The sequence below is a fragment of the Paenibacillus tarimensis genome (genome assembly GCF_021532315.1).
GTDB lineage: Bacteria > Bacillota > Bacilli > Paenibacillales > Paenibacillaceae > Paenibacillus_I > Paenibacillus_I tarimensis.
In genome coordinates, this window is sequence record NZ_JAKGAO010000007.1 from 346029 (window position 1) to 403252 (window position 57224).

At 53.8% G+C, this 57224-nt stretch carries 53 protein-coding genes (2 of these 53 cut by a window edge); 38 read left to right on the forward strand and 15 right to left on the reverse strand.

What is annotated here, in order from left to right; genetic code table 11:
• The 11 genes from L1N82_RS08280 to L1N82_RS08330 all read left to right on the forward strand — a co-directional run.
• Nucleotides 1–1370, forward strand: the 3' portion of a protein-coding gene (locus tag L1N82_RS08280; protein ID WP_235286900.1) for a stalk domain-containing protein. 193 nt of this gene lie to the left of the window's left edge; only the last 1370 of its 1563 coding nucleotides appear in the window; the start codon falls outside the window, past its left edge; its stop codon occupies nt 1368–1370.
• 115 nt (nt 1371–1485) lie between these two features.
• Nucleotides 1486–3297 carry a B12-binding domain-containing radical SAM protein gene (locus tag L1N82_RS08285; protein ID WP_235286901.1) on the forward strand — a complete coding sequence of 604 codons (1812 nt, stop codon included), beginning with the start codon at nt 1486–1488 and terminating at the stop codon, nt 3295–3297.
• Between the two features lie 17 nt (nt 3298–3314).
• Nucleotides 3315–4307, forward strand: coding sequence for an L-glyceraldehyde 3-phosphate reductase (mgrA, locus tag L1N82_RS08290; RefSeq protein WP_235286902.1), 993 nt, complete (start codon nt 3315–3317; stop codon nt 4305–4307).
• A 426-nt stretch (nt 4308–4733) separates the two neighbouring features.
• Complete coding sequence (locus L1N82_RS08295) at nt 4734–7439, forward strand: putative bifunctional diguanylate cyclase/phosphodiesterase (RefSeq protein ID WP_235286903.1); 2706 nt, start codon at nt 4734–4736, stop codon at nt 7437–7439.
• Nucleotides 7436–8713 carry an ABC transporter substrate-binding protein gene (locus L1N82_RS08300; RefSeq protein ID WP_235286904.1) on the forward strand — a complete coding sequence of 426 codons (1278 nt, stop codon included), beginning with the start codon at nt 7436–7438 and terminating at the stop codon, nt 8711–8713. Before L1N82_RS08295 ends, L1N82_RS08300 begins: the two co-directional genes overlap by 4 nt.
• Nucleotides 8714–8844: 131 nt before the next feature.
• The gene (locus L1N82_RS08305; RefSeq protein ID WP_235286979.1) at nt 8845–9789 is read left to right on the forward strand and encodes a TRM11 family SAM-dependent methyltransferase; all 945 of its coding nucleotides are present in this window, start codon (nt 8845–8847) and stop codon (nt 9787–9789) included.
• 46 nt (nt 9790–9835) lie between these two features.
• A complete protein-coding gene (locus tag L1N82_RS08310) occupies nt 9836–10855 on the forward strand; it encodes an LLM class flavin-dependent oxidoreductase (protein WP_235286905.1) in 1020 nt (339 codons plus the stop codon).
• 237 nt (nt 10856–11092) lie between these two features.
• The gene (locus tag L1N82_RS08315; protein WP_235286906.1) at nt 11093–19543 is read left to right on the forward strand and encodes a GH36-type glycosyl hydrolase domain-containing protein; all 8451 of its coding nucleotides are present in this window, start codon (nt 11093–11095) and stop codon (nt 19541–19543) included.
• 378 nt (nt 19544–19921) lie between these two features.
• The gene (locus L1N82_RS08320) at nt 19922–20644 is read left to right on the forward strand and encodes an alpha/beta hydrolase family protein (protein ID WP_235286907.1); all 723 of its coding nucleotides are present in this window, start codon (nt 19922–19924) and stop codon (nt 20642–20644) included.
• Between the two features lie 43 nt (nt 20645–20687).
• Nucleotides 20688–21386, forward strand: a complete 699-nt coding sequence (locus L1N82_RS08325) for a pirin family protein (RefSeq protein ID WP_235286908.1) — start codon at nt 20688–20690, stop codon at nt 21384–21386.
• A 37-nt stretch (nt 21387–21423) separates the two neighbouring features.
• The gene (locus L1N82_RS08330) at nt 21424–21792 is read left to right on the forward strand and encodes a hypothetical protein (RefSeq protein ID WP_235286909.1); all 369 of its coding nucleotides are present in this window, start codon (nt 21424–21426) and stop codon (nt 21790–21792) included.
• An 85-nt stretch (nt 21793–21877) separates the two neighbouring features.
• Here L1N82_RS08330 and L1N82_RS08335 read toward each other — a convergent pair whose 3' ends face one another.
• On the reverse strand, nt 21878–22132 hold the full coding sequence (locus L1N82_RS08335; RefSeq protein ID WP_235286910.1) for a MerR family transcriptional regulator: 255 nt from the start codon (nt 22130–22132) through the stop codon (nt 21878–21880).
• Nucleotides 22133–22381: 249 nt separating this feature from the next.
• Between L1N82_RS08335 and L1N82_RS08340 the strand changes: the two genes are divergently transcribed.
• From L1N82_RS08340 to tatC, 4 genes are all read left to right on the forward strand, one after another.
• Nucleotides 22382–23977, forward strand: a complete 1596-nt coding sequence (locus L1N82_RS08340) for a flavin monoamine oxidase family protein (protein WP_235286911.1) — start codon at nt 22382–22384, stop codon at nt 23975–23977.
• A 50-nt stretch (nt 23978–24027) separates the two neighbouring features.
• A complete protein-coding gene (locus L1N82_RS08345) occupies nt 24028–24582 on the forward strand; it encodes a RidA family protein (protein ID WP_235286912.1) in 555 nt (184 codons plus the stop codon).
• 27 nt (nt 24583–24609) lie between these two features.
• Nucleotides 24610–24843: a twin-arginine translocase TatA/TatE family subunit gene (locus L1N82_RS08350; protein ID WP_235286913.1), complete on the forward strand. Its 234-nt coding sequence runs from the start codon at nt 24610–24612 to the stop codon at nt 24841–24843.
• Between the two features lie 67 nt (nt 24844–24910).
• Nucleotides 24911–25666 (forward strand): twin-arginine translocase subunit TatC, encoded by a 756-nt coding sequence (gene tatC / locus L1N82_RS08355; protein WP_235286914.1) that lies wholly within the window; start codon nt 24911–24913, stop codon nt 25664–25666.
• Nucleotides 25667–25864: 198 nt separating this feature from the next.
• Here tatC and L1N82_RS08360 read toward each other — a convergent pair whose 3' ends face one another.
• Nucleotides 25865–26815, reverse strand: coding sequence for a D-2-hydroxyacid dehydrogenase (locus L1N82_RS08360; RefSeq protein WP_235286915.1), 951 nt, complete (start codon nt 26813–26815; stop codon nt 25865–25867).
• A gap of 209 nt (nt 26816–27024) precedes the next feature.
• Here L1N82_RS08360 and L1N82_RS08365 point away from each other — a divergent pair, with 209 nt between their 5' ends.
• The 6 genes from L1N82_RS08365 (at nt 27025) to L1N82_RS08390 (ending at nt 32559) form a co-directional block, all read left to right on the forward strand.
• On the forward strand, nt 27025–28053 hold the full coding sequence (locus L1N82_RS08365) for an NADH:flavin oxidoreductase/NADH oxidase (RefSeq protein WP_235286980.1): 1029 nt from the start codon (nt 27025–27027) through the stop codon (nt 28051–28053).
• A 68-nt stretch (nt 28054–28121) separates the two neighbouring features.
• Nucleotides 28122–28349 carry a hypothetical protein gene (locus L1N82_RS08370; RefSeq protein ID WP_235286916.1) on the forward strand — a complete coding sequence of 76 codons (228 nt, stop codon included), beginning with the start codon at nt 28122–28124 and terminating at the stop codon, nt 28347–28349.
• 171 nt (nt 28350–28520) lie between these two features.
• Nucleotides 28521–29162 carry a PAQR family membrane homeostasis protein TrhA gene (trhA, locus tag L1N82_RS08375; RefSeq protein ID WP_235286917.1) on the forward strand — a complete coding sequence of 214 codons (642 nt, stop codon included), beginning with the start codon at nt 28521–28523 and terminating at the stop codon, nt 29160–29162.
• A gap of 121 nt (nt 29163–29283) precedes the next feature.
• Complete coding sequence (locus L1N82_RS08380; RefSeq protein WP_235286918.1) at nt 29284–31362, forward strand: PAS domain-containing sensor histidine kinase; 2079 nt, start codon at nt 29284–29286, stop codon at nt 31360–31362.
• A gap of 23 nt (nt 31363–31385) precedes the next feature.
• On the forward strand, nt 31386–32129 hold the full coding sequence (locus L1N82_RS08385) for a LytR/AlgR family response regulator transcription factor (protein WP_235286919.1): 744 nt from the start codon (nt 31386–31388) through the stop codon (nt 32127–32129).
• 175 nt (nt 32130–32304) lie between these two features.
• On the forward strand, nt 32305–32559 hold the full coding sequence (locus L1N82_RS08390) for a hypothetical protein (protein ID WP_235286920.1): 255 nt from the start codon (nt 32305–32307) through the stop codon (nt 32557–32559).
• A 74-nt stretch (nt 32560–32633) separates the two neighbouring features.
• Here the strand turns inward: L1N82_RS08390 and L1N82_RS08395 are convergent, their stop codons facing one another.
• Nucleotides 32634–33497 (reverse strand): SDR family NAD(P)-dependent oxidoreductase, encoded by an 864-nt coding sequence (locus tag L1N82_RS08395; RefSeq protein ID WP_235286921.1) that lies wholly within the window; start codon nt 33495–33497, stop codon nt 32634–32636.
• A gap of 2 nt (nt 33498–33499) precedes the next feature.
• Nucleotides 33500–33832 (reverse strand): helix-turn-helix domain-containing protein, encoded by a 333-nt coding sequence (locus tag L1N82_RS08400; RefSeq protein WP_235286922.1) that lies wholly within the window; start codon nt 33830–33832, stop codon nt 33500–33502.
• Nucleotides 33833–33976: 144 nt separating this feature from the next.
• On the opposite strand from L1N82_RS08400, the gene L1N82_RS08405 reads away from it, so the two are divergent.
• Together L1N82_RS08405 and L1N82_RS23205 are read left to right on the forward strand one after the other, a co-directional pair.
• Complete coding sequence (locus tag L1N82_RS08405) at nt 33977–34234, forward strand: helix-turn-helix transcriptional regulator (protein ID WP_235286923.1); 258 nt, start codon at nt 33977–33979, stop codon at nt 34232–34234.
• Complete coding sequence (locus L1N82_RS23205) at nt 34231–34356, forward strand: hypothetical protein (protein WP_268821872.1); 126 nt, start codon at nt 34231–34233, stop codon at nt 34354–34356. The genes L1N82_RS08405 and L1N82_RS23205 overlap by 4 nt, the downstream gene beginning before the upstream one ends.
• Here L1N82_RS23205 and L1N82_RS08410 read toward each other — a convergent pair.
• Nucleotides 34347–35147, reverse strand: coding sequence for a lipase family protein (locus L1N82_RS08410; protein WP_235286924.1), 801 nt, complete (start codon nt 35145–35147; stop codon nt 34347–34349). The two genes, L1N82_RS23205 and L1N82_RS08410, sit on opposite strands and share 10 nt — an antisense overlap.
• 131 nt (nt 35148–35278) lie before the next feature.
• Nucleotides 35279–36829: an NAD(P)H-hydrate dehydratase gene (locus tag L1N82_RS08415; RefSeq protein ID WP_235286925.1), complete on the reverse strand. Its 1551-nt coding sequence runs from the start codon at nt 36827–36829 to the stop codon at nt 35279–35281.
• A gap of 254 nt (nt 36830–37083) precedes the next feature.
• Between L1N82_RS08415 and L1N82_RS08420 the strand changes: the two genes are divergently transcribed.
• Nucleotides 37084–38433: a GH1 family beta-glucosidase gene (locus L1N82_RS08420; protein ID WP_235286926.1), complete on the forward strand. Its 1350-nt coding sequence runs from the start codon at nt 37084–37086 to the stop codon at nt 38431–38433.
• Nucleotides 38434–38436: 3 nt separating this feature from the next.
• Nucleotides 38437–39411, forward strand: coding sequence for a Gfo/Idh/MocA family protein (locus L1N82_RS08425; protein ID WP_235286927.1), 975 nt, complete (start codon nt 38437–38439; stop codon nt 39409–39411).
• Between the two features lie 139 nt (nt 39412–39550).
• On the opposite strand, the gene L1N82_RS08430 is transcribed toward L1N82_RS08425, so the two are convergent.
• A complete protein-coding gene (locus L1N82_RS08430) occupies nt 39551–39715 on the reverse strand; it encodes a DUF1328 domain-containing protein (protein WP_235286928.1) in 165 nt (54 codons plus the stop codon).
• Nucleotides 39716–39965: 250 nt separating this feature from the next.
• Here L1N82_RS08430 and L1N82_RS08435 point away from each other — a divergent pair, with 250 nt between their 5' ends.
• Nucleotides 39966–40529, forward strand: a complete 564-nt coding sequence (locus tag L1N82_RS08435; RefSeq protein ID WP_235286929.1) for a DUF948 domain-containing protein — start codon at nt 39966–39968, stop codon at nt 40527–40529.
• 102 nt (nt 40530–40631) lie between these two features.
• Nucleotides 40632–41810: a PP2C family protein-serine/threonine phosphatase gene (locus L1N82_RS08440; RefSeq protein WP_235286930.1), complete on the forward strand. Its 1179-nt coding sequence runs from the start codon at nt 40632–40634 to the stop codon at nt 41808–41810.
• A 249-nt stretch (nt 41811–42059) separates the two neighbouring features.
• Here L1N82_RS08440 and L1N82_RS08445 read toward each other — a convergent pair whose 3' ends face one another.
• The 4 genes from L1N82_RS08445 to L1N82_RS08460 all read right to left on the reverse strand — a co-directional run bounded on the left by L1N82_RS08445 (nt 42060) and on the right by L1N82_RS08460 (nt 45238).
• Nucleotides 42060–43418 (reverse strand): magnesium transporter CorA family protein, encoded by a 1359-nt coding sequence (locus L1N82_RS08445; protein ID WP_235286931.1) that lies wholly within the window; start codon nt 43416–43418, stop codon nt 42060–42062.
• A 200-nt stretch (nt 43419–43618) separates the two neighbouring features.
• Nucleotides 43619–44401 carry a sigma-70 family RNA polymerase sigma factor gene (locus tag L1N82_RS08450; RefSeq protein WP_235286932.1) on the reverse strand — a complete coding sequence of 261 codons (783 nt, stop codon included), beginning with the start codon at nt 44399–44401 and terminating at the stop codon, nt 43619–43621.
• A complete protein-coding gene (rsbW, locus tag L1N82_RS08455) occupies nt 44398–44877 on the reverse strand; it encodes an anti-sigma B factor RsbW (protein ID WP_235286933.1) in 480 nt (159 codons plus the stop codon). The genes L1N82_RS08450 and rsbW overlap by 4 nt, the downstream gene beginning before the upstream one ends.
• A gap of 28 nt (nt 44878–44905) precedes the next feature.
• Nucleotides 44906–45238, reverse strand: a complete 333-nt coding sequence (locus L1N82_RS08460; RefSeq protein ID WP_111147898.1) for an STAS domain-containing protein — start codon at nt 45236–45238, stop codon at nt 44906–44908.
• 233 nt (nt 45239–45471) lie between these two features.
• Between L1N82_RS08460 and L1N82_RS08465 the strand changes: the two genes are divergently transcribed.
• Nucleotides 45472–45633 (forward strand): hypothetical protein, encoded by a 162-nt coding sequence (locus L1N82_RS08465; protein WP_235286934.1) that lies wholly within the window; start codon nt 45472–45474, stop codon nt 45631–45633.
• Between the two features lie 68 nt (nt 45634–45701).
• Nucleotides 45702–46223, forward strand: a complete 522-nt coding sequence (locus L1N82_RS08470) for a general stress protein (RefSeq protein ID WP_235286935.1) — start codon at nt 45702–45704, stop codon at nt 46221–46223.
• A gap of 230 nt (nt 46224–46453) precedes the next feature.
• On the opposite strand, the gene L1N82_RS08475 is transcribed toward L1N82_RS08470, so the two are convergent.
• The 3 genes from L1N82_RS08475 to L1N82_RS08485 all read right to left on the reverse strand — a co-directional run bounded on the left by L1N82_RS08475 (nt 46454) and on the right by L1N82_RS08485 (nt 48304).
• The gene (locus tag L1N82_RS08475; protein ID WP_235286936.1) at nt 46454–46666 is read right to left on the reverse strand and encodes a hypothetical protein; all 213 of its coding nucleotides are present in this window, start codon (nt 46664–46666) and stop codon (nt 46454–46456) included.
• 19 nt (nt 46667–46685) lie between these two features.
• The gene (locus L1N82_RS08480; RefSeq protein ID WP_235286937.1) at nt 46686–47183 is read right to left on the reverse strand and encodes a YtxH domain-containing protein; all 498 of its coding nucleotides are present in this window, start codon (nt 47181–47183) and stop codon (nt 46686–46688) included.
• Nucleotides 47184–47446: 263 nt separating this feature from the next.
• On the reverse strand, nt 47447–48304 hold the full coding sequence (locus L1N82_RS08485; protein WP_235286938.1) for an AraC family transcriptional regulator: 858 nt from the start codon (nt 48302–48304) through the stop codon (nt 47447–47449).
• A gap of 208 nt (nt 48305–48512) precedes the next feature.
• Between L1N82_RS08485 and L1N82_RS08490 the strand changes: the two genes are divergently transcribed.
• The 4 genes from L1N82_RS08490 to L1N82_RS08505 all read left to right on the forward strand — a co-directional run bounded on the left by L1N82_RS08490 (nt 48513) and on the right by L1N82_RS08505 (nt 53031).
• A complete protein-coding gene (locus L1N82_RS08490) occupies nt 48513–49685 on the forward strand; it encodes a galactokinase (protein ID WP_235286939.1) in 1173 nt (390 codons plus the stop codon).
• Between the two features lie 47 nt (nt 49686–49732).
• A complete protein-coding gene (galE, locus tag L1N82_RS08495) occupies nt 49733–50722 on the forward strand; it encodes a UDP-glucose 4-epimerase GalE (RefSeq protein WP_235286940.1) in 990 nt (329 codons plus the stop codon).
• An 80-nt stretch (nt 50723–50802) separates the two neighbouring features.
• A complete protein-coding gene (locus L1N82_RS08500) occupies nt 50803–52395 on the forward strand; it encodes a UDP-glucose--hexose-1-phosphate uridylyltransferase (RefSeq protein ID WP_235286941.1) in 1593 nt (530 codons plus the stop codon).
• Between the two features lie 159 nt (nt 52396–52554).
• Nucleotides 52555–53031, forward strand: a complete 477-nt coding sequence (locus L1N82_RS08505; protein ID WP_235286942.1) for a hypothetical protein — start codon at nt 52555–52557, stop codon at nt 53029–53031.
• Between the two features lie 107 nt (nt 53032–53138).
• Here the strand turns inward: L1N82_RS08505 and L1N82_RS08510 are convergent, their stop codons facing one another.
• Nucleotides 53139–53375 carry a DUF1128 domain-containing protein gene (locus L1N82_RS08510; protein ID WP_235286943.1) on the reverse strand — a complete coding sequence of 79 codons (237 nt, stop codon included), beginning with the start codon at nt 53373–53375 and terminating at the stop codon, nt 53139–53141.
• Nucleotides 53376–53569: 194 nt separating this feature from the next.
• On the opposite strand from L1N82_RS08510, the gene yyaC reads away from it, so the two are divergent.
• The 5 genes from yyaC to L1N82_RS08535 form a co-directional block, all read left to right on the forward strand.
• The gene (yyaC, locus tag L1N82_RS08515; RefSeq protein WP_235286944.1) at nt 53570–54136 is read left to right on the forward strand and encodes a spore protease YyaC; all 567 of its coding nucleotides are present in this window, start codon (nt 53570–53572) and stop codon (nt 54134–54136) included.
• An 82-nt stretch (nt 54137–54218) separates the two neighbouring features.
• Nucleotides 54219–55058 (forward strand): alpha/beta fold hydrolase, encoded by an 840-nt coding sequence (locus tag L1N82_RS08520; RefSeq protein ID WP_235286945.1) that lies wholly within the window; start codon nt 54219–54221, stop codon nt 55056–55058.
• Nucleotides 55059–55088: 30 nt separating this feature from the next.
• On the forward strand, nt 55089–55754 hold the full coding sequence (locus L1N82_RS08525) for a DUF6483 family protein (protein ID WP_235286946.1): 666 nt from the start codon (nt 55089–55091) through the stop codon (nt 55752–55754).
• Nucleotides 55747–56925, forward strand: coding sequence for a class I SAM-dependent methyltransferase (locus tag L1N82_RS08530; RefSeq protein WP_235286981.1), 1179 nt, complete (start codon nt 55747–55749; stop codon nt 56923–56925). Before L1N82_RS08525 ends, L1N82_RS08530 begins: the two co-directional genes overlap by 8 nt.
• Before the next feature lie 115 nt (nt 56926–57040).
• Nucleotides 57041–57224, forward strand: partial view of a histidine kinase N-terminal 7TM domain-containing diguanylate cyclase gene (locus L1N82_RS08535; protein WP_235286947.1) — the 5' end (the start) only. 1502 nt of this gene lie beyond the right edge of the window; 184 of the gene's 1686 nt are visible here — the first part of the coding sequence; the start codon lies at nt 57041–57043; the stop codon falls past the right edge of the window.

Here is a 57224-nt window from a genome sequence, read left to right on the forward strand (position 1 = left end):
TCGTTCCGATGCGTCCGGTGTTCAGCGCCTTGAAGGCGCAAGTGATATGGGAACAGCAGACTAAGACAATCATTGCGAGCAAAGGAAGAACGACGATTACACTTCGTGTTGGCTCGTCTACTGCTGTAATTAACGGCAAGAACGTTAAGCTCAGTACCCCCGCGGAAGTGATCGGCGGTTCCGCGATGGTGCCGCTGCGCTTCATAAGCGAAGCATTCGGTGCGGATATTTCGTGGAATGCCAAGAACAGAACGATCACGATAGAGTCGCTGGAATACCAGTATGAAGCTGAGAGAGACAATGAAGCGAATACAGAAGCGGCAAGTCCGGCCAAGCCCGCAGCGAAGCCGCTGACATCAACGGAGCTTGTAGAGCTCAATGATGACAAGGTCGTCATGATTATGACGGATTACGGCCAAGGCAGCGGTGTAGTGATCGGGGACCATTGGATTCTAACTAACTACCATGTTATGGAGGGTGCGACAGAGGGAGAGGTCCTGCTGAATAACGGCAGTCACCTGACGATTCAGGGGGTTGCTGTCCATCATGAGCAGTCAGACCTGGCTGTCATCCGCACGAAGGAACCAATTGGTATAGAGCCGGTGAAGCTGGGTTCCTGGGGCAGCGCCCGCAAGGGTGACCGGGTATACGCGATTGGGAGCCCGCTCGGTATGCGGAATACCGTGTCCGAGGGCTTGATCAGTAACATCGTAATATTGGATAATGGCATCCGCTATCTGCAGATCAGCGCGCCAATCGATCACGGCAGTTCGGGTGGCGGATTGTTCAATGAATATGGTGAACTGATCGGCATTACCTCATCCGGTATCGATGATACAGTCGCGGATTTGAACTTTGCGGTTACCATCGAGTATTATCACCTGCTGCTGGAGGAGGAGCTCGAAGAGGCCAAGAAGAAGCCGGCATCCATTGCGTTCCTGCCTTCGAAGCTGCCCGCTACACTAAAGAATGCTTCAACAGAGGAAATCGCGGAGCTGCTAAATGAACAGTACAGTGAGATCATGACCACACAGGGCTACGCCGATCTGGAGAAGTGGAATGTCACGCGTGATGCGGAAGGCTGGCTGGTCATTTCCACCGTGATGGACCCGGCCTTCTATATGATTTATGGAGACAAGGCGTCGAATGAACTGCGTCTGTGGGCCCTTAATCTTGGCGCTGAGCTGAAGCGTATGCTGCCAGATGAGAAAATCCAGTTCCTCGTCTATTATGAACAAATCTTTAACGCCAAGCCGCGGGGCTTTGAGACCAGCGAGGTCACACAGACGCAGAGCGGCAATTGGCAGGTTCGGTACCCGATTATCGATATGCAAATTTTGGAACGGCTTCATATTAAGGTGCGCGACTAGGCATACGGCCGATTCGCAGACCGACCGGAGCAGGCCCGCTGGGGCCTGCTCTTCTTTTTTTGCCATGGATTCGGTACAATGTACGTAACTTGCCTACAAATGAGGGACCTCAATTATGAAAGTGGTACTTGCAACACTTAACGCGAAATACATTCACACGTCGCTCGCTCTCCGCTGCCTGAAAGCATTCAGTGAGCGGGATTTCGATATCGATATTGCGGAATACACCATCAAGGACCCGGTCATGAACATCGTGTCCGACCTGTACGCCCGGAAGCCGAAGGTGGTGGGCTTCTCCTGTTATATCTGGAACATTGAAGAGACGATAACGGTTATTGATATGCTGAGGAAAATCATGCCGGAGATCCGCATCATTCTGGGAGGACCGGAGGTCAGCTATGACACCGGCTTCTGGATGGAGCGTCTTCCGCAGGTGGATTTCATCGTCATTGGCGAAGGGGAAGAGACCTTCCATCATCTGCTGACCGAGATCGCGGGGAGCGGCAAATATCATATGGTGTTTGGTGCGGCTTACCGCAAGGAGCTGGCCGACGGCACGAAGGAAATCCGGATCAATCCGCCAAGGCCCAAGCTTGATCTGGCGACGCTGCCCTCGCCGCACCGCTTTCCCGAGGATGAACCCACACTGGCGAACCGCGTGGTATATTTCGAGACAAGCCGGGGGTGCCCGTTCAGCTGCCAGTTTTGTCTGTCGAGTATCGAGGTCGGGGTTCGTTATTTCGATATCGAGCGCACCAAAGCGGATATTCTTTATTTGATTGACAAGGGAGCGAAGCTGATCAAGTTTGTTGACCGCACCTTTAACATTAAGCGCGACTACGCGCTGGAGATGTTCCGTTTCCTAATTGAGAACCACCAGGGCTGCGTCTTCCAATTTGAAATTACAGCCGATATTATGCGGCCTGAGGTGCTCGATTATCTCGCAGAGCATGCGCCGCCCGGCATTTTCCGCTTTGAGATTGGCGTGCAGTCCACGAACGATATCACCAACGAGGCGGTCCAAAGGCGTCAGAACTTTACGAAGCTAACCCGCACGGTGGTCAAGGTGAAGGAAAGCGGCAAGATTGACCAGCATCTGGATTTAATCGCCGGCCTGCCGCATGAGGACTATAACACGTTCCGCAAGACGTTCAATGATGTGTTCGCGCTGCGGCCCGAAGAGCTTCAGCTGGGCTTCCTGAAGATGCTGCGCGGAACTGGCATGCGGCTTGATGCGGACAAATACGGCTACATCTTTATGGACCGGGCCCCTTATGAAATCCTGGGCAATAACCTGCTGCCGTTTGATGATATTATCCGCATCAAGCGGGTTGAGGATGTACTTGAGAAATACTGGAACGCCCATAGGATGGACCATACGCTGCTTCACCTGGTGGAGCAGGTGTTTGATTCGCCATTTGACTTCTTTCAGCAATTCGGGGATTATTGGGAGGAGAGGGGCTGGCAGAGAATTGGCCACCAGCTGGAGGATTTATTCTCAAGACTGTGGTCTTTCTTGACAGAATATAAGTCTTCCTCCTTGGAATCAGCCTATAAGCTGGACCTTGATGTCGTGCTCGGACTGATGAAATACGATTATTTTCTGAATCATAATTACAAGCCGCGCAAGGTCTGGTGGTCCTTTGAGCTGGACAAGCAGGAGCTGGCCGGCTGGATAAAGCTGCTTGCCGAACGTCCGGAGGAGGTATCGGGGAATTTTGCCGAAGCCGGTCTTGCCGAGCGGGAGCTTCACAAGCATGCCGTTATCGAGCGTCTGCCGTTTGACCTGGACCACTACTTAAGTGAAGGCAAGATCAAGAAGGATGCGGATACGCTCCTGCTAATGGTATACCGCCAGAAGGAAGGCATTCCTGCGGCTGTTCCGTACACCATGCGGCTTGGCAGGCAGTCCCGTCAGCCAATTTGAGAGGAGACAGGAAACCTATGGTTTATCAAGCTGAATCCAATCGTTACGAATCGATGAAATACAACCGCTGCGGCCATTCCGGACTGCTGCTCCCGGCGATCTCGCTGGGCCTGTGGCATAATTTCGGCGGGGTAGACAGCTTTGAGAACGGACGTGCGATGCTGCGGCGCGCCTTCGATCTCGGTATTACACATTTTGACCTTGCCAACAACTATGGCCCGCCAGCCGGTTCCGCCGAGGAAATGTTTGGCGTGATGATGCAGAACGACTTCGCGCCTTACCGGGATGAGATGATCATCTCGACCAAAGCCGGCTACTATATGTGGGAAGGTCCTTACGGGGAATGGGGATCGAAGAAGTACCTTGTTGCGAGCCTCAACCAGAGCCTGAAGCGAATGGGCCTTGATTATGTCGATATCTTCTATCATCACCGTCCGGACCCTAACACGCCAATGGAGGAAACAATTGGCGCGCTCGACTTGATCGTTCGGCAAGGCAAGGCCCTGTACGCGGGAATCTCCAACTATAGTGCGGAGCAGGCGGCGGAAGCGATCAAGATTGCGAACCGCCTCGGAACGCCGATCGTCATTCATCAGCCGTCGTACAGCATGTTCAACCGCTGGATTGAGGATGGGTTGCAGGATGTTCTGTCTGATAATGGAGTGGGCAGCATCGTATTCAGCCCGCTTGCCCAGGGACTCTTATCGAATAAGTACCTAAACGGAATCCCCGAGGATTCACGTGCGGCCCGGCCTTCCGTCTTCCTTCAGGAGAGCCAAATTACGCCTGAACTCGTGGAGAAGCTCCGCAAGCTTAACGACATTGCTGCACAGCGCGGACAATCGCTGGCACAGCTTGCGCTGGCATGGGTACTCCGCGGAGGCCGTGTCACCTCAGCGCTTATTGGTGCGAGCCGTGTCAGCCAGATCGAGGACAGCGTAGCGGCGTTGAATAATCTGGACTTCAGCACAGAAGAGCTGGATGCCATTGAAGAAATTTTAAAGGGCTAGAGTGATAAGGACTTAACAGGTAATAGTGACACAGAAGGAACGCGCAGACAGATGAACTGTCGGCGCGTTTTTTTGTATAAACTGGTAAACGGAATGATTCATATGTCATTCCGTTAATATGTTCGTCATCTCACCAACATTTTGCTTCCATAGGCCGAATTGCCTATGCTAGAATAGTAGACAGTTACTTTTCCATTAAACCATGAGAGTATCCATATTCCATCCATATTCCATCAATTATGTATGATTATAATACATCACAACTACTCGCATAATGATTTATCTGCTGCCGATACTCATTTCTAAATCGCTTTCATAGACTGCTGGTCATGATAAAGTTTCATATAAACTTTAGGCTGACTCTTACTTCAACGTTTCTTTCCTTACACAGCACGAACAATCGATAATACAGACGGGAAGATGGCTATGTTTGATACGAGGAAGATGAACCTCCACTCCAGGAGAATTTTTTATTTTGCGCTGCTGGTGGTGCTCGGGGCGGCGGGTGAGCTGCTGCGAATCCCCATGATTTTCGGACTTGATATTTCATTCAGCAGTATTTTTTTGCTGCTGCTGCTTCTTTTATTTAATATTCCTGCCGCCATAGGAGGGGCTGCTGTTGTAGCCGCTATCTCCTATTTCATAGGCGGGAATTCCTCCCTCGTCTTCCTGCTGGTTCTGGAAGTTGCCGTAGTCGGCATCCTCTTAAGGAAGAAGCGACGAAACCTGTTTATTCTTGATCTTCAATACTGGCTGTTTGCAGCTGCCCCTATCCTGTTCGTTCTCTATTTCGTCTTCAACAAGGAATTGAATGCGGTTATTACGATCTATGTCAGCAAATCAGCTGTGAACGGAACCTTTAACGCACTGATCGCCAACATTCTGCTTGCTTATATTCCGGCCCGGAAATGGATTAACGAAGGGGTATTCAGCCGCAGCAGGGTACCGCTCGGGCAGATCGTGTTCCAGCTGACAATGGCGGCCTCAATGTTCCCTTTCATCGTATTTATACTTTCGGGCAGCATCTTCCACACCTCGGACTTAGATCAAAAGGCGCATCAGCGTTCCGGGGCGATTGCGGCTTATATCGCGGATGAACTGAATACGTGGCCGGATCAGGAGCTGCGTGCCCTGAAGCTGGAGTCAATAGCGGAAATCGGTGTGCTGCGGGATGTTATGGTGAAGGCGGATAATGAATCACTGATATCGATGGGTTTGCTAGATCAGGAGCAGCATCTGCTGATCGGCAGTAAGAATCGGCTTGATGATGCAGGCAAAGACTGGAAGATGGAAGGGATCGTTTACCGGCTCGAGGACAACTTCTATATTCAGTTCCCGGATGACAACAGAACCCCGTTTGTTATTGATGCTTGGAAGGAAGCTGTATACATTCATACGTCCAAGCTGCCGGAGACTTCCTTTACCCTGCAAATTCGTGTGCCTATGCAGCTTTATGCGGCTGATTTAATTACCCTTTATCTTATTAATTATGTAGGAATATTGGCCTTTGTTATTCTGATGTCGTTCTTCAGCATATATACAGGGCGGTATGTGACAGGAAGTCTTCGCAAGCTGGCCGGCATCACCTCGGGTCTGCCTGAGAGGCTACATAACCATGAGAAGGTCGAATGGCCCTCCAGCGGGGTCGAGGAAGTTAACCTGCTTATCAACAATTTTGCGGATATGTCGGAGAATGTAACCAGGATGCTCGACGAATCCGAAGGGCTCTATCAGTCGCTGCGCATTCAGACCGACAAGCTGGCGGTATCTGAGGCGAAGATGCAGAAGCTTGCTTACCATGATGTTCTTACTGGTCTGCCGAACCGGCTTTGCTTTACCGGCTTGCTCAGCACGATGATTGCAAATCATGAAAATTCCGCATCCGACGGTTTGATTGGTGTCCTGTTCATGGATATTGACCGTTTCAAACAGATTAATGATACGCTGGGCCATGCGGTAGGGGATATGCTCTTGAAGGAGTTTGGAAACCGGCTTGAAGCCATCCAGCAGGAACGGAAGCTGCGGCATGGGGACATGACGGTATGCCGTCTTGGCGGAGATGAGTTTGTTGTCCTGATAGACGGGACAAGCCGTGAGCTTATGGCAGAAGTAGCCGAAGAAATTCTGGAGGCGTTTCAGCAATCTATATTCTTGGGTGAACATGAGCTCTATATTCACACCAGTATTGGAATCAGCGTTTATCCGGATGATGGTTACAGCGGCGACGAGATTGTCAAGAATGCAGATGCAGCCATGTATGCGGCGAAGGGTGCGGGGGGAAGACGGTATGAATTTTTCTCCGCGAGCATGCAGGCGCGTCTGTCCGAACGGCTGCAGCTGGAGAACAGTCTTCATAAAGCGCTGGAGCTTGAGGAATTTGAATTGTTTTACCAGCCGAGGGTATGCACAGCGACAGGAGAGATCCACGGTGTTGAAGCGCTGATCCGCTGGCGGCAGCCTGAGCTCGGCATAGTGCCGCCTGATAAATTCATACCGCTTGCCGAGGAGACCGGCGTCATTCACGCGATTGGCGAGTGGGTTTTGCGGACGGCCTGCCGGCAGAACAAGTTGTGGCAGCTTGCAGGTTACCCTAAGCTTGTTATGGCAGTCAATTTCTCGGCCCGTCAATTCGAGAATCCCAATCTGCTGCAGCTGTTCACATCGATCCTGGAGGAGACAGGAATGGATGCAGAGCTTCTAGAAATTGAAATTACGGAAGGATTCCTGATGCAGGACAAGCAGTCGACGGCGGAAGTGCTGCGGAAGCTGGAAGCAATGGGGATCCGAATCTCCATTGATGATTTTGGTACCGGATATTCCTCCTTGTCTCAACTGAAGGATCTGCCGCTGCACGCCGTCAAGATTGACCGCTCTTTCATCCAGAATATCGGCTGGGATGAGACCAAATCCTCGATTGTGTCAGCTGTGGTTCAGCTGGCGCACGGAATGGGCTTGCGGGTTGTCGCCGAAGGGGTAGAGACCAGCAAGGAATATGATTACCTGTCTTCCATTGATTGCGATGAATTGCAGGGCTATTATTTCAGCAGGCCGCTGCCCTTATCCGGTATAGAGCAGATTTTAAGACAGCAGATGCCGCTGCTTGGCGGCAGCCGCAAGGAGGATTTAGTGTGAGACGGATACTTATAATGAGATGGGCTGCCGGACTGTTCCTGCTGCTGGCTTGCGGATGCTCGAGCGATTTATACAGGGGAGAGCGGGTGACGCCTGAGTCGCTAAATGGAGCTGCAGAGCCGGTCCAAGAAATTCAGAATCAAGAGCTTCACGTTTGGAGCTTTTACGATCCGGGCCCATATAGTGATAATTTTATGGCGAGCAGGCCAGGTATAAAAGTTAAGACCAGAATCTTTAGCCACAGTGAAGCGGCGGATGCTTACCTGCAGGCCATGGCGGATGGCACAGCACCGGATGTGATGATCATTGACGATAGTATGCTCGGTTCTTTTAATACGCTTGGGGCATTGGAGAACTTGAACACGCCTAATTTTGGTGAGCAATTTATTAAGGAGCGCATTCCGGACAACTATCATTCGCGATACCAGATGCTAGGAAGTGACGAATGGATTGCGCTGCCGCTGGAGCTTCCGGTTGCCGTAACGTTCTACAGGTACGATCTGTTCAAGGAGGCAGGACTGCCCTATGAACCCGAGGAGCTGGGAGAATATCTGGAGGACCCGGGTAACTGGCTGGAAGCAGCCCGGATACTGGCCGAGAAGGATATCTATCTCTTCCAGCATGACAGAGAGCCAGCCGATATTACGGGCTGGGGTAACGGTTACGTGAGCGATCGTCTCCTGTTTGCCCGTACTGGTCGGGAGTTTGAGGCCGCGATTAAATTATGCCGTCAGCTTGCAGACCAGGGGCTCTCTCTTAACCTGTCCATCTGGGACGAGAATGGACAGGAGGCCCTTCGCAGCGGGCGGCTGGCGATGGTTTACCTCGGAACGTGGGGGGTTGGATCGCTTGAGCAATGGGCTCCGGAGACTAAGGGCAAGTGGCGCGTAACGAAGCTGCCTATGAACTTGTACGGCTCAACTGGAGGTGCAGTGGCTCTGATCCCGGAACGGAGCAATAACAAGGTGCTTGCTTGGGAGTATATCGGCGGAATATCCTCCGCGGGGCAGCCGTCGAGCTGGGTAAACCGGCATCCAATGCTAGACGGGCAGGACATTGATCATGTGACGGCCGAGGCAATCGCCAACATGAAGCCTCAGACGATATCCCCTTTTGACAAGGCGATCTCAGAGCGCTGGGGCTCATTTCTCAAGGATGCGGCCGAATCCAACCGCCCGGTTAAGGATATGCTGGTTGAATTAGAGCAGTCCATTAATGCGCAGTTCGCTTACCAGAGGAAGGTTATTCTGGAGACGGCATTGGACGGAAAATAAGATTAAGCATGCGGGTGCGGGCAGTCCGGGTCGTTAAGACCACCAGGACCGCCCGCTCTTTAATTTATCGCATCTTTGCTTTATAGTGGGAACGTAATAGCTTAGGTCGCAACAGATCGAGCAGGATGGGGATGAGCCGGGTGAACCGATTATACATATACGCCTGCCATGAGGATGAAGCAGAACTATTCGCAATGGAGGCGCAGCAGCTGTTCGGCAACACGGGAATACCGGTGAAGGAAGGATCGGGATATCTGTTAAGTCAGCGGCTGATTGAACCGGGGAGAAGTCCCTATTTGAAAGGCAGACTCGATATTCTGGAGGAAGCGGATAGTCTGGAGAAGCTGCTCGATTGCGCAGGCGGATGGGCGCTGATCGAGCAGCCTTACAAGGCTGTTTTTATTCGCACTGATGATGACTTGGATTATGAGACCAGGCTGCAGACGGAACGGCTTATCGGCGGGCGTCTTCAGGGAAATGCAGATCTTCGCAGTCCTGCGCGTCTGATCGGTGCCGCCAGGTTGTCAGGGCGCTGGCTTCTGGGAGAATATACGGCTTCCGGAGCTGACTGGATGAAGCATAACAGCCAACCGCAATCCTATTCGACGGCTCTGCCGGTCCGCGCTGCAAGAGCACTGGTTAATATTGCGGTACCGCAGCCCGAAGGCGTACGTGCAGTAGATCCGTGCTGCGGGATAGGTACGGTGCTGCTGGAAGCGATGGCGATAGGCGTAGATATAGAGGGATTTGATCTCAATCCTCTTGCAGTAAGGGGAGCGCGGGCCAATCTTGCACACTTTGGATATCCAGACCGTGTACAAGTGGCGGATATGCGCGGCATCCAGGCCCGCTATAATGCTGCGATCCTTGATTTACCGTACAACAAATGCTCCGTACTGCCGGACGATACGCTTAAAGAAATGCTTGAGGCGCTGCGCCGTATGACCGAGGACTGTGCAGTAATCGTCTCTATCGATGATATTGAGGAAGCCATTAACCTTGCGGGCTTCTATGTAGAGGGCCGCAGTACGCTGCGGAAAGGCCGGTTTGCAAGAAGAATTTACAGATGCCGGTAGCTGCCGGGTGGACGCTTGCAGGTTAAGGAGAAGGGAGAAGAATTTAATGCTGAAACTAAGTATTCTGGATCAGTCACGAGTCCGAAGGGGAATGACAGCACGGCAGGCGCTTGAGGAAACGGTCAGGCTTGCCCGTGAAGCGGATAAGCTGGGCTTCACGAGGTTTTGGGTTTCCGAGCATCATGATACGCCTGGCTTGGCAGGCTCGGCTCCGGAGGTGCTGATCGCGGCAATTGCCGCCCAGACCACATCCATTCGTGTAGGCTCAGGCGGTGTGCTGATTTCTCATTACAGTCCATACAAGATAGCGGAAACCTTCCGGGTGCTGGAAGGCTTGTACCCTGGGAGGATTGATCTCGGAATTGGGCGGGCTCCGGGAGGGATGCCGCTGGCCAGTATGGCTCTCCGATATGGAAAGCCAGCTAATAGTGAAGACCGCTATCTGGAATCGCTGCATGATCTCGGCGGTTTCCTTGGAGGAGGGTTCCCGCAGGACCATCCTTATCATGGACTGCTGACAACCCCTCTCATCGACACATCGCCGGATGTCTGGCTCTTGGGTTCGACGGGACACAGCGCCCAGAGGGCGGCGGAGCTTGGGGCCCGTTTCTCATTTGCCCATTTCATTAACGGAGATGGCGGCCAGGAGGTTGTCCGAAGCTACAGGGAGCATTACCGGCCTGGTTCGTTAGGAACGGAAGCACAGGCTGGGGTTTGCATTATGGTTGTATGCGCGGAGACCGATGAGCTGGCTGAGCAGATGGCGCTGCCTCTCGATGTCGGACTCCTGCTTCTTGAGAAGCTGGGGAGCAGGACGCCCTTTCCTACAGCGGAGGAAGCGGCCGCTTACAAGCCGGATGACTTTGACCGCCAGCGGATGGCTGAGAACCGCAAGCGCATGATTGTAGGCGGACCAGCGAGGGTAAAGCAGAGACTGCTGGAATTTGCCGCCGACTATGAAGTGGACGAGCTGATGGTTACATTGGCGCTGGACAGCTATGAGGCCAAGCTGCAGGCATGCAAGCTTCTGGCCAGGGAGCTTGGCTTGCAGGAAGCAGGCAGGTGATATAGGGCCATATATTCTAATGAGTGAAGCATCGGGTTCCGGTTCTAACCCGCCTGATTTTGCAGGATAATAGGAGCTTGTTGCTGCAGCGGACCCTTGAGTGGGCCCGCTGTTTTTGTTTTGTCGACATATTTTTCCCCTGCCGGGTCATAAAAAGGTGCAGGAATGGGAATATTTAACCAAGGAGTGTGCAACGCAGCACATGCTCCACTATTCCTTATTACCCCGGGAGGACTCATGATTTTAAACACCGAGCAACTTGAGCAAAAGGCGCGTGAGCTCGCTCTTACGCATTCTCCCACTCGCGGCTCCAAACGAGCAGTGAAAGAGTTACTGCAAACATTTAATGGGGATGTTGAAGGGTTACGGATATTCGTACGTTATTTGCAGCGCACTGATTCGGCCGATATCCAACCGGCGGAAGAGTGGCTGCTGGATCACGCTGACTTTATAGAAGAACAAGCCATCGGCATGAAGCAGGAGGTAGCCAAGAGCGAGCTGCACCGGCTCCCCAGAGTGGGTGATGAGGCCGAACTGCGTGCGTATGCGTTATGCAGGCATTATTTTGAACATACCGACGGTGTACTGGACTACGATTCTTTTACCTCCTATACAAATGCGTACCAGGAAGTGGCTGTACTTGCGATTGCGGAAGTTTGGGCGCTGCCCCTGCTGATCAAAATCGCATTGATCCGCAGGCTTGCAGCGCAAATGCAAGAGGTCAGGCAGCGGAGGGAGGCTGGCCGCCATGTTGACCGCCTGCTGGCCCCTCTGGAAGGAAGCAGGCCTGATCCGGCCGCGCTCCGGGAAGCGCTCGACCGCTCGGGCTCCAGCATTCCGTTATCCGGACCCGTTATCGTACATCTGGTACAGAGGCTCGGTGAATGGGCCGACCATGCTGGTGAAATCAAGGAATGGCTGACCTGCCGGCTGGAGAACGGGACCGAAAGTCTTGAACAGATCATTACCTACGAGCATCGTCTGCAGGCATCCTATCAGGTGGCGGCCGGCAACTGTATTCAATCGGTGCGCAAAACCGTCCGGCTGGAGTGGCATCCGACCTTCGAGAAGCTATGCTATGCCGATCGCACGATGCGCAAGGAAGCGACTGGAACCTACGCGCGGCTGGATGCTTCCAGCCGCAGTGTCCTTCTCGACCGGATCGAGACGCTGTCACGTCGTCTTGGTGTACCGGAGAGCCTGGTGGCCGAACAGGCAATCAAGCTGGCGGACCATCATGAAGCAGCGGTTCAAGAACATGCTGACGATAGCCTGCGGAAGGGGGAATCAGCCGGAGGTGAGGCGGGCGGGTCAGACGGAACAAGGATATCGGTTCATTCTCGTGACCCTGTGACACCGCGTCCGTCTTTTGCCGCTTATTACCTTCTTGATCCTGCGGGTGTACGGGCGCTGTGGAACGCGCTCCGAACCTGTGCAAAGCCAAGGAGCAGCAAGCGGACAGCAGTTCGCCGGCACCGCGGTCTTGCGTACTTCGGTACGCTGGCTGTTTTCTTCCTGGCGGTCTTTGCACTGACAGTCTGGGCCGCGGGCGTGGACAATGCCTCGCTGCCGGCTGTGTGGTGGTGGATACCGCTCCTGGTTCTGCTTGCTTTTCCGGCAAGCGAGTGGGCCGTTCAGACGGTCCACTTTGCTATCTGTGGCGTGACGCAATCGCGCCCGCTTCTGCGCTTCGATTATGCATCGGGCATTCCGGAGGAAGCTGCGACCGTCGTTGTCATTCCTGTCATCTGGTCGAGACCGGAACAGATACGGGATATGGCTGAGCGGCTGGAGCTGCACTATCTGGCTAATCGCGACCCGAATATACATTATGCCCTGCTGGGGGATTACAAGGATTCGGATACGGAACAGACCGATCTGGATGCTGTCATGAACGAGACGGCACGTTCCAGTATTGAAGCTCTTAACCGGGAATACGGCGAGGCAGGGACTACCTTCCATGTCCTTCAGCGCAGACGGGTATGGAATGAGGCGGAAGGAAAGTGGATGGGCTGGGAGCGGAAGCGAGGCAAACTGGTCGAGTTTGTGGAGCTGCTGCAAGGTTCCGAGGAGACCAGCTACTCTTTCCATGTCGGCGATCTGAGCAAGCTGAGAAGCGTGAAATATATTATCACTCTGGATGCGGATACCCAGCTGCCAATCGGAACGGCGCAGCGCATGATCGGGACCATCCACCTGCCTTATAACCGTCCGCGGCTCAACCCGGCCGGGACCAGGGTTATCGAGGGCTACGGGGTGCTCCAGCCGAGAATTGGCATGAGCCACGAGTCGGCGATGCGCTCACGCTTCTCCAGGATGTGGTCCGGGGAGCCCGGAATCGATCCCTACTCCTTCGCTGTCTCGGATCCTTACCATGATGCAATGGAGCAGGGGATTTTCACCGGCAAGGGGATCTTTGATGCGGAGGTGTTCCGTCAGGTTCTCAGTGCGCGTATACCGGATAACCGTGTGCTCAGCCACGACTTACTGGAAGGCGGATTTATGCGTGCCGGATTGCTGCCGGATATAGAGCTTGTGGACAGCCATCCCCCGACCTATTATGCGTACCAGCAAAGGCTGCACCGCTGGGTACGCGGAGACTGGCAGCTGCTCCCCTGGCTGGGAGCAAGCTACCGTGACCGCAGTGGAAAGCGGGTGCCGGTTGACTTGACTCTGCTGACCCGGTGGCAGATGGTGGACAACCTGCGGAGAAGCCTGCTGCAGCCCGCCCTCTACGCCCTGCTGCTTCTGGCGATGCTGCTGCCTGCAGCTACCGGCTTGGCTCTGCTCAGCATCGTGCTGCTGACGCTTGCTATTCCGCCTATACGTTCACTGCAGTCGGTGGGCAGGCTCTTAAGGCGTCCGCGGGCATTTGGGGCGGCTGCTGCACAAGCAGCGCTTGGCCTGTTCACGCTGCCTTATCAGACTGTGCTCATGCTGAATGCGATTGCCAAGACCCTATACAGACTCGTCCTCTCGAAGCGCAGGCTTCTAGAGTGGGTGAGCTCGGCTGAAGTGGAACGCCGCTCTCCGCGCATGATTGCCGGGCTGTGGGGAGGTCTGCTGCTGACAGCTGTTCTTGCAGCTGCGGCGCTATGGAGCGCATCGCCGCTGCAGCTGGCAGCAGGCCTGCTGCTCGCTGTTCTGTGGGCGTCGGCCCCGCTGGTGACGAGATGGCTGGACCAGCCGGTTGGAATTCGTACCGAGCAGCTTACAGCGGCTGAACGTGAAGAACTGACACAGCTTGCGAGGCAGATTTGGAACTTTTATGAAGACTACGCAGGCGAGCAGGATAACTGGCTGCCCCCTGATAATGTACAGATTGATCCGCCGGTGGGCGTCGCCCACCGGACCTCGCCGACCAACATTGGTCTGCTGCTCACCGTTACAGTAACTGCCCGGGATTTCGGCTTTATTGATACACCGGGGATGATCGAGCGGCTTGAGCGGACAGTCGGAACGATGGAGCGCATGGAAAAATGGAACGGTCATCTGTATAACTGGTATGACACGGAAACGCTCCGTCCCCTGCCCCCCGTATATGTGTCTACGGTTGATTCGGGCAACCTTGTCGGCTATCTGCTCGCTGTTAAGGAAGGCTTGGCTGAATGGCTCAGACGAGATTATGAAGCCGAGGGAGAGCAAGAGCGGGATAGACGGCCCGCAAAGCCGAAACAGGAGCATGGGCAACAAAAAAATGTGGCGGCCGCAAGTACGTCCATAGCCCCTAAGCTCAGACCGGTCACGATTGACCTTGAGCTGGCAGAAGAACTGGCGGAAGGCATGAATGATAATAGCATTGAAGCTTCCGCTGAGCTGGGGTTGAAAGATAAGGGCAGCACAGCTGCCCGAACCACAAGGCGAAAGGGCCGCAGCGAGTGGGAGGAGCGGGGCCGGGCGCTGATCGAGCGGCTGGAGAAGCTTGCGGCAGGCACCAATTTTGCGCCGCTCTTCGATCACGATACCAAGCTGTTTAGCCTAGGCTACCATGTAGGGCTTGAGCAGAAGGAACAGATTGTATATGACCTGCTTGCATCTGAGGCAAGACAGGCCAGCTTTATAGCCATTGCTATGGGGCAGGTCCCGGCTTCCCACTGGTTCAAGCTTGGGCGGGCCATGACGAAGCTTGGCAAGCATGCTACGCTCGTATCCTGGACGGGCACAATGTTCGAATATCTGATGCCTCCGCTCATTATGAAGACGTATAGGGGAACATTGTGGGACCAGACGTATCGTGGAGCAGTGGAGCGACAGACGGCGTACGCCAAGATGCGCGGTGTGCCGATGGGCATCTCGGAATCGGGCTACTACGCCTTTGACTATCAGATGAATTATCAGTACAGAGCATTCGGTGTGCCCGGGCTTGGCTTTAAACGGGGTCTGGAGCAGGATCTTGTACTGGCCCCTTATGCAACCATTATGGCGCTTCCGTATGCGACCCGGACCGCGCTTGAGGAGCTGAAGGGGATGGAGGCGCTTGGCGCGCGGGGAGAATACGGCTACTATGAAGCGGTGGATTGTACAGCCGAACGGATGCCGAAGAACCAGACAAGCGTCGTCATCCGCAGCTTCATGGCGCATCACCAGGGCATGGCGCTGGTGACGCTGGGAAATCTGCTGCTTCCAGATACGATGGTCGACCGCTTTCATGCGGATAAGCGCATACGGTCAGTCGAGCTGCTGCTGCAAGAGCGGGTACCGGAGAAACCGGCTCTTGCGCTTCACGGGGCATCCGCCTCCATGCGGAGCACGGAAGCGGACATGGCAGCCCATGCGCCGCAGCGTGAGTATACAACTCCCCATACCCCGGTACCGGAAGTATGTGTGCTGTCAAACGGCGTATTCACCTCCGTGCTTAATACGGCGGGGAGCGGCTATCTGCGCCGGGAGGGCCTGGCGCTGACTCGCTGGCGTGAGGATGCGATGACTGACCCGTGGGGCAGCTATATGTATATCCGGGACGTCGAGAGTGAAGCGGTCTGGGGTCCGACGTACCAGCCTGTGAGACAAGAGCCGCAGGTGTACCGTGCACAGTTCTCACTGGAGAAGGCGAAGTTCATCCGCCAGGATGGCAGCATCGGAACGGTCCTGGAGGTGTGCGTGTCACCGGAATTTAATGCCGAAGTCCGCAAGCTTACGCTGACGAACGAGGGCAGTACAGCCCGCGTGCTAGAAGTAACGACTTATATGGAAGTATCCCTGGCTGCGCCGGCAGCAGACGACGCCCACCCGGCGTTCAGCAAGCTCTTCGTCCAGACGGAGTATGATGAAGCGCACGAAGCCCTGCTTGCCAAGCGGCGTCCCCGCAATGAGCATGAGAAGCCGGTCTGGGCAGTGCATGCGCTGGCGCCATGCTGTGACACCTTGGGACCGGTGGAGTATGAAACAGACCGTTCCTGCTTTATCGGCAGAGGCTGCGGGCTGGAAGAACCGCAGTCAGTCCGTGCAAAGCTTTCGGGGACAACAGGCGCGGTCATTGATCCGGCTTTTGTAATGAGACGGCGTCTGACCATCGGACCGGGAGAAAGTGTGCAGCTTGTGGCGATAACCGGCATGGCTGATTCAAGAGAAGAGGCGCTTGAGCTCCCGGGACGGCTGTGCTCTGAGCAGCAGGTGGAGCGCACGCTTCAGCTGGCCTGGACGAGAAGCCAGATCGAACTGCGTCATCTTCATATGAAGACGCAGGAAGCTGCGCTCTACCAAGGGCTGGCAGGAAGGATTATCTACACACCGCCGATGCGGGAGGAGCGCGCGGAACGTGTGGCAGCGAACACGATGGGCCAGACGGGACTGTGGCCGATGGGTATTTCGGGCGACCTTCCGATTGCGCTGCTGCTTATCCGGGATGATTCAGGCCTGTCCTTTGCGGCCCAGGTTATCCGGGGACACGAGTATTTGCGCCGCAAAGGTGTCTTCTTTGACCTCGTGGTTCTGAACGAATCACCGGGCGGCTACCAGCAGGACATCCAGGATGCCATTCGCAGGACTGTGGAGCAGACGGCCGGCCACAGCCCGGCTGGACGCCAGGGCGGTGTTTACCCGGTTAACAGTGACCAGATCAGCGAAGCGGAACATACCCTGCTGTATACAGCCGCCCGCTGCATACTGCGTGCCGACGGCAGAAGCCTGCGTGCACAGCTGAAACCCGCGGAAGGCCGCATGCCGGAGACGCTGCCGCTGCTCATACAGACCGGGGAAGTGGATCATGCTGAAGGGGTTGCAGCTGTACCCGACCTGCAGAACGAGACAATTCTCTGGAATGGCTGGGGCGGATTTACACCGGAAGGAAAGGAATACCGGATAGGTATTCAGGCAGGGCGTCATCTGCCTGCGCCGTGGTCCAATATTATGGCTAACCCGCAGTTCGGCTGCATGGTAACAGAGCTCGGGACAGGCTATACCTGGTTCCGCAACAGCCGCGAGTTCAAGCTGACGCCTTGGTCCAATGATCCCGTGCTGGACCCGGCAGGGGAAGCCTGCTACATCCGGGATGAGAGCACGGGGAAATACTGGTCGCCTTCTCCAAGTCCGGCAGGCGGCAGGTTTACCTATACAGCGGCTCATGGCCATGGTTATTCCCGCTTCGAATCAGAGGCATACGGTATCGCCCACACCATGAATATCTGTGTGGACGAGCAGGATCCGGTAAAAATCGTGGAGCTTACCCTTCACAACACTACGGGAGCCCACAAGCAGCTGTCTGTAACGTATTATGTGGAATGGGTGCTGGGGGTCAGGCGTGAGCTGAACGCCTCCTATATTATGACGGCTTATGACCGGGACACGGAAAGCCTGATGGCCCGCAACGTGTTCCAGGAAACCTTCCGTGAAGAGACGGCGTTTCTCCATATTCATGCGGATGGCTTGGATCCTGGCGAGCGCAGCATACCTGTTTACACCTGCTCCCGGGAGGAATTCATCGGACGCAACGGCTCCATGGCGAAGCCTCAGGCTATGCGCAAGCGGACGCTCTCAGGGAAGGCCGGACCGATGGCCGACAGCTGCGGAGCACTTCAGCTCAGCGTTGCCCTGCCGCCGCAGACCGAGCGCAAGGTTTACATTGTGCTGGGCTGCGGAAGAACAGCCGCAGAAGCGGCAGAGCTGGCGCGCAAATACGGGAAGCCGGAGGCTGGAGTCGATGCTTATAACCGCTCCCAGCGGTATTGGGCGAATGCATTGGGACAGCTCCAGGTCGATACGCCAAGCCGGGAGATGAATGTGCTGCTGAACGGCTGGCTGCTGTATCAGGCGTTAGCCTGCAGGATGTGGGCTAGATCGGCATTTTACCAGGCAGGGGGCGCGTATGGATACCGGGACCAGCTGCAGGATTCGCTGGCCATGCTTCATACCCGCCCGGACCTGACACGTTCGCAGATCGTGCTGCACGCACGCCACCAGTACCGTGAAGGTGATGTCCAGCATTGGTGGCATGCCGAGACTGAACGCGGAATCAGGACCAAATATTCGGATGACCTGCTGTGGCTTCCTTACAGTGCCGCCCGGTATATTGAGCATACCGGAGACGCTTCCGTACTGGATGAGGTTCAGCCCTATCTCACAAGCAGCGAGCTTACGGAGGAAGAGCACGAGCGTTATGAGCCGACCGTCATCTCTGATGAGAGCGGAACAGTTTATGAGCACTGCCTGCGCGCCATTGACCGGGCATACAGACTCGGGGAGCATGGACTGCCCCTGATGGGAATCGGGGACTGGAATGACGGTATGAACAGTGTAGGCGATGAAGGCCGTGGAGAGAGCGTGTGGCTGGGCTGGTTCCTTGTCACCGTGCTGAAAATGTTCGCGCCCCACTGTGAAGCTAGAGGTGACAAGGAGCGTGCGGATGACCTCAGAAGCCGTACCGAAGCGCTCTCTAAGGCGCTTAATGAGCATGCCTGGGACGGGGAGTGGTTCCGCAGGGCCTACACCGATCATGGCGACTGGCTGGGAACGAACAGCGCCCATGAATGCCGGATTGATGCGATTGCGCAATCCTGGTCGGTTATTTCCCGGGGGGCGCCGCGGGAGCGCAGTATTAGGGCGATGCAGTCGTTTGACCGCGAGCTCGTCGACCGCGGGCATGATGTGGCTATGCTGCTGACGCCTGCCTTTAATAAGACCGAGCCTACGCCGGGTTATATTCAAGGCTATCCGCCAGGCATCCGCGAGAACGGGGGACAGTATACACATGGTGTAATCTGGAGCATTGTGGCCTGGGCCATGCTGGGCGATGGCGATAAGGCGTTCGAGCTGTTTAATATGATGAACCCGGTTAACCATACCGCTTCCCAGGGGGATATCCGGACGTATGTCGGCGAGCCTTATGTAATGGCCGCTGATGTATATATGTCAGAGCCTTACAAGGGAAGGGCCGGTTGGACCTGGTATACAGGCGCGTCAGGCTGGATGTACCAGGCGGGGGTTGAATGGATACTCGGTATCCGGCGGGCCGCTGACCGTCTCTATATCCGCCCGAATATACCGCGAAGCTGGCCTGGCTTCACGGCGGATTACCGTTTTGGCGGAACGATGTACAGCATCCGTGTTATCAATGGCGAGACCGATGGTGAGCACAGCAAGTCCTCAGGCAAAGGATCGTTTGCAAAAGAGGATGAGCACGGCGCTTATATCGAGCTCTCTGACGACGGGCAGCAGCATGAGGTAATGGTTGTGCTCAAGGGTCTCTCTTAGAGGGTTAAATGAAATGAATAAGCAAGGATTAAGAACAAGCCGCTTTCCCGGCTGGGCATTAAGCCCTGGCCGGTAAGGCGGCTGTTGTTTTCGGGGGAAGGACAAGGGCGAAGTCGTGGCCAGTCTCGTTTGCCCTCCCCGGCTGCCGTGTAAAATACGTACAGAGTATATTCGGTGCGGGAAGAGTGGCACGATAGCCGGCCTATCCTGTACAATGACTGCACAAAGGGTTTAGGTGCTTTTCTGCAGGACACAGCCTGTCCGCGGAATGAGAAGCCCGTTGTTTGCCGCATAATAACGCTATTAACCGGAAGAAGGCTGACACTGCCAGGGTGATCCTGCCCGCAAGGTACGGAGAAGGGACGGAAGGAGATGCAGATGACGATGGACCGGACGGACCATGACCATTTGGACATTTATTTGCTGGCGGGAGTAGCCACCAGACCAGGATTTTTTGCCGACTGTCAGCAAATCCTGGACCGCCTGTGCCGAAGCAGCTGGGAAGAGGTACGGATCCAGGTCGTATATCCCTACGGTGATTATACAAGAAGCCTGCTTCGTCAGATTCATGAGGTGCGCCAGGATTTGTTCCGCCGAAACAGACTTCGGCGTCCGGGCGGCGGACAAGCCGCCGCAGAGCCTGTGCGGCTAACCTCTGCAGGCCGGTCCGTGCTTCTGATCGGTCACAGCGGCGGCGGGGTAGCGGCCTATCACGCGGGGAAAATGCTGCTCGAAGAGGGAATTGTCAGCGACTGCCGGATGGTTCAAGTTGGAGCGCCCAAGGTAAGAATAGAACCGGCGTACAGGGATAAGGTCAGTTATTTCTATGCCGTGGACGGCAGCGGAAAGGTTAACGATCCGGTGACACGGATCGGCAGCTGGGGCGGCTTCCGTACCGGCAGGTATGGCGTTCCGGTATGGGATGCCTTACGATACGCCCCCGGGCACATTGGCTCCATACAGGTAGTTGGCGGGCACGCTGATTATTTCCGCGCCCGGCCGCCGTTTATCAAGGACCAGGTCTCCAACCTGCAGCGGACGCTCGGCAGCGTATGGGAATGGATGCAGGAGTTTGCACGAAGTCCCGACTATTCCTCCTGACAGTGGTATAATTTTGACTACATCTTAGGGAGAGGTGAGACGAATGATTAATATCTATCCGGAAGCTTCAAGATTCCGCACGGATTTGGATTGGCTGACGAGCAGGGCAAGCTTCTCATTCGGGGAGCACTACGATCCGGACAACACCGAATTCGGTCCGCTTAGAGTATTCAATGACGATATTATTGGAGCAGGCCGCGGCTTTGGCGCTCATCCGCATAGAGAGATGGAGATTGTATCGGTTGTTCTTAGGGGACAGCTGAAGCATGAGGACAGCACGGGACGCAAGGCGATCACCGGCTTTGGCGGCGTACAGCGCATGAGCGCGGGAACAGGGATAATCCACTCGGAGGTCAACCCGGCGGATGAGGAATGCCATATCCTGCAGATCTGGATGACACCTAGCGAGAGCGGACTTACGCCTTCTTATGAGACATCCTCTTTTGACCCGGAGGCGATGAAGGGCAGGCTGCTGCCGATTGTTGCTCGCGGTGGGGGGGAAGGGATATCGGATATTCACCAGGATCTGACGATGTATCTATCCAGGCTGGATGCCGGAAAATCGCTTGAATTCCGTCAAGATGCCGGACGTCGCGTGTATTTGTTTATCATTGAAGGCTCTTTGTCTGTTAATGGGTCAGCCCTTCAGATCGGTGATGCAGCCAGAATAACAGAGGAGCCTGAGCTTACCCTGGAGACAGCGGGAGAGCAGGCGTTCTTTATGCTGATTGATCTGCCCTAGAAGCGGATTCTATTAAGAGATAGGGGAGGGGAAGCTGTTGGCAGAACAACCAAAACACAGATTGCTGGTCAAGCATGTTACGGGACGCGTGCTCCTGGATACAGGTAAGACGGGTGAAAGCTTCACCATTCAGGATGGAAACGGCGATACCCGCCTGGGAGAAGGCGAGGGCAGCTGGAAGGTGCGGATCACAGGTGTAACGACCGCGGCAGCAGCCGAAATTAACCGTCTTCGGGCTGAGCTGAATCTGTTTCATTTCATAGAACAGCCGGATGCAGAGCGGCCGGTCCGCAAGTGGTGGATGTACGGTAAGCACCGGCATCCTGAGATTGTTGAGGATGCCGGTACGGCAGAGCTGCAGATCACCGTTGATGCCCGTGTAGCTTATTCGAATGATGCGGTTTAATACGGGGGGCAGGTGCCTGTAAGAAGGGCTGGCTATAACTGAATTGTGAGGAGGAGGCGGGCTGCCTTCTCCTTTTTTTACTTATTTAGGCGAGAGAGGCGGACTTGCGTTTCCTTCGCTCCAGCTCCTTAATTTCACGAGTGAACAAACCATCCTCCATCTTTTCTGCGATGTCACACAACCTCTCGATATCCAGGAATGAATATTTACGTGTTCCGCCGGCTGTCCGCTCGGGAAATATCAGCTTCCTTTCCTCGTAGTAACGGATTTTTCTCTCCGATAAGCCTGTAAGCTCACTGACCAAACCGATTGTCATTACCTTTTTCTCTTTGTAAGACATCTGTTTCCTCCTTTGTGAACACGGCCGCGATGAGATAACTTGAATATTTCAATTTCTTTTATTCTATATTTGCTTATTTCCATGCAGATGAAAATAGTACTGTTAGATTATCTTACATTAAAACTTTGTCGCAGGGTTTCTTCATGCAAACTGTGTAAGGAAATATAACACAAAAAGCCACGAGCTGATTTTCAGGTGCTATGCTGGTTTCGAGAACGACGCTGATAATCGCGGCGAAGGAGGAAACCAATGTCTGATCATCAAATGGGAGCTCAGCTATCACGTAGGCAGTTCTTGATTCAGGTCGCCAAAGCCGGCGGAGCGGTCGCCATGTATAGTGCGATGGGAAGTTTGGGGTTGCTCGGCAGTCCTGCGGGGGCTTCGGCTGTACTGCCTCCTCCCGCTGAGCTGGAGATGACCAAGCGGGGCGGCAGGAAGATTGTTATTCTGGGTGCCGGTATTGCGGGCATGACAGCAGCTTATGAAATGGCGAAGATCGGTTACGATTGTGTCATCTTAGAAGCCCGTTCCCGGCCGGGAGGCCGTAATTGGACGATCCGCAGAGGCGATTCGGTCACAGAAGTCGGTGGAGCCAAGCAGACCGCCCGCTTTGATGAAGGTGAGTATTTTAACCCTGGCCCCGCCCGAATCCCGCAGCACCATATCACAATGGAATACTGCAAGGAGCTCGGGGTGGCGCTTGAGGTATTCGGCAATGTGAATGAGGCGGCCTATTATTACAGCGAGAATGCAGGGCCTCTCTCCGGGAAGAAGGTACCGAAGCGTGCGGCGAAGGCCGATATGCGCGGTTTTACAAGCGAGCTGCTCGCTAAAGCCATCAATAAGAATGCGCTGGATCTGCCTCTTAGCCAGAATGACAAGGAGAAGCTCCTTATCTATCTGCAGCGAGAGGGAGACCTGAATGCTGATCTATTCTACAAGGGCACGGGCCGCAGAGGGTATAAGGTGCTGCCCGGCGGGGGTGAAACGCCCGGTGAACAGGAGGACCCTTATAACATCAGCGCGATCATCCAGTCGGGCTTTGGAAACAGCTTTAGCTCGGAGTACTCCCTGGATCAGCAGATGATGATGTTCCAGCCTGTAGGCGGCATGGACCAAATCGGCAAAGCACTCGCCAAAAAGGTCGGCACCATGATCCGGTATCAAGCGGTTGTCCAGCAGATCAAGCAGACTGCAAGCGGCGTTGCCGTACTCTATAAGGATGCAGCCGGCACGATGCAGGAAGTGCAAGGGGAGTACTGCATCTGCACTATTCCGCTGAGTGTGCTTAAGGATATCCCCGCTGACTTCAGCAAGGAGATGGCGGCGGCAATCGCCAAGGTCCATTATGCGGAAACGGGGAAAATCGGCTTCCAGTTCCGGAGGCGGTTCTGGGAAGAGGACGAGAATATTTTTAGCGGAATGACGACCACCAATATGGACATCAACCAGATTTGGTATCCGTCAAGCGGCTACCTCGGCCGGAAAGGCATCGTGGTCGGCTACTACAATTTCGGCGAACAGGCAATTAAGCTCGGTGACATGACGCTTGCCGGCCGGGAGGAATACGCGCTCAAGCAGGGGGCCAAGATTCACCCCCAGTTCTACAAGGAGTTCGAGACCTCGTTCTCGATTGCCTGGCACAAGACGGAGTACAACCTGGGCGGATGGGCGAGCTATTCTTCGGAGGACCGGAAGACGATTTATCCGATACTGAACAAGCCGGACGGCCGGATCTATCTGGCTGGAGAGCATATGAGCTACCTGACCGGCTGGATGGCAGGAGCCTTCGAATCAGCCCGGCTTGTCGTAAACCGCATTCATGAACGTGTAATGAAGCAGTGAGCAGCTATTATACCTAAATGACCTACTTAATACGATTGGAGTGTGGCGATATGCGAATGGTAAAAAAAGGGCTGCTGCTTGCCCTGCTGGCAGCATCCGTGAGCTTGGCCGGTTTAACGGCATATGGGGCCAGCCCGCTAACACCGAACAAATATCCGGATGAGCCGATTGATGAGCCGGAGTTTTACGGAAGCCCGACTTCGTCCATTGCGTCAGGTGTATCCGTGCCGGAAGGCATGGCCTATCTCTGGACCAGCGGAACCGTGCCTCCGCAGCTGAAAGCGGACGGTAAGACCATTCATGAACGCTATGGCGATACGAAGACGCAGGCGACCGGCATTTTAAAGCGGATTGAAGCCGATCTGAGGGAGAAGGGGCTTACCCTCTCCGATGTGGTTTATCTGCGCGTCTATCTGGTAGCAGACCCGGAGAAGGAAGGTAAGGTGGATTATCAGGGCTGGTTTGACGCCTATGGGGAGTTCTTCAACACGGAGAGCAATCCAGTGAAGACGGCCCGCTCGACCGTGGCGGTGGCGGGTCTGGTCCATTCCGATTGGCTGATTGAGATCGAAGCGGTTGCCGTATATCCAAAGACCGCCAGTTAAATAACATTGACGAGAGGAGGAGCCAGCATGCTGCAGAGTATTGGCATCCCCGGCTTAATCTTGATTCTGGTTATTGCGCTCGTCATCTTCGGGCCATCCAAGCTGCCTGAGATTGGACGCGCGTTTGGAAGGACGCTCAGCGAATTCAAGCGTTCCACGAAGGAGCTGGTGCAGGAGGAAGAATCAGAGCTGCGGGAAACACGGAGCGGCCTAGCCGTTGTGGAAGTGAAGCAGGAGAAGCCTGCTGTACTGGAGGGCTGAGCAGGGAATTAGAGAGGGGTGTGCGGCTGCTGCCGTTTGCATCCCTCTTCAATATGGAAAGGAGGGAATGAAGATGGACATGATGAACCTGACCGGGCATCTTGGTGAGCTTCGCAAGCGGATTATGATAGCCATGTTCGCCTTTATTGGCGCGCTGGCAGCTACGCTCTGTTATGTGCAGCAGGTATACGGTTGGCTGACGCAGCACCTGGATATCCGGCTTGCCCTTCTTGGTCCGGGAGATATTTTGTGGGTATATATGATGATTTCCGCCGTTATCGCAGCAGCCGTCACTACTCCGGTAGGTGCTTATCAGCTGTGGAAGTTTGTGAAGCCGGCATTGAGTGCTGAAGAGCACAGAGCCGCTTTTCGCATGATTCCGGCTGTATCCCTGCTGTTTATTGGCGGAATCAGCTTCGGCTATTTCATCGTATTTCCGGTTGTCTCTTCGTTCCTGCTCGGGTTATCATCTGGGCAATTTCAGGCGTTATATACAGCGGAGAAGTACTTTCGGTTTATGCTCAATCTGACACTTCCGTTCGGTCTGCTGTTTGAAATGCCGGCCATTGTTATTTTCTTGACCAGGCTCGGTATTCTGAACCCCGATAGACTCGCCAAAGCCAGGAAAACAGCTTACTTCGCGTTGGCCGTGACGGCCGTTACGGTAACACCGCCCGACATCGTCTCCGATGTGCTGGTGGTCATCCCGCTGCTGCTGCTGTACGAATGCAGTGTGAGCCTGTCACGGATTACATACCGGAAGCGGCTGCGCAAATTAGCAGAGGAGGAAGAGCGAGAGGCTGCAGTTTTGTCGGGTGTCTAGCATTGCAACAGAACGTACTGCGGGGGAACGTTGATGTAACCTAGCAGCTGCAGAGCTAAGACTCTTCCAGTCTTAGCTCTGCAGCTGTTTTGATTAAAGTAAGCCTAATAACCTTGGCTGTAACCCAAGGACATGAGGCTGCTATGCACGCCTAATAACCTTGGCTGTAGCCCAAGAACATCAGGCTGCTATGCACGCCTAATAACCTTGGCTGTAGCCCACCAAGTTCCTCAGTTGTTCCCCGGCGAGGTAGCGGCGGAGGTTGTCGAGGAACAAGGCTACGACGCGATCCTTGTAGTGTTCGGTAGCGCCGGCATTATGCGGGGTCAGTATGACGTTCTCCAGCTTCCACAGCGGATGGCCGGCAGGGAGCGGCTCTTCCTCAAACACATCAAGTCCCGCTCCCGCGATGCTGCCTGTCTGCAGGGCGGTAACGAGCGCCTCGGTCTTCACGGTGGCACCGCGCCCGACATTGATAAAATAACTGGTTGGCTTCATAAGACTAAACCGCCGTTCGTCAAAGAGATGGCGCGTATCAGCCGTCAAGGGCAGTATATTTATAACATAGTCACTCTCTGCGAGAACCTGGTCGAGCCGGTCTTCGGTTACGACACGGTCAAAGCCCGGAGCGCTTTTACCGCTGCGGCGGACGCCTATCGTCCGCATGCCGAAGGCCTTCGCGAGGAAGGCTACCTCCCGTCCGATTACCCCAGCGCCTATGACGGCTGCTGTCTTGCCGTGCATTTCGGGCAGGCTGCCCGTTTTCTCCCAAGCTGCAGTTGCCTGTGCGCGTATGGAACGGTGCAGGCCGCGTGTCAGACCGAGCATGAGGGCAAGCACCGTCTCCGACATTGGCTCGGGATGAACACCGCTGGCATTGGTCACGAGCACACCCCGGCTTTCCAATTCCTGCAGGGGGAGCTTGTCCACACCGGCAGACCAGGTTTGGACCCAGCGCAGCGCTGATTCTGGCTTCAGACATTCCCGCGCGGCGTCTGCGTTCCAGCCGCAGATAATTTCGGCCTCGCTATAGCAGGCCGGGTCAATTTCCCCCGTACGGCCAAAAATATGGCTCCAGCCGGGCGTCAGCTGCCGCACCTTCTCCTGCTGCTCCGGCGTGAAGCCGTGCAGGCATACCATTTTTCCCATCTAATCCCTCCCGTGTTGGGTAGCTTAACCTTATTATACAGGAGCAGTGACAGGATTGACGAATAGGATGAATCCGCACATCCGGCATACAAGCATGATAATTAAGCTGCTTTATTTGTTATAGTGAACTGTATTATAATAAGGGAACAGATGTATAGAGAGATGCTTCAGGAAAATAATACTCTATAGTGGAAGGGATGGAGAATCCGATGACTGTACAGCTTGATACACCATTCTCTTATAAGAATCTAGAATTGAAAAACCGTATCGTTATGCCGCCGATGTGCCAGTATGCCGTGGAGGAGAAGGATGGAACACCTACGGAGTGGCATTATGTGCACTACGTGTCGCGCGCTGTTGGCGGCACCGGCCTGATGATTATTGAAATGACAAACGTGGAGCCGGATGGCCGCATTACGGACAACTGTCTTGGCCTTTGGGCTGACGATCAGATACCGGCTTATAAGCGTATCATCGAGGAGTCCAAGAAATATGGCGCCAAGGTTGCCATCCAAATCGCCCATGCCGGGCGGAAAGCGCAGGATGCGCCGCAGCCGGTGGCGCCCTCGGCCATCGCTTACGATGATACCTTCAGGACTCCCCGCGAACTGACGACGCAGGAAGTGAAGGAGATGGTTGACAAATTCGCAGACGCAGCGCGGCGGGCGGTTGAGGCTGGTGTAGATACGATTGAGCTGCACGGGGCACACGGTTATCTGATCCATCAATTCCACTCCCCGTATACCAACCAGCGTACCGATGAGTACGGCCGCGATAAATCGCTGTTTGGCGTTGAAATCATTCAGGCGGTAAAGCGTGTCATGCCGGAGGGGATGCCGCTGATCATGCGGATCTCGGCTGTCGAATATGTTGATGGCGGATACGATCTGGATTATGCACTGGAGATCGGACGCCGGTATAAGGAAGCGGGTGTCGACATCTTCGATATCTCGACTGGCGGAGAGGGCGCTCCAGGTGCCCGCAAGCCGGCTAATACACCAGGCTTCCAGGTTCCTTATGCGAAGGCATTCAAGGATAAGCTGGGTGTCCCGGTCATTGCGGTCGGACTGCTTGAAGATCCGCAGCTGGCGGCTCAGACGCTGAGAAGCGGAGATGCGGATATGATTGGTGTGGCGCGCGGGATGCTGCGCAATCCTTACTGGGCTTTGGCAGCGATTAAGGAAACGACAGGCCGTTATTTGGAGGCTGCTCCCAAGTCATATGACCGTGCTTACTAAAAATGGGTGCGGCTTATCCGCAAACATGGTAAACTACAGATAAGTTTAAGTGGAAAGCAGGGGATTCCATGACGGAAGAACAGCATAATGGATCAAATGCCGAGGGGCAGGAGTCAAAGGAGCCAAAGCGAGTCTCGCTTGCAGAAGCTGTTAAGGCGAAGCTGGAGCAGAAGAAACAGGCTCAAGCGAACGCAGTCGGACGCCAGAAGCAGTCTCATCAAGGCGGCGGCGGCCTCAAGATGAAGAGCCAGAATACGAAGAAGATTAATAATCAGCGGAAACGCATGGGCGTCTAAGCAAGCTCAAGTGTGACGGCTGGATTTAAGCAGGCTCCCCTATACAGGGGCAGCCTGTTTTTATACAACCGGACAGAATCAATCTGACAGGAACGTCACGCTCATAAGCGTATACGAGGAATCAGTATGTGCCGTGTAGGCGGCACGATCAGGAAGGAGGGGGAAATAGGAATGGCCAATACACATACGTACACCCGGAAAGAAGAGATTGCCAATGCGATTACACATGGGATTGGTGCTGCATTAAGTGTTGCGGCGCTAGTCGTGCTGATTGTGTCCGCTTCGCTAAAAGGGACTCCGCTCCATGTCGTCAGCTTCTCGATTTATGGTACCGCCATGCTGATGCTTTATATCGCATCAACACTTGTTCACAGCTTCCCGGAGGGCAGAGCTAAGAAGGTACTGGAGGTTATGGATCATTCCTGCATATACCTGTTCATTGCAGGCTCCTATACGCCAATACTGTTTCATATCGTGCAGGGGGCGCTCGGCTGGTCTTTATTTGGGGTAGTTTGGGGCGTGGCGGTGGCAGGCGTGGTATTTAAATCCTTCTTTGCTTCCAGATTTTTGTTCACATCGACTATATTGTATATTGCCATGGGATGGATTATCGTGTTCGCCTGGGGGCCGCTTGTTGAACATCTGGCGCCGAACGGTTTTTATTTGCTGGTAGGCGGCGGGCTGCTGTATACAGTCGGAACGATCTTCTATATGTGGCGGAGCTTCCCGTATCATCATGCGGTATGGCATATGTTCGTGCTGGCAGGCTCCATCCTGCATTTCTTCGCGATACTGTTTTACGCACTGCCATAAAAGCGTGCTGTTAAGTGCCAATCAAGAGCCGCCAGCCCAACAGGGGTGGCGGTTTTTTAATTGAACATTTACATATTTCTGGTATGATAGAAATGAAACTTTCGACATTTTACTACACGATATGACAACAATGATGGGGGAAGTTCTTATTAAACTCAGCTCGCTATTGCTTGATATTCTAAATGATTTATGTATTTTTGCCGCGCTTCTGCTGCTCTTGAACATTCTTGTTCAACGGTTCTGGATGACAAGACTGCAGCCGGTTAAGCTTCAGATTATGTATGGTGTGGCGCAAGGGGGAGCAGGGACGGTGCTCATGTTGTCAGGGTTTGAGCTCCGGCCTGACTTTATACTGGACCTTCGTTACTTATGCATAGCGGCTGCTGCGAGGTTCTGGGGCTGGCAGGCCAGCCTGACTGCGGCCATCGTTATTGTGCTCGGCAGATGGCTGTTGTTTGGCCTTAATATGCCTGCTGCTGTGAGTGCCCTGCTGATGGGTACTGTCTGCGGTCTGATTGCCGAGACCGTGAAGCCGGGCGGGAAGCAGTGGGCCTGCATGAATATATTCTGTATCATCACCACAGCGAGCGTAATCGGCCTGGTGCTGGAGGGGGATAGTATACCCCAGGTGCTTGCCAGCTTCCTGATTGCTGGAGCGGTTGCGGGTCTGGCTACCCATCTGATGCTCAGTTTCACGGAGAAATCCGGGAAGCTGCAGCAGCAGCTGCAGGAGTCAACAGATAAATATGAGTCACTTGTAAACAACGTGAAGGCTGTTATTTTTCAGACAGATGCGCAAGGCAGGTGGGTCTTCTTAAATGAGGAGTGGACCCGGGTGACAGGCAGACCGGTGGAGGAATCGCTTGGTAAGCGCTATGATGCTGGCCTTCACCCTAGTGACAAAGCATTAAGCCAGTATTACTTTGAGCCGTTGTACAGAAGAGAAATCGATTACTGTCATCATGAGATGCGTTGTCAGGGAATCGATGGTGAACAGCTGTGGATTGAGGTTCACGGGCATGCGATTATCGACGGGGGCGGCTGCTTCACAGGAGTGTTCGGGACCATCAGCGATATAACAAAACGCAAGCAGGCTGAGCAGTCACTGATCGAGAGCGAGGAGCGCTACCGGCTGCTTGTAGAAACATCGCCGGAGGCTATCTGCGTATTCAGTATGGAAGAAACGATCGTTTTCTACAACGAGGCTTGTGCCCGGCTGCTTGGCTATCAGGACGGGAGGCTGATGAACCAGAGCATTTATGCCTTTGTTCCGAGGGAACAGGTTGAGATTATCAGCAGGGGGGTTCAGCGGGTCTTCGCGGAGCCGAGGCATATTGCTGGGCTTGAGTTCATGTGCAGGCGCGAGGATGGGACCTTGCTTAACCTTGAGACCTCGGCCGCTTATATCAAATTTAACGGCAAGCCCTCCATACAAGTTATATTCAGGGATAACACGGAACGCAAGCAGCTCCATGATTCACTAATGCAGGCCAAGGCCCGCTCCGATGAAGCCAGTCAGGCGAAGAGTGATTTTCTGGCTGCGATGAATCATGAGCTGCGAACGCCTCTTAACGGAGTGCTGGGCTTTGCCCAGCTTCTGAAGATGGGGGTTGCCAAGCTTCCGGATTCGGACCGCCTGGTTCAGGACGCGGACAAAATTATTACCGCCGGCAATCATCTGCTTACACTAATTAATGATATTCTGGATCTGTCCAGTATTGAAGCGGGAAAAATGAGAGTCCGCCATATTCCTGTCGGTCTTGGAAGCCTCCTTGAAGACTGTGTCCAGGTCATGCAGCCGCTTGCCAGGGAACGGAGCATTGTCATTATTAATAAACTCGAAAGTCTGGAGGCGGTTGTACTGGCGGACCCGGTAAGGCTCCGCCAGGTGCTGTTCAACCTGATCTCCAATGCCATTAAGTACAACCGGAGCAAGGGAACGGTTACGCTGATGGGCCAATCGGCAGACGGGATCTACCGGTTAACGATCAGCGATACGGGAATTGGTATACCGCCTCATAAGGCGGAACGAATATTTGATCCCTTTTACCGCGCTCATGCTTCGCCGGAGATTGAGGGTACGGGTATAGGATTAACACTGACCAAGCGCCTGCTGGCGCTGATGGACGGGAACATAACAATGGAAAGCGATGGCCGCAGCGGCTGTGTATTTAATGTGGAGCTGCAGCAGATAGCCTGACAGCAGTGGAGGGAGAATCCAGCATGAGCACGTTACAGGTTGTAATCGCGGAGGATAACAGTGGTGCAAGGGACATCCTGACCCGTTTCCTGGAGACCTTCGAGCAGGTGGAGATGATAGGAGCCGCTTCAGACGGAGAACAGCTGGTGAGGCTTGTCCTGCAGAAGCGGCCGCATCTGGTACTTGCCGATATCAGCATGCCGGGAATAAGCGGTCTGGAGGCCGTCCGGGAGTGCTTACGGCTGCTGCCGGAACTGCTCGTAGTCTTCGTAACGGCATATGACCAGTATGCAGTTGAAGCTTTTGAAATCCAGGCCTTTGATTATATCGTGAAGCCTGTTCAGATCGTCAGACTGGCGCAGGTGATAGAGCGTGCAAAGCGAGCAGTTCAGACTCTTCCGGCTGTTCCGCCCTTAGGGCAGACCGTGCCAGCGGAGCAGGAAGCGAAGGTAATGATCCAATCCTCAAGGGCAATCCATTTCATCCCGCTTGATGATATTTTGTTCATTGAAAAGGTAGGGCGCAAGACAGTGGTGCACACGAGGGCAGCGACTTTTGAGACCTATGAATCGCTGGCCTCGGTTATGAAGAAGCTGGGACCGGGCTTTGTCCAGTCGCACAGGGCCTATATTATTCATCTGCGGCATGTACTGACCATCAAGCCATGCGGGGAAAGTGTGTTGGTGCATTTTTATGATTACGAGCCGACAGCCTATACCTCCAGAGATAAATTAAATGAAATCATGGACCGGCTGGTCTCCGGTTAATGGATCATGACATTGCGTGAACCTGCATCCTGTCGGAATGAATACCGGGTTTGTTGATACAAAAGACCGCGATTTCTGTCGCCAAAGAACTGGGATCGGCTCGACGCTAATCACCGCCTTTGTTAATCTTTACAGTAATCATACAACTGTAGAGAGCTTTGAAGGAGTGAGTGAAATGAACAGCTGCGCGGTAGACGGGTGTGATAAGCACGTGAAGGCGAAGAGGCTATGCGCTATGCATCACCAGCGTCTCAGACGCCATGGTGACCCTATGTTCAGCAAGTACCGGATGGTGAAGAAAGCTTGCCAGAAGAATGGATGCGAAGAGCCGGTCCTGGCTAAAGGACTTTGCCGCAAGCACTATTACTTTCAGCGCCGGACGGGTCAAGAGGCGCTTGTTACCGGGACGCAGCCTCATTCCTCCAGTTAACCATATAAAACGAATAAGAACAGGGGAGCCGCCGGCTCCCCTGTTCTTATTCAATCGTATTATTTTATACAGGACTAGCGGTAGAGCCTCCTGGCGACAACGGCCTCAAAGATCCGCCAAGGCAGCAGTGCTTTGCCAAGCAGGGTGAGCTTGACGCCTGGTCCGATTGGATAGCGAAGCCTGGGGTGCTTCAGTGATGCGATATGTACGATATGCTTGGCCGCTTCTTCGGCTTCAGGCGCAGCTTCGGCTGACCGCCTGACATAAGCCAATATTTGTCCGAACTGCTCACGGTAGGCAGAATGCCGGGGAGCGGAAGCAGCCGCCATGCCTTTGGACCATATCCCGGTCCGGTAAGCACCGGCTTCCAGCAGTACAACATGGATTCCAAAGGGGCGAAGCTCGTGCCGCAGCGATTCGCTTAACCCCTCAAGTGCGAACTTGGAAGCGGCGTAGGGACCGAAGCCCGGAAAGCCGATTCGGCCGCTGATACTGCCCACATTTAAGATCTTCCCGCCGCTTCGTGTCCGCATTCCTGGCAGAACGGCCTGTGTTACAGCGGCAACGGCGACAACGTTGGTCTCCAGCTGCTCGCGCCACAGTGCAGGCGGTACATCCTCCAGATATCCGCCAATTGCCTGGCCTGCATTATTAACCAGCAGCTCAATCCCTTCACCAAGCCAGTCCTCTGCCCGGCATACCGCTTCCGTAATCTGCTGCTGGCTCGTTACATCCATGCGAAGGCAGCGGATCAACCGTCCGGTGTCCACTCCGGCAGCGAAAGCGGCGGCCGTTAAGGCCCGGGAGGCGTCCAGATCCCGCATGCAGGCTGCAACACGCGTACCGGCAACGGCGAGCTGGATAACGGTCTGCATGCCAATACCGCTGGATGCTCCGGTTACGAGGGCAGTGGCAGGGCTTGTCCGGTGCCTTCCCATCGTTATTCCTCCCGGCCGCTTTGCTTGGATCTGAATCGGCGGTACATAGCCAGACTTTCCTTCAGGTATTCTTCTTCATCCTCTGTCAGGCGTTCCATGAGGAGCGAATTGCTGCTGCCGGAGTCCGGACGCTGATCATACAAGCTGCGCCCCAGCAGATCATCAATGGTTACGCCGAACCAATCGGCAAGCTTGACCAGGGTTTCAAGATCAGGCTCGTTAATATTATTCTCGTATTGTGAAATGGTCGATTTGGCAGCGTTTAAATAGGCGGCCACCTGCTCCTGCGTCATTTTACGTGCTTTCCTCAATTCACGCAGCCGGTCTCCAATCATCCTTTTCCCATCCCGTCCGTCCGATTTTGAGTCTATTGTACACGGAAAATGAACTTCAGTTCGCTTTTTCAATTAAAAATTCATGAAACGTGATAAAAGGCTTGATTATTTGGCAGGATTTCCCTATAATGTCCATAGTAGTTCATGTTTCATGAACAATGGAGTGTGGGAGAGATGAATCACCGGCTGAAGCAGGCGCGCAAGGCGCTGGGGTATACACAGTCCGATTTGGCAGCGATGCTGGGTTACAGGTCCAAGAGCGGTTACGCCATGATTGAGAACGGGCACAACAATCCGCCTCTCCACATCGCACTGAAGCTATCCGGCATCCTTGGCAGCGATGTTCACACGTTGTTTACGGACTTGTACGACATACCAAAGAAGAAAGGGGGATTATCATGATCTTGTATCAGACTATTCCGCTCTGGATGCTGATGGTGGCTGTCGCTGTACTGGCCGGCATCATTGCTTTGAACAGCTGGGTTACTAAGCGCAAGGCGTCCAAACGGGATATTCACAAGTAACCGGGAAGAGGGCAGAACCCGGGGAGTGCACTGCATACTGCCTTCACAGCACCGGGTTCCTTGCCTGCAAGCTCTTGGAAGTAGCCGTCGAGAATGTGGTTGGCGGAGATGGAGTTGTTGTGGAAGGACAGCATCCGTCCCCCTTTGACATGAACATAATAGTACAGCTTCTCGGACCGCGGTATTTTGCAGACGAATGGCGGCACATGCGGTACGATATCCCTGGTATTGTATACGCGATGCATATGGGGAATCGAACGGTTAAACATGCGGGCGAAGGCAGGATCTCCTGTCCGCGGTGCTCCAAAGGTATAGACGACCGGCGGCCTGCCGGAGGTGTTCGCGGCGATATCGGGCGCTGCGAGGGCAGCGAGAGCTCCGCCCAGACTGTGTCCGGTCACATACAGCTGTCTGCCGTCAATTAAAGGTGCCAGACTCTTCCTGAGCTGATCCCGCATGGACATATAGATAGCCGTAAAACCGGCATGCGTCGCTCCTCCGTCCCGGACGGGTCGGTATTTAACCTGTTTGGCGTTGAGGTCTGCCATCCAGTCGGATACCGTAACGGTTCCCCGAAAGGCCACAATGACAGTGTCCTCTGACTCAAGCACGAAGCCGAAGCTCCCTATGAGATCCCCGTATGACTTACCCTTAATTGCCGCTGCGAGCTTATAACCATCTGGCACGAGGAAAGTCCCGTCCTCATTAGCAAATTGAACGTAAGTCTGCCCGCACACCGCAGCCAGGAAAAGCGCTGTCTGTCCGTTCCAGCTGCCATTGTCCTTCATCATTATTCCAGCCCCTCCTGATCGCCGCGCAGGGCGAATGTCCTGCTGTATTGTATGCGGGGGCGGATAAGGATGACTAGGCACCAGCGGAACATAGCTTCCATTCTCATACGAGGATACAGAGGGACAGCGGCTTACAGCTCCTCCAGAAGGTCAGAGGGGAGCAGAGAAGCAGCTGAGCGGCGGCCGGCGGCAGCACGGGCGCCTGCTTCACCATGCAGGTATACGCCAAGCGCCGCAGCAGGCCCCACGTCCATGCCGGCAGCCAGATAAGCGCCTATTATGCCGGAGAGCACATCGCCCATGCCGCCAGTCGCCATGCCCGGGTTGCCGGTTGAATTAATGTAGACTCGGCCTTCCGGTGATGCAATAACGGTCCGCGCTCCCTTGAGCACAACGGTAATGCCGTGCTGGCAGGCATAATTCTTCGCTGCTTCGATCCGGTCGCGCTGAATGTCGGAAGTGTCCACTCCGGCAAGACGTCCCATCTCGCCCGGATGAGGAGTGATGACGATGGGACCGGAACGAACAGGCCAAGTGAGCCTGCTGCCGGCGGCAAACCAGTTCAGCGCATCGGCATCGAGCAGAACAGGAAGCTCCTCAGGCAGCTCCCGCCACAGCCGTTCCAGCCACGAAGCCCCGTCACCGGCAGGTGCCGCACCAAGACCCGGACCAATGACGAGTGCATCCCGGTCTGCAGCAAGGCTCGCGAGGGCCCCCGGCTCTATATGCTGCCAATCACCGCTGCCATTATCATCAAGGGGCGCGAGCATCAGCTCAGGACGTATTCCTGTCAGGGGACCGGCCAGACTTCCGGGCACAGCCCATGTGACTAGTCCTGCGCCGGCTCTAAGTGCGGCGGTTGCGCTCAGCAGACCGGCACCGCTCATTGTCCTGCTTCCTGCCGCAATGAGAACATGGCCATAGGTACCCTTGTGTGTATCCTCTTCCCTCGGCAGACGGGGATCTGTACCAAGGCATCGACGAAACGTCTCTTCATTCAGATAACGAACGTTAATATCCCCCTGTTCAGCCAGAGAGGCTGGAATTCCGATAGGGACGACCCGGATCTCGCCGGCATAACGGGCTCCAGGGAATTGCACAAGCCCCCGCTTGAGAAAGCCGAATGAAACGGTAGCGGCAGCGCGTATGCATGGATCGTAGACTTGTCCGGTATCCGGATTAAGGCCGCTTGGTATGTCGGCAGCAATGATAGGCAGCCCGCTTGCATTGGCTGCCCGGATGAGCGTGGCATAGGGTTCACGGGGAGCGCCGCCTGTCCCTGTTCCAAGCAGCGCATCCACAATACAACCGGCCCCCGGCCAGTCCGGTTCACAGCTTGCCGCAAGGGTTCGTTCGGTGATGCCCAAGCGGCATATGATATCGCGCTGCAGAGCGGCGTCACCTATCATGTGATCCGGCGACTCGGCATACCATACCTCCACCTGCCAGCCGAGCTCGGTGAGATGCCGGGCAGCTACCAGGCCGTCGCCCCCGTTATTTCCCTTACCGGTCAGGATAACGATGTGCTTGGCGGTATCCATGCCTGAGTGGGCTGCATAAGAAGCCACCCTGTCTGCCAGCGCCTTCCCGGCATTTTCCATCAGCACGACAGAAGGTATGCCCAACGTCCCTATAGTCTCGGCATCAAGCCTGCGCATTTCAGCTGCGGTAACCACATACATTCCGATCAGCCCCTTTCAATTGGTGAGTGTCAGATTAGCAAGAGCAAAAGCAGCAATATTTATGCCACAGTCGTGCATGGAACCTCAATAAGCAAACGTATACAATAGAAGAAATGCCGGATCTGGGGCATTTACCCGGTCTACGCTTGTACATATTTTGTAACAGGATGGAAGAATTGACTCTGTATGCAACTATTTTACCGAAACTGCGGTATAACTGAAACGCCGCCGCGGACAAAAAGGAGAGATCTGTTGTGACGATTGTAAAGTTTCCTGACGATTTCATCTGGGGGGCGGCTACTGCTGCTTATCAAGTAGAGGGTGCTTATAAGGAAGACGGCAGGGGCATGTCTATCTGGGATACGTTCTCCCGGACCCCTGGCAAGGTATTCGAAGGGGATAACGGGGATGTCGCATGCGACATGTATCATCTGTACCCGGAAGATGTCAAACGGATGGCCGAAATGGGCATACGCTCCTACCGGTTCTCTGTGGCCTGGCCGCGCATCATCCCGGACGGCTCGGGAGCGGTTAACGAGAAAGGCCTGGCCTTCTATCATAATCTGGTGGATGAGCTGCATAAATACGGCATCGAGCCGATGCTTACCTTATATCACTGGGATCTGCCGCAGGCCCTGCAGGACCGGGGGGGCTGGCTGAATCGGGAGACAATCCATCATTTTGTCCGCTATGCGGAAACCGTGTTTAACTCGCTTCGCGGCAAGGTCCGTATGTGGGCGACATTCAACGAGCCTTGGTGTATTTCGTTTCTGTCGCATTACATTGGCGCACATGCCCCGGGTATGAGGGAGCTGCAGGCTGGTATTGATGTGGCGCATAACGTTCTTGTAGCACATGGCAAAACAGTTCAATTATTCCGGGAGCTGGGCATTGAAGGACAGATTGGAATAGCGCCGAATACGGAGTGGCATGAGCCGTACAGTGATAAGGAAGAAGATATTGATGCGGCATACCGGCGTTCCGGTTATCTGAATGAGTGGTTCCTTCGCCCGGTTATGACGGGTAAATATCCGGAGAAGCTGGTGGAGTGGTTTCGCGGCAAGGGAGCAGAGCTTAAGATCGAGGAAGGAGATATGGAGCTGATTGGCTCCAAGATCGATTTTCTTGGTATTAACTTTTATACAGGCGGCATAGGCCGTTATAATCCGGAGAGCGGAGACCTGTTCGATTACGAGGAAGTTCCAATGGGCTGGGACAAGACGGATATCGGCTGGAATATCTACCCGCAAGGTCTCTATAATGTGCTGACTTACATCAAGAGAGAGTTTGGTGACATCGCCCTGTATATTACGGAGAACGGTGCCTGCTATAACGACGAACCGTCCGCAGACGGTAAAGTTCATGATACCGGCAGAGTGGAATATTTGAGGAAGCATGTGCTGCAGGTTCATCGGGCAATCGAATCGGGTGTCAATGTTAAGGGCTATTATTGCTGGTCGTTAATGGACAACTTTGAGTGGGCTTACGGCTATTCGATGCGGTTTGGACTTATCTATGTCGATTATGAGACACAGGAGCGCATCCCTAAGGACAGCTACAGATGGTACCGCAGGCTGGCTCAGCTGAACTGGATGGATGTTTAGTCTATGACGCTGCGAATTGGTATTGTAGGGACAGGGTGGTTTGCGAGGATGCATGCGGACCTGCTCGAGGCGAGGGAGGATGTTCGGGTTACAGGCTTTTGCGGAACCTCTTTGGCAAAAGCAGAGGCGGCTGCGAAGCCTTACCGCTATGCATCAGGCTACAGCAGCCTGACAGCTATGCTTGATGACTGTAAGCCGGACGCGGTCTATATCTGTGTTCCCCCGTTCGCGCATGGCGAGATTGAGCACGAGCTTATCGCCCGGCGAGTTCCGTTTTTGGTGGAGAAACCGCTGGGTACAGGGGATCAGGAACCGCGTCGGATTGAGGCAGCTGTGAGAGAAGCCGGTCTGCTGACTTCCGTCGGCTATCATTTCCGGTACACGGACGCCGCTTCACGAGCACGTGATCTCCTCAAGGAACGCATTCCTGGTATGGCGCTCGGTTACTGGAACGGCGGGATGCCGGGGGTCGGATGGTGGCGCAGGCAGGAAGGGTCCGGCGGGCAATTTGTCGAGCAGACCACACATATCGTAGACCTTCTCCGATACTTGCTTGGTGAGGTAACAGAGGTATATGCTGCCTATGCACAGGCAGCCATGCATCAAATCCATGAAGGTGTAACCGTACCAGACGTTGGCACCGTTACGATGAAGCTGGCCTCTGGCCTGGTTGCGACCATTTCGAACACCTGTATGCTGCCTGTTGATCACATGACTGGACTGCATATTTACACTACCAGCGGTGTAATGGAGCTGAGTCACCATTCCCTCAAGGACCTGGAGGCAGGCCGGACGACGGAATACCGCAATATCTCGAATCCTTACGAGCGCGAGAATGAGGCCTTTCTCCATGCGGTCCGCACAGGAGACAGGTCCATGATTCTATCCGATTATTCCGATGCGCTGCGCACCCAGGGAATTACGGCTGCAGCTAATGAATCGGCCCGTACAGGCCAGCCAGTTGTGCTCCACCCCTGATAGGAAGCTCACAGAAGCAGCATAGGCTAGAGAATTTACGGCCAGACATGGCAAAAGGCTGTTCCCAGCGTCTTAAAAAAGACGGGAGGAACAGCCTTTTGTTCGTTTGTTTTAGTCATCAGCTGCTATGCAGCTTGCGTCATAATGAGCTTTTGCGGCCAAAGATAAGCGAAATGACAAACAGGATCAGGAAGATAAAGAAGAGTACTTTGGCAACAGAAGCTGCTGCGTCCACAATCCCGCCAAAGCCGAAGATCGCTGCTACTATTGCAATAACAAAGAATATTGCTGCCCATTTTAGCATGATAAACACCATCCTTACGTTTGGTTTGGGGCTGTTGTTCCTGCCCCGCTTGCTGCTTGATTAACCGCTGTGAAGCAGAGTGAAACAAGCAGACTAGAGCGTCCAATGGCTGAATAATGGTCTGCCGCATTACTGATTCACGGACGGATGGGAGGGGTAACTACGAATACAAGCAGCTTGACTAGCTGAGGTAAATCCGGTCAGTGACAGGCACGACGGTCGGAAAACACACAAGGGAGGCATTTTGAATATGGAGAGTATAGGATGGATGGAAATTGCAATGCTGATCATTGCCGTATCGGTTGCCGTATTGGTAGTATTCCTCGTCAAGGCGCTTCGTAAAGCAACAGATTCGCTGGACACTGCTAATGCGACGCTCACAGAAGCAAGAGATGCGATTAATATGTGGAAGAACGATGTTCAGGATCTCGTCGTCAGTGTGAAGGATTTGACCGATCAGGTCAACCGTCAGGTGGAAGCGGTCGACCCGCTTATGGCGTCTGTACGTGATATGGGCGAAGCTCTTCATGAGGTGACAACAACGGCGAAGGAAGCTTCCGTGACGTGGATGGATAAAGTGAAGGAACGGGCAGTCCGAGCCGGAAGTATGACGAAGAGCTCCTGGATGGATTGGGTGGAGATGGGTATTAAGGGATACCATGTGATCCGCAGCGCATCGAAAGTGCTCCGGACTGCGCCGCAAACCGCTGACGCGTTGAAGCAGCAGGATGTACAGCGTGATATCGATAATGTTAAGCGGGAAATTCAGAAGACGGAAAGGTTGCCAGGCCGCAGCAAAGCGGTTACGATATAGGGTAAGTAGAGCAATCGGTCTGATAACAGCCATGAGCTGTCGTCAGGCCGATTGAGATTAAACCTGAGACTTTTAAGGTTATGGAAATCAAGGAGATGGACCATGCGGATTATGATCGTCGACGACAACCCGATGAATGTGACAGTCGTACAAGAGATGCTAAAGAGGGCAGGTTATCGGGATGTACATTCCGCTCCTTCCGGCATGGAATTGTTTCGTCTGCTCGGTTTGAACGAAGAGGGCCAGGAAGCTGACTGGCAGCCTTCGGGCGATCCTGGTTATGATTTGATATTGCTGGATATGATGATGCCGCGAGTAGACGGAATTGCTGCCTGCCGGGCTATTAAGCAGATTGAACGGCTGAGGGACATTCCCATCATCATGGTCACGGCTATCGGAGATTCCAAGAAGCTGGCGGAAGCGCTGGATGCTGGAGCAATTGATTATGTGACCAAGCCAATCAACAAAATTGAGCTGCTGGCGCGGATTCGGGTTGCGCTGCGCTTGAAGGAAGAGAAGGATTGGCATAAAGAGAGGGATCGAAGGCTGAGAGAAGAGCTTCAGCTTGCACGCGAGGTGCAGACTGCCGCCCTCCCGCTGCCGATTATTTCGGATGACATTGAAATCGGTGCCCTGTATTGTCCTTCGGAGGAGCTGGCCGGGGACTTATATGCATGGTACCGGATTGATGAACACCGGTATGGGGTAGCTGTCATTGATGCGATGGGGCATGGTATATCCTCATCGCTTGTATGTATGTTTATCGCCTCCATCCTCAAGGATGCAATGGTACATATTGTAGACCCTAAGCATGTTATTGAGGAGCTCAATCGCAGAGCGCTTCAGCTGCAGTTTGCCGATCAGCTGATCCACTATTATTATACAGGCATCTATCTGCTGGTGGATTTGAAGCAAGGCAAGGTAGAGTATGTAAATGCGGGACATCCGCCTGGTTTGCTTATACGGCAGGATGGAACAACGGAGCGCCTGGAAGGCGGCTCCCCGGCGATCGGTTTGTTTGATGATATGGAAGTAACGAAGCAATCGGTGTCCATAGACGAAGGAGACAGGCTGCTACTTGTAACAGACGGGTTGATCGATGCGGTGGATGCGCCTGCGTTCGAGCAGCTGAATGGCTTGTTTACGCAGCTTCAGGAGCTCGGCAAGCAGCTGCCGCCACAGGAGTGGCGTACACCGCTGATGGAGGATAGTGCAGTGCTTGAGAGGCCGGACGACCGTTGTCTTGTTTGGATCGATATTAAGTCTAAGAATGGACAGTGATGACCTATATGTCATTGGCAAGGATAGCTGCTGGTCCATAGTATAATGGATATACAATAGAAACCTCTCTTTGTTTAGATGGCTGGTAGTACTTCCATTCTAATTAAAGACAGGTTTCTTTTGCTTTTCCAATTTGGGAGGGTAGATCAGAACGGAGCAGGTTGAATGATTCTTAAGCAGCGGCAGCAACAAGGGATTACCCCGTTGTTCCATCTTTGATGATGGTTAGGGCAACCCCTTGTCAAGTCATTATGTCGTCTTACGGGAGCGGCTCAGCGGAAGCTTGCCCGAATCGCTGTCTAAGCGACTTTCCCGGTTCAACGAAGCAGGTTCAGCTAGTCCCTCGGAGTATGCATGGTGTTCATACTTGACGGAAGGCTTCCGGTGCTTGCGGCTCGGTAACCCCTCTAGGGGGGGATGCGCCAATGATGCAGCAGCTGGACGCTTACCGGCCGGACCGGAATGAACAGCGGCCGGGGTGTTCAGCTCCCAGAGCCGCTGTTCCTTACCATCCGCTCCAACTGCCGGGACACGCCTGCCTTTCCCAGTTGTTTTAGCGCCAGCGGCTGCCTGAAGTTTCTTGCGGCGTCCGAGCAGAATGTCCCCTGTCCAGCCCTTGCGCCACAACCAGAGATAAATCACTAGCATAAGGGCCAGAATAGCACCGCACATAATCACGAAGCTCCACTTGCCGCTGCTCCATGGAAGCTTGTCTATGTTCATCCCCCAGAGCGCACCGACAATGGTAGCAGGCATGAACAAGACGGTAAAGATCGTTAAGGTTTTCATAATGTCATTACCGCGAAAGGAGGATATAGCCTCATCCATTGATATCAAGGTATCAATTTCATCCGCATAGTGGCTGATGACGCCTCCCAGACGTTCAAGACGGTAATGAAGCCGGAGGTAGCCGGGCATCTCAGGGAGAGAATTAAGAAAGGCTTCCTTAAGCGCTCCCTGGAGCTCCTTCACGGCGATATAGTGATGACTCCAGTGGAGCAGCTCGTAGCGTCTTGCGAAAATGGTTTCCATAAGATCCGACCGGTTGTAGGAACGCATAGATTCTTCGAGATGGCCGAGCCGTTTTTCAAATTTGTCCAGCCCGCTGTGGAAGGAGTCCAGCGTGGATGCGAGCATTATCGAGAACGCTTCAGGCGCATTATGGCAGCGTTCAAGCTTGTCCTCCCACGGCTGCTGCTGCAGGCGGATCGAGAACCGCAGATCGGTTTGCAGCGTAATGACCATCGAGCCGCTCAGCCAAAAGTGAAGAGGCATGACATCCTCATCATCATCGGACAGCTGAATCATCAGCGTGCCGTGCAGTACCGGATGAGCCTCTGCGTTTTCGGTAACGGTAATATGATTATCTGTCCGCGTAATGGCCGCATCCAGCCAGTCGGAGCAGAAGGGAAGCTTGCGCTTGACTTCAAGCAGGGCGCCGGGATCCGGAAAAAAACCTCCGGTTCCTTCACTTAACGCAGTGTCGGGCCGGGGAGCAGAGCGCTCATCCGGGCGCCCGCCTCTGCTCCCTGCAGCAGCGTCCGTCCGGGAGTGCGTAAGCATATGCCATTCCCAGCCTTCCCGGTAACGAAGCATACGATGAATCATGGATGACCTCCTACAGACCGGTAGCATGTATTGCTCCCATCATACTCTGAATGACCGCATCAATACAACTAAGGGGTGAGGAGGGAGCTTGTAACGGACTTCTATAAACCAAATAGACACGCTCCATACCGGTGACCGGCGGGCGTGTCTATCAGTAAGGGGCATAATTTGGATGATAACGTGTAGAATTCGTGTATCGATCACATGTCATATGCGTCGCTTGCTTCCTCGGTCAGAAGCTGCTTCAGCTTTTCAATGGCCCGCTTCTGAATGCGTGAAATACTCATCTGCGATACGCCAAGCTGATCGGCAATAGCCCGCTGAGGCAAGCCTTCTTCAAACACAAGCTCAAGCACCTGCTGCTCCTCTGGCTTTAGCTTGCTCATGGCAGCCTGCAGGTCCAGCTTCTTGTCCACGGTGTCGTAATCATCGGCAGGCGAGCCGATTAATTCGCCAAGTGTAGTGGTGCTCTCCTCCTCGGAGATCGGCGTATCCAGGGATACGTAATGGTACAGATCCCGTCCAGCCAGGATTTCCAGTGTTTCCTCATAGGAAAGATCTAGGTGAACTGATATTTCTTCAACATTCGGAGAACGCTCCAGCTTTACTGTAAGCTCGTCAATGGCCTGCTGAACGACGATTCCTTTTTCTTTGATGCGGCGCGGAACCTGAACGTACCACGATTTATCCCGCAGGTAATTTTTCATATGGCCGATAATACTCTTCATCGCATAGGGCTCAAACTGAACGCCGACTGAAGCGTCATATTGGGCAAACAGCCTTAGAAGCGCCATCTGTCCGACTTGGTATAAATCCTCGTATAAATCCGGCCGGTTTCTTGATATTTTGCCCGCTGCCATGCGTACCATCGGCTCATAATGCTCGATGAGTTGGGTCGCCGTTTCGTTAGTCGGATTGTTCTGGTACTCCAGAATAAGCGATGACGTCTCTAGCGGCGGTTGATTAGCAGGCTGTGTACTCATACCGTATCTTCACTCCTGACCAGGCGTTTGGTCAAGATAACTTCGGTACCTGCGTCACTATGCACCTCCACTTGATCCATTAACGCCTGCATGAGATACAAGCCCAGGCCTCCAGCTGTGAGCTGGTCAATGGACTTGCCGTGCATCGGGGATTTCTGCCTTGCTACTGCCAGAGCATCAAAGCTCTCTCCTTCATCCTTGACGACTATTGATAGTGCATCCTGTTTCTTGATGAAGCGGACTTCCATCCGCGGCTGCTCTTCCGGTGCCTGGGAGGTAGTCCCGGCCGGATGGTTGCCGTATGCGTGAAGAACTGCATTGTTGCATGCTTCGGACACTGCCACCTTCATGTCTTCAATCTCTTCATAAGAAAATCCCATCTTGGCTGCGATGCCGTACAATGTAACCCTGACGAGGTCCACATATTCGGCTGAGGCGGGCAACTGGAGTTTTATCAATTCATCGGTTGCTTTCATCTGATTCATCCTCGATCCTTTCTCGCCGTTATTGTTCCTGATTTTGTTTGGTAATAAAAGGGGTGATACCCGTCATATCAAACAGCTTGCGGATAGTAGGCGGGATCGCTTCAACGGTGAACGGTGCCTGATTGGCATGCCGCGCCTTAAGAACGGAAACCAAGATGCCAATACCCGTGCTGTCTATATATTTAAGGTCGCGCAAGTTCAAGGACAGCTCACGGTCCTTTAATTCTACGAGCGGAGCCATGGCCGCACGCATCTGCGTAGCCACCTCGAGATCAAGCTCTCCACTCACATACACAATGCACCGGCCTTCCTGCGTTTCGGTGCGTAGTTGAAATTTTTCGGGCTGCTTCATCTTTTCCTCTCCTGACCTAAAAATCTTCTATGTCTTGTCTCTGTTGATATTACTTCTATTCTACCTCACCATATCTCTAATTAACCAGTGCTGTCTCTGTTGAAACACAGCTGCAAGAATAGGAGTGAATCCGGGCCGTACACAGCCGGATTTGTTTGATCGGGAGTAGCGGCGGGTATTAGTGCCTAACGGCGCCAGTAAGGACAAGACAGCAATGAAGGGAGACGGGGTCAATGGTACAGAACCGTAATATTGAAGTGGAAGAGAGGCATACAGAGAAGAGGTCGGATTCCAGCTTGGTTGCATCGACCTTCATCAAGTATGCAGCATACATCGTTATCTTTTTTGGATTTTTATATTTTCTGGTACGGTATGTATTCCCAATGCTTTCGTAATCGAGTTACAGCCTGATTGCCCCGTATGTAATCGGGGCATACCAATTTGTAAAGGGAGGCGACTTGAGATGGCAAAGACCATTGGTATTTTTGCAAGGCAGGAGCAGGTCATTGAGGCAATTCAGGGTCTGGAGCGGGCCGGTTACAAGCCAGAGGAAATCAAGGTGTTGGCCAAGGACCACGACGGCTCGCGACTGGTCGAGTCGGAAACAGACGTGCACGTTGACGAATTGAACGATTTGACGGATGCACGCGGAGGCCGAAACGATGGGATCGGCGGCATTCTGCCTGCAGGCGCCGCCCCGGCTGCTGCTGCAGGCGGAGGTGGGGGATACACGGGAGGGACAGGGTATGCAAGCTATAATGGCGCGGCTTATCCTGCCGGAGTTCTCGCGTTCGGATCCTTTGCTAATGATGATGGCGGAATGAAGAGTGCGCTGGAGGACTTGGGGCTGGACAGTAAAGAAGCGAAGGTATGCCGGGATGCTATACGAGACGGGAAATTCGCTGTCGTGGCAGAGACGGATAACAGCTACGGAACGAATACCGACTCTGTATTCCGTAACCATGGCGCCAGCGAAGTCCTGTAACCAACAATTCCAGCCGCTTGGAGGCGGACGGAATAGGCTAGTAAACACGCCGCATGCAATCCCTGAACAGGAGGCATGCGGCGTGTTAGTTTATACATAGCTTTATACATAGCTAAATGTATAGCTGGAGATGAAATATGCGCAATTAAGGGACTTTCCCGCTCTTCCGTATCTCACCGGATATCGGGGAAAGTCCCTCTTGCGTATCGATTGATTCATCTCAACTTCTATCAGTCCTGTATGGGATCGGGTACAAGTCCAGCTTTGCGGAGTTCCTGGTTTGTCTCCACAAGCTCCATATCTTTGCCCAGCCGCTTCGCGTCCTGTTCATCCTGGACCATCGAGCCGTTCTCTGCCTGTTCGACAGACTTATGAGGACGGCCGGCTTGTCCGGAGGAAGGCTCGCTTCGCTCGCCTTGCGGGCGGATTTCATACAGCTCCATACCGGCTCTCTCCCTTTTGTTACAGACTGGTTGTCACCTGAGATGAAGAAGCAGTCGTTTGTGAGGTTTGTTTGGAAGCTTGGCCGCTGGATTTCTCAGCCTGGTCCACTACTTTATGGGCCTGCTCTTCCGCCATATTTGTCATGTCTTTCTCACGCGAGCTCATGGTATCCACCGTTCCTCTTACTTTATCAGCTACCATGGATACTGTTTCATGTGCTTTGTCCGCCATGTCGCCTGAGGATTCTCTGGTGGATTTCGCCATTTCCTGGAACTTGCCAGCGAGCATTTGAGCCTGTTCAGTTACCACCTTGCAAGCATCCTTGGCTGCTGAGGCCCACTCGGTTGCTTGTGTTCTTACGGTATCACATGTGTCACCGGCTTTCATCTTGAGCTCGCTGCGCAGCTCGCGTCCTGGCTTTGGTGCCAGCAGCAGTGCTGCGGTCGCCCCTACGATACCACCGATCAATGCGCCCTTCCACATACCGCTTGATTGCTGCATTTCGTTTGTCGCCATGTCCGGTCAACTCCTTTTATTTAAGTTAGTCATTGTTGATAAAACAGGCGTTGGAATAGTCCTGTTTTATCCCCTGCGGTGAAGCCGCCCTGCCTGCATTTGAGCGGCGGCTGTCATCCGTGTATGTCTCTTCTTAACCTTCTGCCGCTCGCTTGAAACCGGGGAAATGCCTTCAATAACGGGCTGTGGTATGCTGGATGAGCGGCTTGCCGCGAGGTTCCTGAAAGAGCAGCGGGGCCGTTCCGGGCATGTGAAACAGGCGGCTAGAGCTGCCTCATTTCCTCCCTGTACGAGGTGGGAGGCTGGCCGTAAATCCGCCGAAACTGCTTGGAAAAGTACAGCGGGTCCTGAAAGCCGACAGAGGCGGCGATCTGCTCGACTGTAAGCTCCTGGCGCTCGCGAAGCAGCCTTCTGGCCTTATCAATACGGAGTCTCAGCAGGAATGTGACCGGCGACATGCCGGTATGGCGCTTGAACGCTCTTGACAAGTAAGCGCGGTTAAAGCCGATCGTCTCTGCCATCCGTTCGATGGAGACGGGTTCGGCATATTGGGTGGATAAATAACGGATGACCTGCTGAACCAGTGCGCTGCCTTCCTCGCCGGCATAATCTGGCTGATCATCAGGCAGTCTGAGTGCTTCGCCTAGCTCTGCGAGTATAAGCTGAAGCAGTCCCTGGGCCTGAAGATGTGCAAAGGGCCCGCGCGAGCGGAATGTGTGGCGGATGCGTTTTATATAGGAAGCGATCCGGCGGTTATCTTGAGAATCAACAACCAGCCGTCCATTAGCAAGACCAACCGAGCTGACGAGCTCCGAACACCGGGACCCGGCGAACGCAACCCAGCGGTAACGCCAGGGCTCATCTTCATCTGCAGCATACTGGACGAGCTGCTCGGGTTCAATCAGGAAGGAATGGCCGGCATGAAGGGGGTATTGATTCCCTTGGACTGTAAATGTCCCTCTGCCCGACAAAATGTGGTGAAGGAGGTAAAAGTCATACACCTTAGGGCCGATACTGTGACCGGGCTTCGTCTGGCTTTCCCCGGTGAAGAGGACGTTGAAATCCCCATACTCAATGGAAACGGGGTTCGAAACGACCATATAACTATCCTGGGGGGTCATGGTATGCCACCTTTCTTCGTCCATATTAATTAACTAAATCTTATCATAATTAGACGGGGTCTTCGATAACGAACATTCGAATAAGTCACATAAGTCCATGTATGTTTCATATTGTGCCATTTCCTTCGCGCGGTCAGTGGTCTATACTTGAAACTAAGAAGACAATTCAACTTTACAATCCTAACTGCAAAGGAATGTGATGACGACAATGGCAGATTTACAACAATTGAAGCAGCGTTTCCTGGAAATTTACGGCGGCAGCGGTGAAGGCATTCATGTCTATCATGCGCCCGGCCGGGTCAATCTGATCGGCGAGCATACCGACTATAACGGAGGATATGTGTTCCCCGCTGCGCTTACATTCGGAACAACCCTTCTGATTAGGGCGCGTGAGGACAGTAAGCTGGGGCTAGCGACTACGAATTTTGATACGCATAAGGTGCTTGATATGAACCCGATTGTCTATGATGAAGCTGACGATTGGATGAATTATCCAAAGGGCATCGTTCATGAGCTGCAGCAGGAGGGCAAGACCTTCGAGCATGGATTCGATCTGCTGTATCACGGTGAAATCCCTAACGGGGCTGGCTTATCCTCCTCCGCTTCCATTGAGGTTGTGACGGCTTACGCGCTGCTCTCTCTTGGCGGATACGAGACGGATACGGTCAAAATCGCCCTTCTGTCCCAGAAATCGGAGAATGAATTCAATGGCGTCAAATGCGGGATTATGGACCAGTTTGCAGTAGCCAACGGCAAGAAGGATCATGCAATTCTGCTGATGTGCGATACGCTGGACTACGAGCATGTTCCATTCAAGAGCGGAGAGTACAAGCTGGTGATCGGCAACACGAACAAGCGAAGAGGGCTGGTGGACTCCAAATATAACGAGCGCCGCAGCCAATGCGAGCAGGCGGTTAAGGACCTGCAGAAGAAATTCCCGAACATGACTCTGCTGGGGCAGATCAGCCTCAGCGAGTACAACGAGAATGAGCATCTCATCGAAGATGAGACCGTCCGCAAGCGGGCGCGCCACGTAGTGGAGGAGATTGACCGTGTACTCCGCTCAATTGAAGTTCTGAAGGCCAATGATCTGCCGGCTTTCGGCGCTTTAATGAACGGCTCGCATGATTCGCTCCGCGATCTGTATGAAGTAACGGGCCATGAGCTGGATTCGATGGTTGCCGCAGCACGTGAGGTTAAAGGTGTGCTTGGCTCGCGGATGACAGGCGCCGGCTTCGGCGGCTGTACCGTGTCTCTGGTTCATCAAGACAGTGTAGAGCAATTCAAGGACGAAGTTGGACGCAAGTACACGGAAGCGACCGGGCTGACCGCAGATTTCTATGTCTGCAGCATTGGTAATGGTGTAGAGAAGCTGGCTTAGAACACATGAATAAGCGGGAGCTTCCCGCATAAGGGAGAGATTATACAATGGCGGTTTTGGTAACGGGCGGAGCCGGTTATATCGGTTCCCACGCAGTGGCGGCGCTTCTGGAGCGCGGAGAAGATATTGTTATAGTGGATAATCTGCAGCAGGGTCATAAGACAGCCGTTCTTGGCGGGAAGCTCTATGAAGGAGACCTGCGGGATGCGGCATTCCTGGACACGGTATTCAAGGAAAATGAGATCGACGCCGTGATTCACTTTGCCGCCAATTCGCTGGTCGGCGAGAGTATGAAGGACCCGGGCAAATACTACCACAACAATGTGTACGGTACCCTGTGCCTGCTGGAGAAGATGAACGAATACGGCGTGAAGCGGATTGTCTTCTCCTCGACGGCGGCTACTTACGGCGAGCCGGAGAATGTGCCGATCAGCGAACAGGACCGGACAATCCCCACCAACACCTACGGCGAAACAAAGCTGGCCATGGAGAAAATGATCCGCTGGTTCGACTCTGCTCACGACATCAAATACGTGTCGCTGCGCTACTTCAACGCCGCAGGAGCACATGCCAGCGGCAAGATTGGTGAGGACCATCAGCCTGAAACCCATCTGATTCCACTCGTGCTGCAGACGGCGCTCGGCCAGAGAACGCATATCTCAATCTTTGGCGACGACTACCCGACGCAGGACGGTACCTGCATTCGTGACTATATTCACGTCAGCGATCTGGCGGATGCGCATATCCTTGCCGTGCTTAAGCTGCGCAGCGGCGGAGAGAGCGCGGTGTATAACCTGGGCAATGGGCAAGGCTTCTCCGTGAAGGAGGTCATCGACATTGCGCGTAAGGTGACCGGCAAAGAAATACCGGCAGTTATGGAGCCGCGCCGGGCCGGCGATCCGGCTGTGCTGGTCGCATCCTCTGAGCGTGCAAGGCAGGAGCTCGGCTGGAAGCCATCTCGTGACAAGCTGGAGGATATTATCCGCAGCGCATGGGAATGGCACAGCAAACATCCGCAAGGCTACAACGACAAGTAAGCGGGGAGAGCTCGCCGGAGGGGCAGCGCTGGATGGCTGCCTTCTCCGGATAACCGCTTCAAAGAGGGGAGCAAGATGTGATGACACAATCAACGAACAAGCAGACCGTAACGCCAGAAGAAGCGCAGCAGCTGATTGAGCAGCTGGTCCGGTTCGCGCTGAATAATGGCATGATTGATCCGCTTGACGAGCCGTTCTCTCGTAATGCGCTGCTGGACCTGTTCGGTTTCCGGGAGCCTTATGAGGGCGAAGCTGCAGGGGATCTTCCTGAGAGCCCAGTACCTCTGCTGGAGGGGCTGCTCGATTATGGCTTTGCAATCGGTCTTATTCCCGATAATACCCTGACTTACCGCGATCTGCTCGATGCCAAGATTATGGGCATGCTGATGGCCCGCCCAGCGGAGACAGCTTCAGCCTTTTACCGTGTGGCTGATACCCAGGGCATTGATAAGGCGACGGAACGCTTCTATAAGCTGAATATAGACTCGAACTATATCCGGATGGACCGGATTTCGAAGAATCAGTACTGGAGGCAGCCCACAGAGTACGGCGAGCTTGAGATTACAGTTAACCTGTCCAAGCCGGAGAAGGATCCGAAGGAAATTGCCCTGCTGAAGACGCTTCCGCCCAGCCGGTATCCGAAATGCCTGCTGTGCGTGGATAATGTGGGCTACGCTGGACGCGCGGACCATCCGGCAAGACAGAATTTGCGGGTGATTCCTCTGAAGCTGCAGGGTGAACAGTGGTTTTTCCAGTATTCCCCTTATGTCTACTATAACGAACACAGTATCGTGTTTAAGGGAGAGCATGTCCCGATGCAGATCAGCGGGACAACCTTTGCCAGACTGCTGGACTTTGTGGATGCTTTCCCGCACTACTTTATTGGCTCGAACGCGGATCTGCCGATCGTGGGCGGTTCCATTCTGAACCACGATCACTTCCAGGCGGGCAAACACGTCTTTCCAATGGAGGTCGCTCCGGCGTTTGCTCTCTACAAGGATGAGCAGGAACCCGGGCTTACATTTAGTCTAGTAAGCTGGCCGCTCTCGGTTATCCGGGTCCAAGGAGCGGACAAGGAGCGAGTGCTGGCAGCCGGAGAGCGTATTCTGGCGGCTTGGCGCGGCTACAGTGATCCAGAAGCTGAGATTGCAGCAGCGACCGAGCAGCCGGATGGCAGTTCAGTGCCTCATAACACGATAACCCCGATTGCCCGCAAGAAGCCGGACGGACTGTATGAGCTGGATCTTGTACTGCGGAATAACCGGACCAGCGAGGAGCACCCGGATGGAATCTTTCACCCGCACAGCCATCTGCACCATATCAAGAAGGAGAACATCGGCCTGATTGAGGTTATGGGGCTTGCCGTTTTGCCCGGGAGGCTTAAATCGGAGATGGAGCAAATTGCAGCATACTTAACAGGGGAGCGGGCTTATCAGCCTGCTGAGCTAGAGGACACTGCCCACCCGCTTCATCAGCATGCAGCCTGGATTAATGCCATGACCGCTAAATATGGGACCAAGGTCGCAGCTGAAGAGGCGGAGCAGCTGATTAAGTCTGAAGTAGGAAAGAAATTTGCCGAGGTGCTGGCTGATGCAGGTGTGTTTAAACAAACAGATAGCGGCAGAGAAGCTTTTGCACGATTTGTAGGCAGTCTTGGTTATGTGTTAAAATAACAGTAATTTCGATTTAATTCGACAATCATCTAAAAGAAGGCTGAACCATTAGCCTTCTTTTTTATTTTTGCGAATTATATGGAAGGATTTTTAAATAAATAATCGAACAATACTATATACATTTGTTTAGAAAGGATGATCACATTGGCAACGCCAATTATGGCATTGGATGATTTTTTGAAGCTGACAGCCGACGAGCAGGTCGAGCAGCTGAAGAGGTATAAGGTGGATTATAACCTGAAGGACATTCGCGAGGCATGGGGATTTAAGCACTCTGCCCAGTATTACATGCTTCTTAAGAAGCTTCGGATATATGATCGCGTGGTTAATAAATCGGACAAGTTCTATCCCGATCAGCTGCTTGGAGAGCGCGGATCGGATCAGCGCAGTGTTGTGGCACTGCCTGTAGCCGAGCCGGCGAAACCGCGTGAGGATCATTTTGCCTACGAGCTTAACATCACCCTGCAGGGTGATGAGGTAGCTGGGAAGCTGGAGCGTATTGCCCAGTTTCTTAAGGGCGAGCAGAAGCGGGTATCGGTCAAGCTGCTGCTTGAAGTGCAGGAGCAGCATGAAGAGGAGTCCGGCGAGAAGGAAGCGGCAGCCGGATCAGCGTCCGAAGAAGAGCAGGCTCAATAAGGTTACCGGATAGACGTTCTGCATCTGTTCAGAACACAATGTGAAAATAAAAGGGCGTCCCGGCTCGTGGCCGGGAACGCCCTTTTGCTTGATGTATGCACGCCTAATTAGGATGGATTACTGGAGCGAAGCTTGCCAAGCTCGGATACAAGCGCTTCTACCTCACTGATGCTGAACTTGTCCTTGCTGGCCACTACCTCATACAGATCCTTGATGTCCTCATATTGGTCCAGATTGAAGTTGGAGGCCTGCATGGCTGCTCCGGAAGCCATTCTCAGCTTGTTCTTGATTTCCTCAATCATATACTTCACATTTTCTTGCGATGGCTGGCTCAAATCCGGCATTGCTGATCACCCTTTCCCTATTCCGGTACGTGTCCTGCTTTCGAGCTATTGTACCATGAATGCACTCTCGTGACAAAAAATTGAACAGGGGCGGTGTTATCCGATACAATAGAGGTACGAAGCTTGAAATAAGGGTGATTACCCGCTGGCGGGGTGTCGGCTGTCCAGGCGGTGTTAGGGAGAGGATCGCAGCTGTGAAGCATAAATCGCAGCATCCGGAAGGCTGCACTCAGCCTGTCCGGTCGGTAGTAAATACAGATGGATTGGCCGAATTCTTCCGCTCGGTGGCAGCGGAACATCCGGACCCGCATGCTATCTGCATGGTTTGTATCGGGACGGACCGTTCAACAGGAGATGCCTATGGGCCGCTGGTAGGCACTTACTTGACTGAGCTGGGGTGGCCTTGTGTTATTGGTACACTGCAGGAGCCCTATGACGCTGTAAGGCTGCAGGCGGGGGACTATGCCCTGCCAGCAGGCAGGCTGGTATTAGCGATAGACGCCTGCCTCGGCAAACCGGATTCAATCGGCTCCTATGTAGTCGGTGCGGGTCCGCTTCGGCCTGCAGAAGCGGTAGGAAGACCGTTCGTAGAAATAGGCGATTATAGTGTGGCTGGCGTAGTGAACCGGATGGGGATCAAGCCATACTGGATTCTGCAGGGCACCTCCCTGCACCTGGTTATGGAAATGGCCAAACAGACGGCAGCAGCTATCCGCCAAGCCTGGACGTCATCCGCTCTCCTGCCCGGCAGCGGGCTGTAACAGTATAAATAAATGAACCATCGCACATATATGGAAAATGAATCCATGAAATACCTAGTTATAACAGAAAGGGATGAACAGAATGAATGAACCGGTGACAGTCGCCAACCGCCAAGCCAGCTTGTCCGGCGGTATGGCAGCAGCATACTGGACTCAGGGAGAGAAGAGGACACCGGACGAGCCAGTCGTCCTCCTTCTGCACGGTTACTGCGGCAGCTCCGCTTACTGGAAGGATGTACTGCCGCTGCTTGAGCAGTCAGTTAAGGTTATCGCTCCAGACCTTCGGGGACATGGCTCCTCGTCGGCGACGGAAGAAGAAACTTATACAATGGAGTCCCTGGCAGATGATGTTGCCGGTTTGCTGGCCGAGATTGGAGAAAAGCAGGCTGTCGTCCTCGGCCATTCGCTGGGCGGCTATGTGGCATTGGCCTTTGCGGAGCGGCATCCGGAGATGCTGCATGCATTGGGGCTGGTTCACTCCACGCCGCTGCCTGATACAGCGGAAGGAAAAGAAAAGCGTGATAAGGCGGTTGAGATAATTAGGACAGAAGGTGTGGAAGCGTTCGTGGAGGGTCTCATCCCGAAGCTGTTTGCCCCTTCTCATTTGTCCGTTGTGGCTGACCGCGTCGAGCAGGCCAAAGCGATTGGCAGAGCGACGGACCCTCAAGCAGCTGCGGCGTGCGCCCTTGGTATGAAGGAACGTCCCGACCGGACAGAGGTGCTTCGCGGGCTGGATAAGCCGGTTCTTCTGCTAGCCGGAGATGAGGATCAGGTTATCGGCAGAGAGAGGACCTTTACAGCCGAGGGTCCTAATGTCGAACAGGTTCTGCTGAAGGACAGCGGGCACATGAGCATGGCAGAGCAGCCCGTGGAGTTGGCCGCGGCGCTTAATGCATTTATCAGCCGGGCGATCGGCCGTTGACAGGCAAGCTGTGCCGAAGGAGGAAGCGGGATGTTTCAGAGAGATTATTTTATGCGCATGATCGAGCAGGTCGGTGAAGCCGTCGGCCAGGTCATGGGCCTGCGCCAGCGCAAGGAGCATCTTGAGGCGATGAAGGTCATCGACGACCTCTTCGAGCGGCATCTCCGTCTTCAGCCTCGGCTTATTCATGCCCTGTCGGATAAGGACATAGCGGATTTGTTGACGACGAACGGAGTTGTGGATACCGCTGCGCTTGAGGCAATCGCGCTGCTTCTGAGACATATGGGTGAGATCCATGCGGAACAGGGACAAGAAGCGGAGAGCTACGCCCGTTATGTCAAATCGCTTGCACTGAATCTCAGGCTGCTTCTATATGGCGCTGACCCGGTAGTGTCGGAGCCTCGCCGGGAAGCCGAGCTGCTGATGGACAGGCTCAGGCCTTATGAGCTGCCAGCGTCTGTTAAGGAGCAGCTCGCATCTTGGCATGAAGCGGAGGGTCGTTATGCAGAAGCGGAGAATATCATTCACGAGCTTCTGGAGGACAGGGAGCTTGAGGCCGGCAGGGCTTCGGATTTTTACAGAAGACTAATGCTGAAGGAAGACGCGGAGCTGTCAGCCGGCGGACTTCCGCGCGATGAGCTTGAACAAGGAATCGAACAACTGGAGAAATGGAGCGTGCGGGGCCGCAATGGATAACTGGCGGGATCAGGTAATGGGATGGTTGAAGGAAGCGGCTGTTATTCAGGCAACGCTAAGCCAGCTTCGCGTAAAAAGCTTGGATGCACCGGCTAAGGTGATGCTGAGGCCTGTTGTAGTAAAGGGCGAGACGGTCTATCAGCTGGAGCATCATAAGGATAATAAGGCTATACACGAGAATTTGAAGCTGGAGGATGCCGCTGTCAGGGTTGCTGATTTGATGGAGCATACTTACCGGCAGGCGCTGATTAAGACGGAGGAGGCAGACGTGCAGCTGTTGTTTAGCAAGAAAGGGAAGGCGACCATGCTTCGTAAGCCGCCTACCGCTTCAGGCAAAGTCAGCATGTCGCATAACAGGGAGAAGAACCGGATCATAGCTGAAGGGGTAGCGGCGCCGTTCCTTGTAGAGCTTGGAATTATGACTAAGGAAGGCAGGGTGCATGCCCAGAAGCAGGATAAGTTCAGACAGATCAATCGGTTTCTTGAGATGGTTGTGGATGTGCTCGATGCTCTCCCGAAGAATAAAGAGCTGACCGTCATTGATTTTGGCTGCGGTAAATCTTATTTAACCTTTGCGCTGTATCATCTGCTCGTTATTCAGGAGAAGCTGCCTGTCCGCATAATCGGTCTTGACCTCAAGAAGGATGTTATCGCCTTTTGCTCTGGTTTGGCGGCGAAGCTGGGTTATGACAAGCTGCAGTTCCTGCATGGCGATATCGCCGAATACAGCGGCTTGGAACAAGCGGACATGGTTGTTACGCTGCATGCTTGTGACACGGCGACCGATGCGGCTCTCGCAAAGGCAGTCTGCTGGAACGCGTCTGTCATCCTTTCAGTGCCCTGCTGCCAGCATGAGCTGTTTGGGCAGGTTGATAACGGCATGCTGTCACCGCTGCTGTCGCACGGCATTCTGAAGGAACGCTTTGCCTCGCTAGCAACCGATGCAGTACGCAGTCAGCTGCTCCAGGTTATTGGCTACAAAGTTCAGCTCCTGGAATTCATAGATATGGAGCATACGCCCAAGAATATATTAATTCGGGCCACCAAAGCAGGGCAGGGTGCTGCGCATAATATAGAAAAGTGGAAGGAATATCTGCAGTTTCGCGAAGGATTATGTCTTTCTCCCTATCTGGAAAAGGTGCTTCAAGACCGTTTGCCTGCCTCGAATTAGGCCAATGGGCGTGCATGTATTCACATGGGGAGGAAAAATATCCCGTTATTCAATTGTCTACCAAATCCTGTTTATGCTAAGATAGGATAGAATAACTATAATTGAACTAGATCGGGTGAACCATTTGAACGGTATCATGTGGTTGGACTTCTGCCTGTTTGTGCTTCTGCTGGGATTGTTCTTCTTTGTTTTTGTAAGCAGTGCCATAACCCGTATTCACAAGGTGTACCTGATATTTCACTTTCAGATTATGCTGTGGCCGCTTTGCAAATTCGGGGTGTCGACAACGACCGATCCGG

What these genes read in the sequence shown, in the direction of transcription:
- L1N82_RS08325 (WP_235286908.1), top strand. Translation starts at nt 20,688, where the DNA reads ATGATTAATATCTATCCGGAAGCTTCAAGATTCCGCACGGATTTGGAT.
- L1N82_RS08500 (WP_235286941.1), top strand. Translation starts at nt 50,803, where the DNA reads ATGACACAATCAACGAACAAGCAGACCGTAACGCCAGAAGAAGCGCAG.
- L1N82_RS08340 (WP_235286911.1), top strand. Translation starts at nt 22,382, where the DNA reads ATGTCTGATCATCAAATGGGAGCTCAGCTATCACGTAGGCAGTTCTTG.
- L1N82_RS08450 (WP_235286932.1), bottom strand. Translation starts at nt 44,401, where the DNA reads ATGAGTACACAGCCTGCTAATCAACCGCCGCTAGAGACGTCATCGCTT.
- L1N82_RS08530 (WP_235286981.1), top strand. Translation starts at nt 55,747, where the DNA reads ATGGATAACTGGCGGGATCAGGTAATGGGATGGTTGAAGGAAGCGGCT.
- L1N82_RS08285 (WP_235286901.1), top strand. Translation starts at nt 1,486, where the DNA reads ATGAAAGTGGTACTTGCAACACTTAACGCGAAATACATTCACACGTCG.
- L1N82_RS08465 (WP_235286934.1), top strand. Translation starts at nt 45,472, where the DNA reads ATGGTACAGAACCGTAATATTGAAGTGGAAGAGAGGCATACAGAGAAG.
- L1N82_RS08305 (WP_235286979.1), top strand. Translation starts at nt 8,845, where the DNA reads ATGAGCCGGGTGAACCGATTATACATATACGCCTGCCATGAGGATGAA.
- L1N82_RS08310 (WP_235286905.1), top strand. Translation starts at nt 9,836, where the DNA reads ATGCTGAAACTAAGTATTCTGGATCAGTCACGAGTCCGAAGGGGAATG.
- L1N82_RS08520 (WP_235286945.1), top strand. Translation starts at nt 54,219, where the DNA reads ATGAATGAACCGGTGACAGTCGCCAACCGCCAAGCCAGCTTGTCCGGC.
- L1N82_RS08385 (WP_235286919.1), top strand. Translation starts at nt 31,386, where the DNA reads ATGAGCACGTTACAGGTTGTAATCGCGGAGGATAACAGTGGTGCAAGG.
- L1N82_RS08485 (WP_235286938.1), bottom strand. Translation starts at nt 48,304, where the DNA reads ATGACCCCCCAGGATAGTTATATGGTCGTTTCGAACCCCGTTTCCATT.
- L1N82_RS08350 (WP_235286913.1), top strand. Translation starts at nt 24,610, where the DNA reads ATGCTGCAGAGTATTGGCATCCCCGGCTTAATCTTGATTCTGGTTATT.
- mgrA (WP_235286902.1), top strand. Translation starts at nt 3,315, where the DNA reads ATGGTTTATCAAGCTGAATCCAATCGTTACGAATCGATGAAATACAAC.
- L1N82_RS08425 (WP_235286927.1), top strand. Translation starts at nt 38,437, where the DNA reads ATGACGCTGCGAATTGGTATTGTAGGGACAGGGTGGTTTGCGAGGATG.
- L1N82_RS08380 (WP_235286918.1), top strand. Translation starts at nt 29,284, where the DNA reads ATGACAACAATGATGGGGGAAGTTCTTATTAAACTCAGCTCGCTATTG.
- L1N82_RS08505 (WP_235286942.1), top strand. Translation starts at nt 52,555, where the DNA reads ATGGCATTGGATGATTTTTTGAAGCTGACAGCCGACGAGCAGGTCGAG.
- L1N82_RS08435 (WP_235286929.1), top strand. Translation starts at nt 39,966, where the DNA reads ATGGAGAGTATAGGATGGATGGAAATTGCAATGCTGATCATTGCCGTA.
- L1N82_RS08475 (WP_235286936.1), bottom strand. Translation starts at nt 46,666, where the DNA reads ATGGAGCTGTATGAAATCCGCCCGCAAGGCGAGCGAAGCGAGCCTTCC.
- L1N82_RS08345 (WP_235286912.1), top strand. Translation starts at nt 24,028, where the DNA reads ATGCGAATGGTAAAAAAAGGGCTGCTGCTTGCCCTGCTGGCAGCATCC.
- L1N82_RS08510 (WP_235286943.1), bottom strand. Translation starts at nt 53,375, where the DNA reads ATGCCGGATTTGAGCCAGCCATCGCAAGAAAATGTGAAGTATATGATT.
- L1N82_RS08480 (WP_235286937.1), bottom strand. Translation starts at nt 47,183, where the DNA reads ATGGCGACAAACGAAATGCAGCAATCAAGCGGTATGTGGAAGGGCGCA.
- L1N82_RS08405 (WP_235286923.1), top strand. Translation starts at nt 33,977, where the DNA reads ATGTTTCATGAACAATGGAGTGTGGGAGAGATGAATCACCGGCTGAAG.
- tatC (WP_235286914.1), top strand. Translation starts at nt 24,911, where the DNA reads ATGAAGATGGACATGATGAACCTGACCGGGCATCTTGGTGAGCTTCGC.
- L1N82_RS08370 (WP_235286916.1), top strand. Translation starts at nt 28,122, where the DNA reads ATGACGGAAGAACAGCATAATGGATCAAATGCCGAGGGGCAGGAGTCA.
- L1N82_RS08440 (WP_235286930.1), top strand. Translation starts at nt 40,632, where the DNA reads ATGCGGATTATGATCGTCGACGACAACCCGATGAATGTGACAGTCGTA.
- galE (WP_235286940.1), top strand. Translation starts at nt 49,733, where the DNA reads ATGGCGGTTTTGGTAACGGGCGGAGCCGGTTATATCGGTTCCCACGCA.
- L1N82_RS08490 (WP_235286939.1), top strand. Translation starts at nt 48,513, where the DNA reads ATGGCAGATTTACAACAATTGAAGCAGCGTTTCCTGGAAATTTACGGC.
- L1N82_RS08460 (WP_111147898.1), bottom strand. Translation starts at nt 45,238, where the DNA reads ATGAAGCAGCCCGAAAAATTTCAACTACGCACCGAAACGCAGGAAGGC.
- L1N82_RS08395 (WP_235286921.1), bottom strand. Translation starts at nt 33,497, where the DNA reads ATGGGAAGGCACCGGACAAGCCCTGCCACTGCCCTCGTAACCGGAGCA.
- L1N82_RS08445 (WP_235286931.1), bottom strand. Translation starts at nt 43,418, where the DNA reads ATGATTCATCGTATGCTTCGTTACCGGGAAGGCTGGGAATGGCATATG.
- L1N82_RS08360 (WP_235286915.1), bottom strand. Translation starts at nt 26,815, where the DNA reads ATGGGAAAAATGGTATGCCTGCACGGCTTCACGCCGGAGCAGCAGGAG.
- L1N82_RS08315 (WP_235286906.1), top strand. Translation starts at nt 11,093, where the DNA reads ATGATTTTAAACACCGAGCAACTTGAGCAAAAGGCGCGTGAGCTCGCT.
- L1N82_RS08415 (WP_235286925.1), bottom strand. Translation starts at nt 36,829, where the DNA reads ATGTATGTGGTTACCGCAGCTGAAATGCGCAGGCTTGATGCCGAGACT.
- L1N82_RS08470 (WP_235286935.1), top strand. Translation starts at nt 45,702, where the DNA reads ATGGCAAAGACCATTGGTATTTTTGCAAGGCAGGAGCAGGTCATTGAG.
- L1N82_RS08400 (WP_235286922.1), bottom strand. Translation starts at nt 33,832, where the DNA reads ATGATTGGAGACCGGCTGCGTGAATTGAGGAAAGCACGTAAAATGACG.
- rsbW (WP_235286933.1), bottom strand. Translation starts at nt 44,877, where the DNA reads ATGAAAGCAACCGATGAATTGATAAAACTCCAGTTGCCCGCCTCAGCC.
- L1N82_RS08335 (WP_235286910.1), bottom strand. Translation starts at nt 22,132, where the DNA reads ATGTCTTACAAAGAGAAAAAGGTAATGACAATCGGTTTGGTCAGTGAG.
- L1N82_RS08525 (WP_235286946.1), top strand. Translation starts at nt 55,089, where the DNA reads ATGTTTCAGAGAGATTATTTTATGCGCATGATCGAGCAGGTCGGTGAA.
- L1N82_RS08410 (WP_235286924.1), bottom strand. Translation starts at nt 35,147, where the DNA reads ATGATGAAGGACAATGGCAGCTGGAACGGACAGACAGCGCTTTTCCTG.
- L1N82_RS08390 (WP_235286920.1), top strand. Translation starts at nt 32,305, where the DNA reads ATGAACAGCTGCGCGGTAGACGGGTGTGATAAGCACGTGAAGGCGAAG.
- trhA (WP_235286917.1), top strand. Translation starts at nt 28,521, where the DNA reads ATGGCCAATACACATACGTACACCCGGAAAGAAGAGATTGCCAATGCG.
- L1N82_RS08365 (WP_235286980.1), top strand. Translation starts at nt 27,025, where the DNA reads ATGACTGTACAGCTTGATACACCATTCTCTTATAAGAATCTAGAATTG.
- L1N82_RS08430 (WP_235286928.1), bottom strand. Translation starts at nt 39,715, where the DNA reads ATGCTAAAATGGGCAGCAATATTCTTTGTTATTGCAATAGTAGCAGCG.
- L1N82_RS23205 (WP_268821872.1), top strand. Translation starts at nt 34,231, where the DNA reads ATGATCTTGTATCAGACTATTCCGCTCTGGATGCTGATGGTGGCTGTC.
- L1N82_RS08295 (WP_235286903.1), top strand. Translation starts at nt 4,734, where the DNA reads ATGTTTGATACGAGGAAGATGAACCTCCACTCCAGGAGAATTTTTTAT.
- L1N82_RS08320 (WP_235286907.1), top strand. Translation starts at nt 19,922, where the DNA reads ATGACGATGGACCGGACGGACCATGACCATTTGGACATTTATTTGCTG.